Below are 57,671 nucleotides of genomic sequence, written 5' to 3'. Positions count from 1 at the left end.
CGATTTGGTTCCGGCTGGGCCTGGTTGGTAGTGGATAACAACCAACAATTGGCCGTCGGCTCTACGCCCAATCAGGACAACCCGCTAATGAACCTATCTGAATTTCAAGGGATTCCCTTGCTGGGAATTGATGTATGGGAGCATGCCTATTACCTAAACTACCAAAACAGACGGGGGGACTACGTAAATGCCTTTTGGAACCTGGTGGACTGGGAGCAGGTGAATACGCGGTACGATCGCTTGGTTTGATCGCTATCGGTTATACTGTAGTTTTTGTCTCGGGTTGGAAATAATCGGTAGGTACAACCAAGTGGTTTTGCCTGGGAATGAATTTTTGCGCATGATTGCCAATTTTCTGTACGCAGCGAGAAGAATTCTTCCTTGCTGCCAATCGGATGACGGTTTCCTTCCCCGCGGGTGGTTCCGGTAGATTTTTGCCTCGTTTTACAACCATTTGCCGCCACCGGGGTTGAGTATGCATGGAGAGTTACGCGATTATCGACGAGTCGGCATTCCCACTGGTTAGAATCACTTTTACCGGGAATAAAGGCAATGACAGCAATTTTCAGAGGTATCTGGAGCAAACAAAGAACTGTTACCGGCATAAAAAAAAACTTGCCCTGATATTCGACGCTACCAAGGCAGGCATTCCATCTTTTTCTCATCAAAAAATGCAGGGAGAATGGTTACGAGAAAACAAAAAACTAATGGAGGACTATTGTATGGGCACTGCGTATATCATTCCCACTGCCGCCATTCGTACCCTGTTAAAAATGATTTTTTCCTTCCAGCAGCAGCCAATTCCCTACGAGGTCTTCGAAACCAATGCGGAAGCGGAAGCCTGGGTCACTGCGCTGTTGGCGTATAACAATCGTTGAGGTGTGTTATAGAGAGAGTCGTCAAACCTTTCCATTTTTGAAATATCTCCCTTTGTATCAAAGGCAGTAGTACTTGCATTCCTTTGATCACATTCTTCCTGTATCCGGGCTTCATGCAAATTCGAACCCGAAGCGATCATAGAAAATAAATAAGATCGCGTCAATTGCAAACCGATGGTAGATTATCCCATCAAAGAAAAAGGATGTGGTGCTATCTTGCCATACTCCCTTGCTTTTCCGGGCAGATACGGAATACCGGATTAAGCGTTGATCCGTTCTGCTGCTTGCAATTATACTTTGTTTTCTTCGTCGCCCTACCGGAACGGTTGTAATTATAGCCAATAAAGGGATGGAAATGAATAAAACCAGCGCGATCAGGTTATTGGGGCATATGACTTTTTTCAGCACGAACTAGTAAAATGATCGGTGGACCAAGGTTAAAAAAACGTTTTGCAAAACGAATGTCGCGAAAATAAGGGTCCGAAGCAGTTCAATGCTTTCACTTCGAACCATCAGGTAATATCCCAGGCCCAGACTTCCCACGGTAATTGCCAATCCTTGCAAGACACGTAAGGAGAGTTCCTTCCAGGAAAAAACGTTTGCGACATTTTTCCCGGCGCATGGCGCATCGAATTGGGTTCAATGGGTTCGTTTTCAAATACAATCGAGCAAGTGGGCTCCACTATTGCTTCGGGGAATATAGGGTGTACCGGCGAAAAAATCAGGGTGAATACCCAGCCGATTGATAAGTCCGATCAATAGTACACTAACCATCCGTCAATTTCTATGTGCTTGCTGAAAATGTCTCCGGCTAATTTTTCTTGATCCGCTGTCCGGCGACTTTTTTTAATCAGCAGCACATTGTTCTCCGGATTTATCCGGAAAAGCCAATCTTCGTCAGTTTTCAGGTTGATTAAGTTTTCTCGCCAATCGTCATTCTCTTCAAATTGGGTTTCCCGGTTCAGCTCTTCTGCGCCGTCGTACAGAGAAATAATATTTTTTGTTGTGAGGAAAGATATGGAAGGCAATCGCTTATTATAAACGAGTATGGATTCCTTTTCCGGCAGCTGTTGTTGCACAAAAGCTGCAATATTTTTCTGATCGTTGACAACTTTGGGGTTATTGCCCATGAAGTATGTTGAGGCGGCTGTAATGCCTGCCAGAAAAAGAACCGCAGCAATGAGGGTTCTTTCCATTGGTCGAATGGAAATAAATCGAAGGGCTACCAAAATCGAAGTGGTGATGATCAGAATAAAAAAGAACTTGTACGTTAGAACGATTTGAGGATCAAAAATCGGAACAAAGGTCAACCCCATAATAACAAGTAAGTGAAATCCGAACAATACCCGGTCCCAGATTACATGACTGGGGGAGGCCATTTTTTGCCAAATCCAAGCTGCCGTCAGGGCGATGGCGGGAAAAATTGGGAGTATGTATAGCAGCAGTTTTGACTGGCTCAGCGAAAAAAACACCAAGGGAATGAAAATCCAGACCAAAAGCAGGAAAACCGGATTGGTTTTGTCTTTCCATAGATATTTCGCTTTTGATAAAACAACTAAAATCCATGGAAAAGCACCCATCAGAACCACTGCTCCGAAGAACCAAAACGGCTGGCTTCGGCTGAAATTATTGGTAGAAAATCGCTGAAGCGTGTGCTTGAAAACAAAATAATCTAAGAACTCCGGATTTTCCCAGTACAAATAAAAAAACCAGCCGAGCCCTATTGCTGAGAAAACCAATGCTCCGATCAGGTGAGTCGTTAGGGAACGGAGGGCGACTTTTTGGTAATAAATCTGAAAGGATAGTACCACCAGGGGTACAATCAATACGACGGGCCCTTTACACAAAAAACCCAAACCTAGCATTAGGTAGAAAACCAGTAGAAACCTCCTACGATCGTTTTTAAGGTATAAAAACCAGGCGTACATGGCTGCCAGCACGGAAAGAGACAAGTAAGTGTCCGTCGTCAATGCTCGACCGGATATGACTAAAATTGAAAAAGAGGAATAGATAAAAGCCGCATAGGCAGCAATTTGGCTGTTATTGAAAAGCAATTTTCCTGTTTTGTACACCAGCCAGATCTGAGTAAGTATGGCTACTTGCAAAAAAAAGCGGGCAGACCAGGATGAGATTCCAAACAGCATGTACGAAAGGGCCGTGATCCAATATGTCATCGGAGGCTTATGAAAATGACCAATTCCCATAAGACTGGGATGGAGGTAATCACCCGATTGGACCATCTCCTTGGCAATTTGTGCGTAGCGGGCTTCGCTGCTTTCTGTAACTTCCCAGTTTCCCAAATTGAAAAACAGAACCATGCCCATAAAAATCAGTAGGGCCAAAAGTCGGTATTTTTTAAACTTAGAAATCAAATTGGTGGAAGGAAACCTTTCGGGTTTGTGGTGAATAAATAGATTTCTAAGGTATACCAGCAGTCCAAACGCCTGCCCGATAAAGAGGACCGCGTCCTTTCGGAAAATAGCATAACTTGCGACCAACAAAGAACCACAAATACTGATATACCAAAATGACACTGGGAAGGAAGATTCATCATGCTTTTCCGAATACAACCATTGGACAACAAATCTTGAGGTAAAAATAACCTGTCCAAACGTTCCCCATGTTAGCAACAATGAGTCAATTTCGGGGTTGGCCAGTAAATTGTCCCAATTGAAATTCAATCCAACAATCAAAAAAAGCAATAACATGCCAGGCATTATAAACGCCAGTATGCGTACCAGTAAAGGTAACCGATCCCAGTTTCCATGGAGTTGAAGATTGCGCACATAAATTAAAAATCCTATCAGTTGACCTCCAACAATAACGATGTCATTCCTGAAGAAACCATAAACCAATAACAAAAAAGAGGCAAGGAGACTCAATTGCCAAAAAAGAACGGGAGAAGCGACACGATTTAATTTCTCTGATTGAAGTAGCTGCACCACGAATCTCGCAGCAAATAAACCTTGAGCGGATAGCCCTAGGGCAAGCACAAGGAAATTATTCATGGGGCTCCAAGTTTTTCAACACCTGAGACTCTTTGACCGAATACCTAAGGCTGCGTTGTTTCAACCGATAAACCAATAGTAAATCCAGTAGGGGTTGCAACGTCCTGTTAAATGTATTAAACTTTGATTTTCCGGCTTTCCGTTCGAAATGCTGCACTTGAATCACTTTTATTTTTCCTCCATGTATTTGCGTAAGAGCTGGGAAAAACCGATGAAATCCATTAAAGTAGGAAATTTTATCAAAGAAGCTTTTGTTAACTATTTTCAACGGGCAACCTGAGTCCTTGACGCCGTCGTTTAAAAAAACGTTCCGCAGCCAATTGGCAAAAGAAGAGGATAATCGTTTACTCCAGCCGTCTTTTCTATCCGTCCGCTCACCCATTACCAGGTCAAATTTGCCAAGGAAAGGTTCGAATTTTAGGAAATCCATGGGGCTCGTTTGCAAGTCTCCGTCCATGTAACCAACCCATTCGGTCGTTGAATAATCAAATCCGGCTTTTATCGCAGCACTTAAGCCCCGGTTTGAATCCAAAGCAAGGAAACCAAATTCTTGGTTTTGGTAACAGATTTCCCGGATGAGGGCCAGACTTTCATCCGTAGAGCCGTCATCCACAAATAGGGTGAAAACCGGAAATGCTGATTGCTGTCTATACTTATTTACTCCAGAAAAAATCCGTTCAATGTTTCCCTCTTCGTTATAGATGGGAACCACCAAGGTAATTGCTTCCAATATACTATCTATTTCGGTCAACTAATCGCAAAAGTAAAGTTATTTGTCTTAAGATTCGCTTAAGAAAAGCTTAAATTACTTTTATTTATATTTTTGATTAGACATCGCATGCCTCTTATCCTCGAATATGATGCGAACTGGCCCGCACGAAACAATGAGAGCCCAATAATTGCTACCGCATCTGCTTCAGTACCTTACGGAATTTGCGGACTGTTTTTTTACCACTTGCATCCAAATCGGTAAAATCAAGCGGCTGCGTTTCCAGCAAATCGTTTCGTAGATCGTAAATTTCGCCGTTGGCGTAATACTTCCAATCCGTATCGTGCACAAATGTGCGCGGTGGGAAGTTTCCCCAATTCGGCGCGTAATGGCAAAATACCCATTCCCGGACCGGTCCACTGTATGCCGGTTGTGTCAGTTGGGAAAAAAAACTAATCCCATCCAGTGATCCCGGTAGCTCATCCGGTTCCTGCCCCGTTGCTTCCAGCAGGCTTGGCAAAAAATCCGTCAGATCGATCAGATTTTTGTTTCGGCTGCCAGCAGCCACCGTCCCCGGCCAATACGCCACCATTGGTACGTGTGTGCCCAGATCGTTGGTATACCCCTTGTTTCCGCGCAATTCCTGCCCCTTAAAATTGGTTACCACATTACGGTCGGTACCGTTATCGCCCACAAACAGTATCAGTGTGTTCTCTGCCAGCCCAAGTTCCGCTACTTTGTCCACGATCTGTCCGACCAGCTTATCCATGTAGCTGACCATGCCTGGAAAATACCGCGGGTCATTGACCGGGTCTTCGGGGTCGTACGAAGCAAATTCGGGGGAACCCGGGTAGGGCTCAAAGGGATCATGAGTCAGGGCCATGGGGAAATAGGCGAAGAAGGGTTGGGCTACCCGCTGCTCGACAAAACTTTCCAGGTATTCGACAAACAGGTCCGGACCGTACCGCCCATCGAACTTCTCCAGCCCGCTGCCGTTGGTTTCCAACAAGGGATCTTTGTACCGCGATCCCCGGTCGCGCACTTGCCACAGCCGGTAGGCATCAAAGCCCGCTTCCTCGGGAAGGCTGCCGACTTTTCCGCCAGCCAAAGCTTGCTGCCGGGCATTGCCATACAGTTGCCACTTACCTACTACACAGGTGGCATAGCCCTGCTCCTTCAGCCAGTGTGCCATGGTTTTCTCGTTAGGATCAAGCAATCCAAAGCCAATATAATTTCTAAAATTGTATTTCCCAGTCATCAGTTGCACCCGGGAGGGGGTACATAGGGGCATGGCATGGGCATTTTCGAAGACCATTCCGCCGGCGGCCATACGGTCCAGTGCGGGGGTGTCGTGCTCCCGGTTGCCATAGGCCGGCAGTACCTCGTAGCCCAGATCATCCGCCAAAATAAGAATAATATTGGGAGGCTGTTGAGCTGGGAGCGTATTTGTGGCCAATAATATAGGTAACCAAATGAAGGGAATTATGAGTTTGACCGGTAGTATTCGCATGCAATAAATATCTAAAGAAGTAATAAAGTTAAAGTGATCGATTTTTTTCCGAAGGCATACAACCTGAATTAATTTTCAAAATAAACTTAGTCGTTACGGCGCTGCAGTTCTACCGTTACTGATTTTCCGCCATACACGCCTTGAGGTAATTCAATGGTAAGCCGCGTGTTATTCAAAGCGCTGTCCCACGCGGCTGTCACGCCCGCTGAAGATATCTCGTACCGGCCCGGAAGTTGGATCGTAAAAACGTCCGCTGATCGTAAGGGATCGGCTACCGTTAAGGACCTGTACGCGTTTCCTTTTCCGGTTAACAACACGATCCCTGGCTGCGCTACCGTCAGCTCCCGCGACTCTTCCAGGGAAAGAGCGCCTGCCTGATAAAACACTGCCTGGGTTTGTTCCAAACCAGGATGGTACACGGCTTGCTGTTGCTGATTATTGGCCAGGATGGTTAACCCGGATGTTGGAAGGGAGGCAAGTTCTTCACTATTGATACCCGGAGCAACCAGATAGGCGTACCTGGCCTCCTGAGGCTGAATGCCATGATCAAAATAAATGGTAAGGACCTTTTTGCGGATTTCTTCGGTAGAAATATTTTTCTGATCGGTGATATCGGCCCAACTGCCCCGCTCAACCTTGTTCTTGACCTGAAGCCTGGGTTGGTCAGGAAACCAATATCCCACACGGTCGTGGTACAACCATTCCACCGCTGGAAGTTCGTGTTCTCCCTCTGGCAGTACCCGGGGAATGCTGCCTTTTTGCTGTATCCGAATCGCCCCCCGGAGTAGTACTTGATCCACAGTCGTGGCCACGGGATGCGGCTTATCCGAAGCAATTCCCGCTCCAAGGCAAACGTAGACCCGGTCGAAGAAAAACCAGCTCTTTTTAGCCCGCGTGTCGTCGTGAGGGCTAATAAAATCAAAACCGACGGCTCCAAAATACCCGTCTTCAGCAGCCCCCACAAAATCGGTCAACCCATCCATTTGTATCTCATCGGGGCCGTGCAGCTCCGGTTTTTGAAGGACGGTGGTACCTGAAATTTTCTGCCAATCGTATACCGGCCAAATGTCATGGTATTCGTCGCCTTTAAGCTGCAAGTAATTGGTTCCGTCCGCACGGTGGTGCGTGGTAATTCCAGGACCATTGTAGGGAATCTCCATGTTACGATTGCGACTGGAAAACATGCGAACAGTGGTATAGTAATCGGGGCGCTGGAGAACAAAATGTTCGGTCTGCCAGAAAAATTTTGCGAAAGCCCGGGTAGGGGAGCGTTCGCCTTTACGTAGCTGTATGATTTCTTCGAGCTCCGCTTTCCGGTAATCGGTACTGCGCAAAAGTCGTTCGATCTCCACCGTACCTTTCGGCTGAAAGCTGGTTTGATTGGAAATGGCCCGGTTTTTTACACTGATGTCTTCGTAAATGCCATAGACCAGTTGCTTGTAGACACCGTCCAGGTAATAGTCTACCAACTGATTGATTCGGTCAGTTTCGAAGGCATAGGAAGTACCGGCCACATAATCCGCCCATTCACCGAAGGCATTGGCGTACTTGCCATACCCATAAGAGGTGGTATTGTTTACCCGGTCTACACGATGGTGAAAACTGTAGTCGTGTTGCATGCCCCGCTTTCCCGTGGAAAACTTGATTTCGTTGGCAATGATGGAGATTACCTCGTCAAACGCCGCTTTATCTCCGGTAAACAACAGGTTTTTGGCCAGGATGCCTGCGATGACGATGCGGTCCCCACTGGGACGCGCACCGGAGGCGTTCATGTGCGCCCGTCCGATAATGGGCTGCGCTCGCCGCACCAAATCATCAGGTAATTCCTCACCGATTAGCAGCATCAGGTTTACCAAATTGGTGGGAGTGGATATTTGGTTGTTGTGCCAGTTATCGCCAAAGAAATCGTTTTCCACCCAGTACTCCAGGGAGCGGGTGATCCCTTGCTTCAGCTGCTGGTCTTTATAGAACGAAGAGGAGGGTTTGCGATAGGCCGTTGCCAGATACACCAAATCCGCGGTATGGCGTCGGTGAGGAAACCCCGCTGTTCGGCTCAAATCTTCGTAATTGATATCTGGAAAGGAGCCATCGGAACTCATTCGGCTCAGTATATCTTGTACCTTTGTCTCCGAGATCTCCGTTTTTAACAATTCGGCGATTACCCGGTGGCGAATGGTGTCCAGCTCGTTGCCCAACGCAAAAAAGGAATCGCCCAGGATCAAAAAAGCCATAAGTACCAAAGCCTGTAGGCTCATGCGCATGCCCATGAATTTTCGTGTTTTGGAAGTTAATTGGGTTTTCTACAAAGGAATTTAGCTGTCTTTTTCCCGATTGCGCTGCATTTCCTCCATTTTTTTTCGCAAAGAGAGTGGCCGCATATCTGTCCAAACTTCTTCGATGTAGTCCAGGCATTCCTGTTTTTTGCCAGCTTTCCCTACCGCATTCCATCCTAACGGAAGTTCGCGGTCCGCCGGCCAGATACTGTATTGCTCTTCATGGTTGACGACTACCAAATATTGCCGCGTATCGTTGTCTTCCCACATTGGTTGAAAATTTTAGTTTGTATACGAAATGTACGGAAAATACCCGGCTTATCAAGGTACTATTTGGTGAAAATAATAAAATGGGGGAGAAAGCACCGTAAAATGGATATGCATAAAAATGCCATTCAATACTGGCTTTTTCTCTAACTTTTTGTGTATATTACCCTGTATACCCTTGATTAGATAACCCTTTATTGAATCGGATGCGAACGGAAAACAGAAGCAATGCCACTTTGTCCCGGGAGGAAATCCACGCACTTTCTTGTTGTTGTGAAGGAGAGCAACATTTAATGGTAAGCGTATTTGACAACGTTAAGAAACGATTTTTGTACCACACCGATTCTTTTGTTGCGATTTTGGGCTACAGCAAGCAGGAATTGACGAAAGGAGGTTGGGATTTTTGGTTTAATCAAATCAAGCCGGAGGAATTACCAGGCATCCGAACAGCCATCGAACACATCACCGGTAAACAAGATTTCTTTGATCGTGGGCTATTGGGCCCGATTTTTTCTTACCATATTCAGGATTCCCAGCACAAGTGGTACCTGCTACAGCATCAGGTATCTCTTCTAATGAGTCCTTATAAAAATCTGTTAATCAGCTATTTATATGACTTTTCGAATAAAGAGCGAATTGAAAATGCACTTTCTCATTTTCGCTTTTCCACCCAAAAGCAAATCTGCGATATATCCAATAGGGAAAAAGAAGTATTGCGCTTGATCGGCGAGGGATATTCTTCCAGGGAAATTGCCGATCGGCTGTTTATCAGTATCCATACAGCCATTACGCATCGCAAACACCTGATCGAAAAGTTTGCTGTCAAAAACACCGCCCAACTTATCAAGGAAGCCTCTAAATCTGACTTGATCTAAAAATCCCCAAAAATGGGGATTGCGCCTTTCTGGGTATACAGCTACCTTACGTTATAGTAGGCTGGAAGATACCCTATCCACAATCTACTGTTTTTGATTTTTCGGCAAGCAAACCCTCCGCCATGAAAAAACCAGCAATCAAAGCCGCCCTATCCGGTTTGCTTGGGCCCCTTCGCCTGAGCACTCCTAAGGACAAAAAAGCTTCTGTACAGTTGAATAAATTGCTTACCCGGACGCACCTGGAAGGCAACCCGTCCAAGCTACGACCCAATCCTTTCTCTATCGAAAAGTCGGACTTGTTTCAGGCGGAATCGCTTGGTGACGCGCAGAAGAAGGCCATCCAAACCATCGAGAAGGCGCGAAAAAAACGGGAACCAGAAACCCAGTTCAATGTATTTCGTAGAGATTTGCCGTTGCGGGATCCGCTACTTCCGCAATCGGTAGCAGACTGGTCTGCGGGATCAAAGGTGGACCAGACGATCGGCCCGCTGCAGGGAATTGACGGTAGACAGTTTTGGTTCGATTTTTTGCCTATCGGTACGTTTAAGGCACTTTACAAGCAGGGTATCGCCTCTCCAATCCTACTTTATCAGCAAGCAAAAGCGGCAGGAGGTATACGGACCAGGCGGGCGTTAAGCAGTAAGCAGATCGAATACAGCCTGGCAAAAGGCGGTATCTGGATCAACGCACGACTGCTTTCTCCCAATGCACCGGAAGGATCTTTTGTCGGCCTGACCCTACAGTCCGGTACGTTAACATTCAGTCATGCGCCCAAAAGCACCAACAAAAAACTAACCATTCCGATCAACGGCACCGTCGATCTTGATCTAACTCTGGAACAGCCGGAAGCACCTCCTGCTGACAAAACCGCTCCCAACGGAAACGCCGCGTCGGAGATGAAACTTACCTTTCCTTCCAGGTTGATTTTGCGAATTTCGGGAAATACAGCTTCCATCACGCGCATGGCTAAGGCAGCCTGTCAATTGATGGGACAAAAGCTCGCATTTACCTGGTTAAAAAATGAACCACTTAGCTACCACCCATTGCTGCAGCGCATTCTGATTCCCTTTCAATCCTCAGCAAAAGAAATAGTCCTGGAGCAGCCCGAGTCGGACTTTAACTATTTGCGAAACAAAGCGGCATTGGAACAGACTGGTTGGCTTTTACCACTGACCCAATTGGACCTAAATCAACCGACCATCCCGGAAGGAACGGGGCACCTGTACCTGCGCACCGGCCCGGGGTTGGTCAATTCCTGGAAGGGATTGAAAGGAAATGGCTTCCAGCTATCGCAAACCCATTTTCTTGCCTCACCCGGACAATTGCTGTTAGCTGATTTCAATGTAGGCAATCCCCATGCGAGCCAGGTGTTGGAACTCTGGCAAGCGCCCGAGCAGGTAGTACCCTCCCGGGTACAATTGACTTTTCCAAAGCCTGGGCCCTTGCTTTATGTGAGTCATTCAAATGGGAGCGAGATCCTTTTAAGGTTTTGCGATGCTGATTTTCAAGTGGACCGGCCGGTAAAAGTAGATGGCAGTCCTCCGCCGGTCCAATCCAAACATTCCTTGCTGATCCTGTCGGCCACATCTGAAAATCGGCTGGCTTACGTATACGACGATAACCTGATTGCAGATGCCGGGGAAATTACCAATACAGATCCCTACCAGCCGATACAAATGGCCCTGGCATTGAGCAATGCGTTGTTTAAAGTAACTCAACCCAACGGTTGCCTGTTATTTGGAAAGGTGACGGAAGAATTTTCCAAGGTATACGAAGGATCACTGTTTCTTTCCTTCGGGCTGTTGGCCTATATTCCCACCTTACCCGATCCCTATGCTGCCAATCTGGGCCTGATTCGCTCCCAATTTCGTCCGGATAGCGCCGGTCTTCCCGGCACAGTAGGGACACCCTTGCAGGGCTGGCTCCAGGGAAAAACCAGCTGGACCGCAACAACAGCGGGCGATGACGTTGAGGTGACCTTTCATTTTTCTCCTTTAGGACAACTCTTTGGGGGAATTTCCCTGGAAAGTGCATCCGATGCCAATACCCCCTCGCCTGAGACCAATAGCCCGGGAAATTTTTCGGGAATCATCAACAGCGCAACCGGTTTCCCCTCGGTTCAGGCAGATCTGGAAAATCCCGCAAACCGGTTGTCGGCACTCAGCTTCTCCCAGTCCCTGGAACTCTTCGAGCCCCAGGCATTATCAAGCGTTGCAATCACGGCCAGCAGGGCAGCAGCAGCAGCCGGCCGCAACCCCCTGCCGGACTATGGAAGCCAGTGGGATAAAGAGACCCACCGGCACCGGCGAGATGTTTTCGCGTTACTGGACGTCAGCACCAATGCGGATCTTTTCGGCATCAGTTTTGATCTGTTAGACCGCCGGCAGTTTCGCGTAGACACCGAACGAGATCCCGTCACAGGCGAAGTATCGTATAGTTTTTTCTCCCTGCAGGTGCAGGGGCTGGACGTGGTGAGCAACGGAGAAAATGTCCGGGCCTTTACTGTTCCTCAGATATCCTGGGAGCCTGTAATCAACTTGTCTCCGCCGGCACCGCCGCCAGATGGGCCCATTCCGGGGGACCCGGCGGGGGGCTTTAACTACTATCCCAATGACGGAGGTCCTACCCGCATCGCCAATAACGGGAAAGAAAAAGTCGTACTTGCACCGCTTCCGCTGACTGATTTTTTGTTGGAGAAGCGTGAAAAAGATACCGATTTCCGGGCGTTTTCCTTTTTTACCCTGCCTTTTGGGATGAAAGCAGCGGCCCTGCTTACCGAAAACTACCGGTTTAATAACGTGGATCGGGAAGGTGGTAATCTGAGAGAAACCAAAATTAACTTTGAGAACGCCATGCAATCCGGCCTGCAGCTTCGCATGGATGCTGGAACTCCCCTGCGGGAAGGAGACAGTGAGATGTTTATGGGCACAACGGTTCAGCTGAACAACGTGCTGGACTTTTTGGGAAACGCCACCGGAACGAGTACCCTGGGAGGCAGCGTGACCGATATTTTTAACCGGGAGTTTTTTTACGATAGTAATTACCCTTTTGAACTATTCAAGCAACGTGGTGTACCGGTCACCCGAATGGACCTAAGTGGATACGGTGCAAGTATGTTTAGCAATTGGCTGAACACCAAAGCGGCCGTTGCGGAAACCAGTCAGGCAAAATTCGACGTAATGCTTGGGCGCTGCTCCCACGAGATCATTCAGGTAAAAAGTATTCTTTATCCCTGGGCCATCAAGGTGGTGCGAACTATCACCCTTTTTCGGGTAAGTTCCGGATACGTGTACCGCTTTGACAGTGGCTGGCGTGCGGAAAGCGACGGAAAGTTTGATTTCAGGTACTACGTGTACGAAACGAATCCTGCCTTTCCCGGAGGACCGCCGGAAAATCCCGAACCGCAGTTGAAAGCGGTGGAAAAAATGGCCGAGTTTGCGATTCATCCGGGACTTGTCAAGGGCTTGTACAATGTCTCTAATATTGTGGAAACAGCGGAAGTAGCGCCTTTTGAAGAAAACATACTGTTTGCCGAATCGGTAGACCAACTGGGTATGGAAGTATCCACGCCCCAAAATTTCGATGTCAAGTTGCAACCGGTATACTTCGACGCTGATGTGGAGATCGAAGGCTGCACGGCGGGCATGCAAACCAAAACCACCGCAGACGGAGAAAAGGATTTGGTTCCTTCCAGGCGGATTTTAGGCTTCGTGCAACTCGGGCCAAAAGGTTTCCCGTTAAACAACACTGCTCTGAGACAATTGGTCCAGCGGCAAGGGACAATTGGAGGGGCGATCGATTGCGAAGTAGAGTTGGTCGGAAGTGCCCAGAAAATGCGTTTCAGCCACTTTGATTTCAACAATTCTTTTGCACCAAACGGCTCCGATCCGGTATTTTGCCTGGCAGGCAGGGGCAATGTCTTGCTGCCAAAAGACGGCAGCTGGTCCATGGTTCGACACGAGCGCGCCAATGGAGAAGTGAGCCCGGTTCCACCCAATTTTGGTATTCCGGTCATCCGGCCTGGAAAACTCATCAAAGACGGGGACTCGGTAAAAATCGACACGCCAGTGGATGCCGTACTTACCCGTATCGCCGAACCGATGGAATTACTTCGCCAACCGGTCAACGGCACCGTGAATTACGGTTTTCTTCAAAGCACGGATACTCAAAAGGCGCTGCTTTTAACCCCCTCTTTTCAAAAAGGGCTGAAAAAGCTCCTCAGCAAGACACCTCCCTTGTTTGTGGACGCGTTTCGCATCGTGAATACCAAAGGTATCTTTCCCAACATCGGACCCGGGGACAATTTCTCTTTGGAAACACTGGGAGAGGCCATTCTGATGAAGAAAAACGGTTCGATTCCTTTCGATTTAAATGCCCTCCAGGATTTGGGGCAGGATGTTTTCGAACTAATGGACGTACAGGATACGCTGAACAATGTAAAGGAGCAGGGACTACAGCTCCTGCACAATCCGGAGGAATTCTTTGACCTTCCTACGGAGTTTGAATTGATTGATGTAGGGGACGGCAATTTTCGGATTTACATAGAGTATGCGAAAAAGGATAAAAATGGCAACATAGAAGCACCCGGTTCCCTGGATTTTGACATCAATTCGGTCACCGAAAGCTGGAAAAGCAAAATGAACAATATCGGCCTGGTGATTGACCTGGCCGGTATCAAGCGGCTCATGACCATCCGGGGTAATTGGGATTCCGAAAAAGGAAAGGAAGCCACCTACCCCAAACCCGATCTGGAATTTGCTCCAGAGCTGGATCCACTGGTAGACCTGCTGGAAATTCTGCAAAGCCTGCAGGACGGCAATTACGGAGAAGCCGTGCAGAACGGGCTTCAATTGGCCATGAGCAACAAAGCGGGTAGCTGGGAATACAAATTTGAGGCCTCCAAGGAAATCCCAGTCATTCGATTTCCTGTACCTGATGCCGTCTACAACGATCCGAATACGCCCTTTAAACTGGAGGCGGGCCTGAAGATCGGTGCCTATTTCAATGCCGCGTTGAAAGTCACCACCAATGCCAACGACTTACTGCCCTCTGCCGGCGGGGTGCTGGGATTCTACGGGCGGCTATCCGTGATGTGTGTCTCTGTTTCTGCCGCAACCATCTACGCCATTGGGCAGGCAGAGGTAGACATAGCCGCGGATACCCAACTGGGTCCTTCCTTACGGATGAAATTTGGATTTGGTGCACAAATCGTAGTAGGGCTACCGGTAGCCGGAAACGTCAGCGTCTTGTTCGTCGTAGGAGCGGAAATCTTTATTGCCGAGGGGATCGTCGAAGTCTCGGCATTTCTGCTTTTCCAGGGGCATGCGGAGATTTTGGGGGGTATTGTATCCATCACCATTCGCATTGAAGCCAAGGGTACCTATGCCAAAAAGGCACTACCCGCCGGAGGTTCACGTACGGATATGCAGTGCCAGGTCACCTTTGGTCTGGATATCAGCATCGCATTTATTATCAACATTAGTTTCACCGAATCCTGGCAGGAGCAACGCCGGATTGCCTAATTCATTTTTACCATGAATCCGAATCAACGACTGTCCATCATGACCTTTCCGCAGTATTTTGACGGAAACGAATTGCAGGTAAACATTGTCGTGCTTCCACGGGACCACAACCCGCTGAGCCCGATCATTACCGGGCAACAGCCAGCGATTCCCGATGCCACGGAAGCGTTCGCGGATGCCAATTTTTCCTTTGGAGCCCAGGTAATACAGGGATTTGGGACCAACCCACTGCCGCAGCCTCAAGCTCTCACCGATGCCATTCCGGTTAGCACCCAATCTCCAGCGAATCCCAGGGAGATTTTCGAAGCCATGGCCAATCACCTTCAGATAGCCGATCAAAACATGGTTAATACCAACGCAAGCCTGGCAGCCATACCCCAGTCCCGGCAATTTCAGGCGCCGCGGCCACGCAACGTTTCGGTGTACAAGCACCTACCCAGGACTTTTCTGAAAGCAACCGGACTCAAGGCCATCAACAATAAAAATGCCTTTACCGACGATACCTATCACTGTGCCGTGAAAGGGGCCAAATTTCACCAAGGATTTCAGCGAAGTGGCCCCTCAATCAGCTGGGGAAAGGTATTTGCGCATATTCTGCGTCAGCCGCTACTCGCAAGAGCGGCCGGTTTCATCTATTCCTTTCGCCTACCAATTGCTGCCGACACCTTTCCTGACGGTGGCTTTCTATACCTGGATCTGGCCGAAGGAAGTAGTTTTATGCCTCAATTCGTCGCAGAAGAAGCATTTATCAAACGGTATGCTGCCCGCATTCCTATCTTGCGGCCTGGCGAACCGCGGCAGGTTTTTGCCGCTCAATTGTATCCTGTGCTTTCCGTTCACGACGGCAATTACGATGACTTGTTTATAGAAACGGCCATTTACGACGATGGCTTTGCCAAAACCGTGCATTGCCACCAGGCGCCGCACCGCGATCCCCTGATCGAAGAACCGGATGGATCCTATCCGCTAAAAGATGCTGGCATTCAGCTAGGCTGGGACGATTTGCAGTTGCTCAACTGGTACCTCCGCCAACTTTCCGAAGACCCTAGTGTTAGCGGTCCGGTCAAACGGCTGGACGCACCCATCGGCGTACACGGGTTCGTTATCGATGTGCGCCAGCAAGCAGGAGAAGGCGGTACACCGGGCCCTTGGGAATCGCTGAACCAAGTGAGCAATCGAAGTACTTTTACCCTGAGCCGAGATCCGGGCAACCCGGGTGAGGGCATTGTTCTGGGTGATTTCTCGGGGGAATTGCCCTATCAGGTTTATCCCATGCAGCTTGACGGAAGCGAACAGGTCCTGGGGCAGCCTCAACCTTATTGGTTGCCCATGTACTTTGCCAACTGGACTGGAAACAGCATGGTGCTACCCGATGCGGATGCGGCCAGGGTCTACCAAACTACGCACCCCAATTTGGATGCCGATCCGGAGGGGCAGCCAGCCACCGACAAAGCCGGTAACCCGGTGACCACCGGAACAGGCGTAACCGGAGGAGCGCAAAACCGGCTCAATGAAATCTACCAGGCGGGAAACCTGACTGCCAGGCTGCGGTATGGAGAAGCTTATGAATTCCGGGTACGCCTTCAGGATATCAGCGGCGGCTGTCCGTCCATTGCGCGACAGCCCGTGAACGAAACCCCTTCCGATATCGGATACTGCCGTTTCAAAAGGTACATCGCTCCGATCCAACCCCGCATTCTTGAAGTAGAATCCAACCCGCAGGCTGCGCCAGGGGAGGTGCATCCCGTCACAGGGGTGGATGGACCCAACGACTTGGAAATGCTCACCATCCGAAGGCCCAAACTAGGCTACCCCGCGGTGGTCTACACCGGCAAATACGCTGACCCAATCGGGAGACTCTCCGCACAGTCTAATCTGGGGCTGAGTACTGCGGCAGCCGACGCCGAACACCGGGTCGGATTGGGCATTGCCGACCCGGACGTGAACCGTGTGGAAATCATCGTGGAAATTGCCAGCCTTAAACTCGATAAGTTGGACAGTGTTTCAGGCAAGGACGATTACGTGCACCTCTACACCACCTACCGGTATTTCCCCCCCATTCAAAACGATGAAACGCAGTACGAAGCCAGTCTTGCCATTCCCATCGTCTATCGGGATATCCAGGGAACGGACAAGGTACTCGGTACCGGAGCCAGCGAAAACCTGGCACAGGACCTTGGTTTGGGAGCGGATATCGACCAGCTCACCGAATTGGTGTTGCCCACTGCCCGAACGGCCCGGCTGACCATTCGGGCGGTTTGTGAAGATAAAGAGACCGAAGCACAAACCGAGGCCTACTATGGTGTTTTGGACAACGATAATCCGGAAATGGACGTTCGGTACGGTGCATCCTTCTCCGTATTGCTCTACCAGCCCTCTCAGGACGAAACCGGATTACTGGTGCAAACTGCCGGCATTCCCGCATTGCAGGGCATTTACATGCGTCCCGATGCGAGCACGGTATTTGATGGAACCTGGAACAGCCTCTTGCTTGGCCGGAAGCAGGAAGCACAGACCAGCAATATTGAGCAATTGGCAAACCGACTGCAACTGCAGAGCAATGGCTTGACCTTGTATGCGCCTAAAGGAAAGCGCGTCGTTTTTGGCTGCAGCAGCCGTATCCGGCACAGTCTTGCACCGGATGGTTCTTCCATTACCTTTGCTTCCAAGGGGGATTTGTTCAACCATTGGTTGGTTTGCCTTAACTACGAACTTGGGCGGGATTGGATGTGGGATGCCCTGGAAACGGAGGCTTTCTTGCTGAAGCGTTCCAAAAAGTTCACACATGATTCAGGAGATGGAGAAACAGACGCAGTTGCTGGAACGCTCAAATTGATTCGAACGGCTTCATTCGAATCCTTGGATGGCCCGCAGCGCAACAGTACGCGGCTGGTATTTTTTGACGCAGTGGAACCCAAACGGGACAAACCCGGCGCTTTTCCGGATACGATCAACTTGAGCTACCAGCTGGAAGCGCGCTTCAAACCGGACCACGGCTCAACAGTCGATCCCATGGAACCTGTGGAAATGATTCTCCCCATTACCAGTCCGCCGGCCCAGGTACCGAAAATTGTATCAGCCGGGTACGCGCTTTCCCCTTATGTTCGGGATGAGAAATACCAAAACAGTGAATCCAGAAAGCGCTATTTGTGGATCGAATTTGACAAGCCGGTGGAAGATCCACAGGATTGCTATTTTGCCCGGGTGTTGGCCCAGGCACCGGACCAGTTGCTTAGCAACAATCATCCTTCGTTGCTCCAGTCCCCCGAAGAGCCCCGCCTGCCGCTGGACCCGGAATTGATCCGCATTGTCTCTCCGAATTCTTCCAACGACATGGCAGGCTTGAATGCCATGCAGCCTATGGTGAAAAGTAAAGATAGCGATGTTCATTACATCCTTCCGCTGCCTCCCGGTCTACACGCCAATAGCGATGAGATGTTTGGATTTTTTACCTATGAGTTTCGGGTGGGCCATTTTGAACGGGCCGGAGAAACGGATGCAGACCCAACGGAAAAGGTATGGACTACCGCGCAGGGCCGGTTTGGCCGGCGTTTGAAAATGCAGGGGATTCAGCACCCGGCCCCCGTTCTATCCTGCATGCCAAATCGAGACAAAGACAAGATATGGGTAACTGCACCCTATGCCGTGGCGGTACATAAAGGGAAGAATGTAACGGCCAACCCACCTCGCACCGAATTGTGGGCTTTGCTTTATGCACAGGTAAAACGAGTAGATAACCAGGATTACCGCAACATATTGTTGGATGATCGTCCGCTGGATTGGCGGGTACAGGTCTCCAACGAGTCACAAGAACGCCTTCTGGATAACTATAGCAAGCAAGAACAGCAGTTGCTACAACAGGTCACCTTAAAAACCCTAAAAGGGCAGGGGGTGGTATCGAATGCCGGTAAATTCTTAAAACTAAAAACAGCTACTTCCAGGAATAAACACGCCACCAAATACGGAACCACCATTTGGACAAATACCGAAGTAAGTAAGCTACTCCGACTGTACGGATTGCCTTCCACAGCCTCATTGAGTGTGATTGTTGTGGAAGTATTGCCGCAGATTAAAAATGTTTTTGAGCATGTATCCGGACTGGAAGATGCCCTCGTAGCCCAATCCACCGGAAATTTCATGAATTCCAGTCAGCGGGAGGCCTTTCATCAAAGCCACCGGCAACGATACGAAACGAATGCCGCTATTTCACCCGTTTCCGTCCAAACCAACAGCCCGGTAAACGAGGAGTTGGGACATCATCGCATCTTGCGAAGCTCGCGATTGACCAAGGTCCCGGATGTTTGCTGTACCGACTGCGATTAGTGATTTCTTATCAAGTAGGTTCGAGGTAAAATGAATTAATTATCTTTAAATCAGCTAATTATAATTAGTATATGTTCCCATTGCAGGTTTCTTCAGGATCGCCTCAACGGAGAAAGTACTGGAGTAATGAGGTGGTTTTTTTGTCTACGGTAAATTTCGATAAATGTGGCTTCGTTTCTTTGAAAAAGACTGTACTTTTACGGGACCAGGAAATTTTATTGAAACATCAGAACCATGCAATTGCCCAGTTTAAGCAGTTTGAAAAAAGAACTTCAGGAAAGGGAACCGGGGGAGTTAGTCGAATTAATTCTTCAGCTAAGCAAACTCAATCGGGACAACAAGACCTTCCTTTATTTCAAACTATTTGATTCTGAGGACGCTTCCCTGTTTGTGGATACGGTAAAGGAAGAGCTCGATAATGCCTTTTTCTCGGCGAACACCCGCAACTATTATACGGCCAAAAAATCCGCACAAAGCATTCGCAGAGTTCTTAATAAGAATCTGAAATTGACCAAAGATCCCCTCGCTAAAATTGAATTAATTGCCTACCTATGCCAGCAACTGGAGGAATTGGGGTATTTGGATTTTCGTTATCCAGTCATTGACAACCTGTATGCCCTTCAGGTGGGGAAAATTGAGAAACTCATCGCCACCTTGCACGAAGACCTGCAATTTGACTATCGGGAACTCTTGGAAAAACTAAGAAAACCTATTCATTAGATTCCTCCAGATGCCGCCGAATGCTCGTTCAACTAGCCTAGTAAATAGATGGCGAAGATTTGCAGGTATTCCCAGGAAATGGAGCTTCCTCTTGGAGTTGAGCTCCGGAAAAATATATTGCAATGTAAGGTCAAAAAATTAAGGCACCTTCGGTCTGCTGTTTTAAACTTATGTCTCGCTTCCACCTAACTTATCTGTTTGAAAAAGCCGATTCGGGCCATCGGTTTTCGCCGTTCAGATTTCCTTCAAATTGTCTCATTACTTTTCAGGTCAAACCGATTTGCCTTAGGCCTGTAGTGGGAATGTGTGGCGTCCAAGCGCTCCGGCGAGGATCGGTGGCCCCAATGGAAAGTGGATGAGCGGTTTGGGAATACCGGGGCATAATGCGTAACTTCGTTAAAAACTAACTGTCTTTTGCCCAAAAATCATTGCTTTTATTTCTTGTTTTTCGTTTTTGTGATCCAGCATTTTCAGAAGCTGGCTATTCGTCCGTTCTGCTGGTTCCTCGTACTATCACTGGGCTCAGCTTGTGGAAACCGTGTCACCACCTCCGCTATTCCCATAACCGTCCCGGAGACGTTCTCCTTGCCCACAGGCAACTCCGAGATACGGGCAGACTGGTGGAGCAATTTTGACGATCCGGAGTTGAATAGCTTAATCGATACGGCGCTTGCGAGTAATCTCAACCTCAGGAGTTCCTGGTTTCAGGTAGCGCAAAACGCGAGCGATGTAGCCATTATCGCATCCGAACGCGTACCACAGGTCTTTTTAGAGCTGCAAGGAGGAGCCAGTAGGCCCGTTCCGGATTTTGTTGGTGGAGAGAACACCCAGCTATCGTTACGCAGCAGTTACGAAGTAGACCTGTGGGGCAGGGTGAAGCAGAGTAAATTGGCTGCGGAAAACCGATTGCAAGCTAGTTATTTGGACTATCAGACACTGGCCATTAGTGTGGCAGGAGAGGTAGCCCTGACCTGGTTTTCCTTGCAAGCATTTCAGCAACAATTGGCACTAATCCGGGAACAAACCGAGTACAACGAACAGGTACTTGCCTTGATCCGGGCACGATTTGCCAGCGGTCAGGTACGCGGTGTGGACATTCTCCGGCAACAACAACTCATACAAAATACCGAAGAAGAAGCTGCCGCCATAGAAATTGAGGTTCGCGTCCTTCGCAATCGATTGGCAGTCTTGCTGGGTACAGCACCGGGAACCCTATCCTGGGTAGAGGAAGGAAAACTTCCTGCCTTGCGTCCCTTACCGGATACGGGTTTACCCATGGAGTTGCTCAATCGCCGCCCGGACGTTCAAAGTAGTTTCCACCGCATGGTCGCTGCTGACCGGGAAGTCGCGGTAGCAATTAGCAATACGTATCCACGGTTGACTTTTAATTTAACCGGGGCCCTTCGTTCCAATACCCTTACAAACCTGGTGGAATCCCAGGCAGCTTCCCTGACGAGTAGTTTGCTCATGCCGCTTTTTTACGGTGGCCGATTAAACGCAGAAAAAGAACGGGCCGAAGCCTTCAGAGAACAGCAGGTTCAGTTGTACGGGCAAACGGTATTGCAAGCGCTGCAGGAAGTAGAGGATGCGCTAGCACGGGAAATCTTGCAAAAGAAGCGAATTGGCTACCTTGAAAACCAATTGAATCTAGCCGAGCGGGCGTTTCGACAACTGCGCGTAGAATATCTGAATGGCTCCATTGCCTATCTGGACGTATTGGTCAGTCTGGAACAGATGCAGCAACTGAAACGGGATATGGTCGGAGCCCGACTTGACCAGCTGCTGTTTCGGTTGGCCCTTTACCGGTCGCTTGCTGGTGGATTTGAATCGTCCTCCGACAAGCCCGCAGACCTTACTCAAAATGACAATCCAATCTCCTCAAAATGACGAAAACAAAAACCATTTGGATTAGCCTGGGATTACTGGCCGGAAGTAGCTTGCTGGCTCTGGTTTTTTTCTGGACGGCTCCTGAAGCAGAAATGGAGGGGGCATCCAAAACCACCGCCATGTTGGTAGATGTGGTCGAGGCGCAGCAGGGAGATTTTACACCCACCGTAGTGGCCACAGGGATCGTACAGCCGGCGACGGATATATCGCTTAGCAATCAGGTGGGAGGCGAAATTACTCAGATCGCTACGCGTTTTGTCCCCGGGTCGTACGTAAAAAAAGGAGAGTTGCTGGTACAGATCAATCCAGCCGACTTTGAAAACACACTCATGCTTCGACGAAGCGACTTGGCCCTTGCGCAATCCGATTACGAAGTAGAGCTGGGTCGGCAAGACGTGGCTCAGAAAGACTACGAATTGATTGGCGACGAACTTTCTCCGGAAAACCGAAATCTAGTGCTTCGCAAGCCACAGCTGGAGGCTGCAAAAGCAAATGTGGCAGCTGCCGAAGCGGCGGTCAATCAGGCATCACTAAACCTGGATCGCGCCAGTATCCGGGCTCCATTTGATGCACACATACTTTCCCGAAACGTCAACCTGGGTTCGCAAATTGCTCCCGGATCGGACCTGGGACGGCTTGTGGGGATTGATGAGTACTGGGTAATGGCCAACGTACCCCTTTCCAAAGTCAATTGGCTGGACATCGACGAGAATACCGCCGAGAGCGGTGCGCCCGTAAAAATCGTGCATCCATCCGCCTGGGAGCCGGGGCAATACCGGGAAGGACGGGTCTCACGCCTGGTCGGCTCACTGGACGACCAAACCCGGCTGGCAAGGGTGATCATACGGGTAGACGATCCCCTGATGCGGAGAGCGCCGGATCCAGGTAAACCGCCATTGATCATTGGTACATTTGTGGAAGTACAGATCCAGGCGCGCGAATTGGAAAACGTAACCCGATTGGAACGGCAATACATTCGGCCGGGCAATACCGTTTGGGTGATGCAAGAGGGCGAACTTGCCATTCGGGAAGTAAACATACTATTTGAAGATCAGAAATATGCCTACATAGATAGCGGTCTGGAAGCAAATGCTCAGGTCGTTGCGACCGATTTGGCGACGGTAGTAAATGGGTCGCCACTGCGTCTGGACGAAGAGTAACATTCAATCACATGAAGGAAAACGAAAACCTCGAAACTGAAAAAGGCCCCATTGCCTTTATGGCCAGACGGCCCATTATAACCAACCTGCTGATGATCATCTTTTTAGCAGGTGGAATCTATACCATGTATACCATCCAGAAAGAGGTCTTTCCCCAATTCCAATTGGATATTGTGGAAGTTTCGGTGGTCTATCCGGGAGCGGCGCCGGAAGAGGTGGAACAAGGAATTGTACTACCCGTGGAAGAAAAAGTTCGAGAGGTTCAGGGCATCAAAGAGATCATTTCTACGGCCAACGAAGGCTCAGGTACGGTAGAGATATGGCTGATTCCAGGAACAGACCGGATGAAAGCGTTGCAGGATATCAATCAGGCCGTAAGTCGGGTACAAACCTTTCCCGATGATATCGAGCGTCCCCAAATCATCTTGCAAAACCAGCAGATGGATGTCATGCAGGTAGGGATTTATGGTGAGGTGGACGTGTGGACCCTACGGATTTTGGCTGAAAGACTGCGCACCCGTTTGCTCAGTAACGATCAGATCACGCAGGTAGAGATCGGCAATGTTCCCGATTTCGTCACGCATGTAGAGATTCCCAGAAACACCCTCCTTAAATACAACCTTACACTGGGACAAGTAGCCGACCTGATCGAAAACTCAAGCAGGGACATCCCGGCTGGATCCATAGAAACGCTTTCCGGTGAGATTTTGCTCCGCATGGAAGAACGTAAACTGGTGGCCGAGGAATTTGCCAAAATTGACATTATCTCCTCCGAATCCGGATCGACCGTGACCCTGGGAGATATTGCCAGCATCCGTGATGGTTTCGAAGAGGTAGGTTTTCACGGGCAATTTGAGCAGCAAAATACCGTGGACCTGGAGGTATTTCGTATCGGAGATCAATCCCCTCTGGAGATTGAGGCTACCGTAAAGACGATTCTGGAGGAATTTGAGCCCAGCTTGCCACCGGGTGTTCAGGTACGGATCGAGAGTAACCGGGCGGAAGATTTCCGCGAAAGGCTTTCCCTGCTCACGGAAAACGGCCTGATGGCCATTCTTATCGTACTGATTATTTTGGGGTTGTTTTTAGAATACCGGCTCGCATTCTGGGTAATGATGGGGATGACCATCTCCTTCGTTGGCGCCATGATATTCTTTCCCGCGGTAGGGATCAGCATCAATATGATTTCCATGTTTGGATTTCTGATAGTGCTGGGAATCGTGGTGGACGATGCGATCGTGGTGGGTGAAAACATCTACGAATACAGGCAGAAGGGCTATTCCTACATGGATGCCGCTATTTTAGGCGCCCGAGATGTATCCAAACCGGTAATTATCAGCATCCTTACCACCGTGATGGCCTTTGTTCCCTTGCTGTTTATCCCAGGCGAAACGGGCAAATACTGGTGGCCGCTGCCCGTCGTGGTTATTGTCGTGCTTTTTGTATCCCTTTTCGAAGCGCTGTTTATACTTCCTTCCCATGTGACCAAGGCACCTAAAACAAAAAAGCACGCCTGGATCCTCACGCTGGAAGCCTGGCAGGGTTCCATTGCCGCCGGTTTTAATCGCTTCGTCAACCGTACTTATAAGCCATTTCTGGACCTTTGTCTCCGCAATCGATACCTGACCTTTTCGGCAGCTATTTCCTTGCTGATCCTTGTTGGTGGATTTGGCTACAGCGACCACATGGGTATGGTATTGATGCCGGAAGTAGCAGCGGACGAGATCGAAGCAGCCGTCCGTCTTCCCGTAGGAACAACCAACGATCAAGCGGCAAAAATCGCCGAAGAAATCACCACCAATACCCGAAAAATGTTTGAAACGCATCGGTTGTACGAGGTGGCCTATGGTGTGAAGACCAACGTTCGGGGGAAGGATTTTATCGATGTGGAAATCGTCATGAAGCCACCGGACGAGCGAGAAATGGGGCCCAAGGAACTAATCGAGCTATGGCGCGACAATATCGGGGATATCAAAGGAGTCGATCAAATTAATTTCGAGGCGGAGCGCGGACCTGGAGGGGCCAGACAGGATATCAGCGTGGACTTGAGCCATCCCGATATTAATGTATTGGAGCGTGCCAGTGAGGAATTTTTGCAACGCGTACAGGCTTTTTCCGAAACCCGGGATGTCAGCGACAACTACAACAAAGGAAAGCTGCAACTGGGATTCGAATTGCTACCGGAAGGCCGAAACCTGGGACTTACCCCGAATATCGTGGGCCAACAAATCCGGGATGCCTTTTTCGGGGCATTGGCCATGAGGCAGCTACGGGGCATTAACGAATTTGAAGTACGTGTAAAACTGCCCTTAGAAGAACGAAAAGACATGGATTACCTGGAAGACTTTATTATTCAGGCTCCCAATGGCGTGGCTGTACCGTTGCTGGATGTGGTGCGTATCAAAGAAGGGGAGACCTTTACCAATATCAATCGCCGGGATGGCAAGCGCGTAGTTAATGTGGGTATGGACGTGGAACCACCCGCTGCTCAAACCCGCGTTCTAAAGGCTCTCAATGAGCGGGTATTGCCTCAATTGCGCGCCGACTTCCCCGGTGTCTCCTGGACCTACGAAGGGAGTCAGGCTGAGATGCGGGAGTCTACGGAGGCTTTGTGGTCCGGATTCATTATTGCCATGTTACTCATCTTCTGTCTTTTGGCGGTCGCGCTGGGAAGCTATACCCAGCCCATTGTGATCATGCTTGCCATTCCTTTTGGAATTGTCGGCGCGGTAATTGGCCATATTCTGCTGGGGTATGACCTCTCACTGGTCAGTCTCATGGGCGTCATTGCACTCTCTGGTGTGGTGGTCAACGACTCCCTGATCATGATTGATTATGCAAATAAAAACCGGGACAAAGTAACCTCCGCTTACGAAGCCATTCATGAGGCCGGGGTTCGTCGTTTCCGTCCCATCGTTCTGACCACACTTACCACCTTCGGCGGTCTGACGCCAATCATCCTGGAAACCTCTAGTCAGGCCATGCAGCTGATCCCCATGGCCATTTCGCTGGGATTTGGAATCATTTTCGCGACCGCCATCATTTTGGTCATCGTGCCCTGTCTGTACCTGATATTCGATGACCTGGTTCAGGGCATAAAACCAAAAAAGGAGCAGGAAGTGACCGCGTAAAAATTAAAAAATAACCGTATATTCGGGGAAAATGGTAAATCAACAAGGAACTGTCCCAAACAGACATCCACGATTCCCAATCTGCAGAAAGGCAGCCATCAAATAAAACATGATTTCAATGAGACCAATTCTTCCCTTTGTAGCACTTGTACTTTTCCTGTCAAGTCCAGTATTCCTATCCGCTCAGGTAGTAGACCAGGAAGTTCATCGGGTCATCTTTCAGGTGACCAAAGGTGAGCAAGCTGATCAAAACCAGGTGATCGGCCAGCTAAACAATATCCTTCGTGCGTTGCCCAATGCAGAAATCGAAGTCATTTGCCACGGAACCGCCTTGCCTCTTGTGCTGAAAGCAGAGAGCCAGGTAGCGGAGGGTGTATCTGATTTGCTGGGACGAGGGGTGGTATTTGCTGCCTGTGAAAATACCATGCGTCGAGCCAAAGCTTCGAAGGAGGATCTGATTTCCGGAGTTATTACGGTACCCTCCGCCCTGGCAGAAATTATCCTTAAACAAGAGCAGGGCTGGGCTTACATCAAGGCTGGAAACTAGTCGGCTTACCGTCTTCGGGGGAGAGGTTGTTTACTGATCAGCGCCCAAAGAGGCTTCCCGTTTTCGGAGGCCCGGGCACCGATGTCTATAAGCAATCGCTTTGTGGTTGCTTCGTCAGCACCGATCACGTGTTGAAGCGTCTCCAACTCCCGCCAATCGTGCGCCTCATCGTTTAGAAGATCCAGCAACAGATCCTTTCGTGATCGTTCCTTCTCCGCTTCTGCTCGCTGCGCCAGGTAATGGGAGAGCCAGGTGCCGGCAAGCGTAGCCAGCGAACCGATAATCGCTCCGGAAAAGCCAATGAAGGCTATCCATACGTTTTCGGACATATTCGGTTAAATTGGTTTATCACAAAACAATGTACGCATAATTGTAAAAAAATCCATTCGTTAAGACGAATGATGCGCGCCCGTTGCGGTCAATGAGCTCGTTTTATTGGACATCAGACCCCATACTACATCCACTATCAATCAAAAAAGAGCTGGGGTGACACCAATAAATCGAATATTTCACCAGGTAATCCCCTGTTCTACCGGGGCTATTCTTTTAAGCTATGGCTAAAATCGATCCCGAGACAATTGGTACTGAGGCGGGTCAGACCTACCGGGTTACGTTGGTACCCCCGGAAAATGGTAGCTTTACCCTCCGACCTCAACTTCCAGCGGATGGCAGGGTACCGCCCGGCACTGAACTCACCATCTACGCACGTTCCAACGCCGAGTACAGCCTGGATGCGATTTATTACACCGAAAATGGCGGCATGTGGGGAGCTAAAAGTACAGAGTACATGATTCCGGAGGTGACGATTCGCGTAAATGCGGACCTTAGGCTGGGCGCAAGCTTTATAGAGACCGCCTTGATAGCAAACCTACGGGTAACACAGGACATTGTATATGCCCGGCCGGGAAAAAAGCCGTTAAAATACGATGTATATTCTCCGGTAGGCGCCCGGGCGCTCCCTGCCATCATTATCGTTCACGGAGGTGGCTGGTCTTCCAATAACGAAGACATCATGCGCGGGCTGGCACGGGAACTGGCCAAAGGAGGCAACTATGTCGTTTTTAGCATCGACTACCGATGGATCAACACATTGGATGGGGACGAAACGCCTAATTCCATGCACCAGCTGATCGAGGACGTATTCGGTGCGATTGCCCATATACAAGCCCATGCGGTAGCATATGGTGCGGACCCCGGGAGAATTGCCTTAACGGGAGACAGTGCCGGCGCACATCTTTCCGAGGCGGCAGCCGTATTCAGTCCATCCATTGGCGCGGGTGGATTCGGCGAAAAAGCGGGAGTGTACGAATTCAGGCCGGTGTATGTTCCCCCCAACAAATCATTGGATCAGGTGAAAGAAGAAATCACCACAGCCATAAAAGCAGTCGCGCCCAGCTATGGACCATCCCATGCTGCAGACTTCAAGGGTTTTCTCCGACAAACGGATACCAGCTATTGGGAGGCCGTCTCCCCAATTCGCCGGGTGCCTGAGGCAAACAAACGGAAACTACCCCATTTTATCCTGCGCGGTTCCAACGATACACTCATCACCGAACGGATGGTCCAGGAATACGTGGAGGAGCTGCAGACCAAAGGGCAGGAAGTGATTTACCAGGAAGTGCCGGAAGCAGGACACGCCTTTTTCGATTGGAAGCCAGATGCCCAGAGCAGGGCTACATTCGAACAGTATGGAGTTCCTTATGCGGCAAAAATGAAGGCCTTTTTCGACACCATTTTCTACAAAACACCGAATTGATGAAAACAGCATTATTTGTAGTCGTTCTTTCTTTGACAGTATGTTGGGGCGAGGCACAAACCGAATCGGGTAGGTCTGCTTCCGCTGAAACCGACCCGCAGCTTAAGGAATTATTTGCCGGTAAATTTTATGTGGGCGCGGCCATGAATCGGCGACAAATTACCGGAGAAGATGCGCAGACAATTGATTTGTTGCAGCGTCACTTTAACTCCATTACACCAGAAAATGTAATGAAGAGCGAGCGCATCCAGCCAAGGGAAGGGGAGTTTTCTTTTGACCTTGCCGATGCCTTTGTCGCATTTGGAGAAAAGAACGGCCTGCACATCGTCGGTCATACGTTGATTTGGCATTCCCAGGCACCGGACTGGTTTTTCACCGACAGTCAGGGCAGAGAGGTATCCGCTCGGGTGTTAAAACAGCGCATGGAAACCCATATCAAAACCCTCGTGGGCCGGTACAAAGGCAGGGTTCACGGCTGGGACGTGGTCAATGAGGCCATCCTGGACGATGGCTCCTACCGTAAAAGCAAGTTTTATCAAATCTTGGGTGAGGAGTTTATTCACCTGGCTTTTCAATTTGCCCATGAAGCGGATCCTGAGGCTGCCTTGTATTACAACGATTATTCGATGGCGAACCCCGGAAAAAGGAAAGGAGTGATTGCTATGGTCCGGGCGTTACAGGAAAAAGGACTACGAATAGATGGCATTGGCATGCAAGGGCACATAGGCATGCGCTACCCCTCTCTGGAAGAATTTGAGAAAAGCATCGTTTCTTTTGCCGATCTAGGAGTCACTGTGATGATAACGGAACTGGATCTGACGGTACTTCCATCTCCAGGGAATCAAGCGGGTGCGGAAATTTCCGACACAAAGGCCTACCGGGACGCGCTGAACCCGTATACCGATGGTTTGCCGGAAGAGGTTTCTGCCGCGTTTACCCAACGATATCTGGACTTTTTCCGATTGTTTCTGAAACATGCCGATAAAATCAGTCGAGTGACCACCTGGGGTGTTACCGACAGACAATCCTGGAAAAACAACTGGCCCGTTAGGGGAAGAACGGATTATCCACTGCTTTTTGGCAGGGACCAGCTACCAAAACCAATCGTTCACGCACTGAGGAAATTGGTGACTGAAGCCGAGGTTCGCCCGGGTAGGTGAGGGGTTGCATGGATAAGATCCTTGTTCATTTTTTGTCCGATCGCACAAGCCTGTCCCAAGCCTCTCCATACTAAAACGAGCCAGATTAGTCCGGAAATAGGCAGCATGCTAACAGCTCTTTGTTGTTTTCGGGTAATTCACGCGGGACAAGGTCGCGCACTATCTGTACCACACCGGGTCTTTCAGGCCTCTCGGACCATAGACGGGAGGGGTTTCGCCAGCCTCCAAGGCCCCCAGATCGGGAGCATTGCCCCGATACCGGTCGTTAATATTGGGAATCAGGATGCCCTTATCTATGGCTGCTCCTTTTGGATCCAACGTGAAATTAAGGTCCTCGGCATGGTAGACGCCGTGGGGATCATTCGGATCCGGAGCATTCAGCTCCCGGAACACCTCATAGTCCAGCAATACGCCATTCGCCTCCAATCCAGTGGCAGCCTGTAAGGATTTAAGTGAGGAAAAAGCCTGTACATCCTCAGGCCCTAGTTCGTAATCGTAAACTTTATTATCCCCCGGTCCTAGGTAAAGGAAAGGATTATCCGCACCGGGGTTGGGCCGGTACCCATTGTAGTCAGAAGTAGAGTAGGCAGTCGCGAACGGAAAGGCATTTACCGGTCTCCCGGCCACGTTGGTACCCATAAATAGATTGTTCCTGAAATGGGCATTTGAAAACGTTTGGGTATTTCTGTTTTCTGCTACGATGGTATTGTGGTAGACGACCAATCCGGCAGGCTTAGACATGAACTTAAGCGCAAATCCGTTAGGTATATGGTAGAGTACATTGCGGATAAAATAAGCCGGACCACCAAAAACCGGCTGTGCACTTAGCGCACATTGCCCTGCATTGACCCCCCGGTTTCGTAGGACCCGAATGTTGTACACCCCACCATCCGCTTCTATGAAGTCGTCTATCATGAGGTGCAGGTCGTTGTTGTAAATATCAATAGAGACGGCTTTTAAATCCTGGGGGTCCTCAGGTGTTCCGTAGGTCGAAACGTTGATACCGTCGTGAAAAAAGGCTACGGCATTGTGGCAGATGACATGTCCGGAGCCGTAGACTTTAATGCCCATATAACTCTTCAACGGACTGGGTGGATAGGGATCCGGATTGGCCCAACCTACCAGATGGTTTCGTGGATCTCTCCCCAGGATTACGTTATCTGCAACATAGAAATTCCGGGATCCGGCGAATTCCGAAATCACACCAATACCTACTGCTTCCATCCGGCAATTTCGAATTGTCAGGTTACTGGCTCCGACCACCCCTTTTGTGCCGGCTGAAAACACGATGTCCGTATTACGGAAGGTAAGATTCTCAAAAATATGATGTTGGGTACCCATCACATCAAATAACCGGTGGGCACCGTTTCCATCAAAAATCGCCGCGCCATCGCCTGCGCCCTTGATAACAATCGGTTTTTCTTCGGTGGCTTTTACATTGAGCACATAAGTCCCGTCAAATGGAATGCCATGCGGGTCCACGTAATCGAGCAAGTCTGCCTTATACGTTCCGGCGTGTACCAGGATAACGTCTCCGGGTTGTACGGTTTTCTCGCTTACTACAGACCAGTCGCCCAGCCCAGACCCATAATATGCTTTTTTTAGCCCCTCAAAAGACGGTTCTTCTTTTTCACCTTTAAAGCCTGGAGGGTATACATGGAGGGTGCGCCCTTTTTCGTATGCTTTCGGAACCGTCCGCGTTTTAACCGCTACTTCCCTGATGGCCGTTCCTGACACACCTTCCGGATCTTTTAGTTCAAAACGACAGGTATAGGTAGTTCCTGGTTCGAGGTCAAGAATGCTTCCAGAAAACTGGTGAGGTACGGTATAGGCCAACTGTTCTGCTTCACGGAAGATCTTTTCACCCCCGATACGCAGCAGCGGCATGCCCGGGAGCCAATCCGAACTTCCCGATTTGCGGTAGCTTACCGCTACCTGTGCATTGCGGTTTTCATCACCAGAAATTTTCCACTCGAACCCGAGGTTCAGAAGGGTAGGAGGTTCGACAATAAATTCGCCGGAAATGACGGCGTCTTGTGCGTGTAGCGTAGAAAAAAAAATAAAGAATACGCAAAGGTGTACGCTTAGAATACTTCCAAGGCTGCTGTTTTCGGGTTTCATGGCTGACATTTTTCAACACAAGGTACTTAATTCCTGGCAGATGTGCATACGTAACATCATTTGTCGTCGGTTGCCTTTGGGGAACGAAACCAGCGGCATTCGTTGTTTACCTGGTACAAACTGGAAAATAAGAGCAGTTGATCGGCTCCTGCACAAACAAACCCGGCACGATCGCGCTTAGGTTTACAACCGGTGAATTGTTGAGAAAACCGGACTACCAGTCACTACCTTATTATGAAATCAATGTTTATCGTACTCGGAGTCATCCTCTTTGTCGTTATCGCGATACAGCTTTATGCCATGGCCGAACAAAAAAAAACAGAAACGTATCCCTATCGGGTTTTAAAAAAATATCCGGACTTTGAAATTCGCTCGTATGAGGCAAGGTTGTTTTCCGCTGTCAAACTTTCCTCGGGTAGCTATAAAGCCGCTTCTAACCGGGGATTTTCCATTCTGGCAGGATATATTTTTGGGGGAAATGAGCAAAAGGAAAAAATTGCGATGACCACGCCAGTCGCCATGTCCCTGGAAGACTCCATGACCATGATGTTTATGGTTCCGAAAAAGTATACCCAAGAGACACTTCCCCAGCCCGATCGGTCAGAAATTAAATTTCGGGAGGAACCGGCCAAAACGGTTGCAGCGATCCGATTTGGGGGTTGGGCCTCGGACGATCGTATTGCAGAATACAAAGGCAAATTAACAGCAGCTTTAGCCGCTGCAGGGATTGACCATACTAGTAAATTTATTTTTCTGGGCTACAATGCTCCCTTTGAAATGATCAATCGTCGAAACGAAGTGATTGTAGAGCTGTCCCCCGGGCAATTTGACCAATAGTAGCCGTCCTGAAGGGTATGCGATCTTTTCTCCTTTGTCCAAACTGACTACCCCATTGGAAGGATAGCCCGTCAAGTCCTTGCGACCTGTTCGGGTAAAGAGGAGACCGCTATCAAGACAACCCAACTCCCTCGCACCTGGTGACAGGAGTAGCTTGATTAACAGCAAAGGCCCGGCTCAAAAGAAACAGCAACACCCCCACGATACGATTTCCGCCTGCTTATTCCTTTCTAAGTTGTTGGTCGTTCTAACCTCCAAAAAGTAGGTTCGCCCGAATATAAGAAACCAGGCCCAATCGATTCAACTTGTCCAGAACACCATGGCTACAAGGAATTTCCGAATAATCGGGAAAACCAGAAAGTACGCTAACATCCCGTATGAGTACTGCCAGCTACAGGTAACTAAAGATCAAAAAGCAGGGTGTATTTTTTCTTCCCTCTCTCTGAAAAATATTCCGTACCTTACAGCAGACCAATAAAAACCGTGAAAAAAGGAATAGCGATTTTTCTGGGAGTATTGCTAGGTTTTAGTAGCCTTTCTTGCTATTGCCAGAGCGAAAAGGGACGTGAGTTATTGCAGGAAGTAAAAAATAAATTTGATGCAATTCAAGATTTTTCAGCAGATATGATGTACGAGATCGGCAACCCCTCCGGTAATCAGGTCAAAATTTCCAAAAATGGAAAATTTTTGTTTGCGGAGGGTAAATATCGGTTTCAAGCAGACGATTTGGAGATCTATTCTGATGGTCAGACGCTTTGGATTCACCAATTTGCCGATTCACCCGCTAACGAGGAATTAGAGATTACGGCAGTGGATTCCGCAGAAGACCAAGGACTATTTCTGCTATTCTTCATAATGTCTGACCCGAATTGGACGCCCGAATACCTGGGTGAAAAAAAACTGGCGGATACGAGTTACGAAAAAGTCTCTCTTTCTTCCGGCAACGCCAACCTGGATTTTATTCGAATGAATCTTTGGATCAATGCGTCCACCTATTTTCCGGAAAAGGTCGTCGCTTTAGATCGGGGGCTGACACGAATTTCCTGCGAATTCTCAAACATACTACTTAACCAAGATCTTCCCGAAAGTACATTTAGATTCGATACGAGCAATTTTCAGGGGAGAATTTACGATGATCGGTAATGCCCTCCGCCTGATTTCCTCCCGGGTTCAGGAGAGGGAGATGATTGGTGGTAAAATTTACACGGGTAAGGTTACAGGCACGGTAAGTAGCACATCGTCCCAGCTAAAGGCAATTACGGCACCGGTGTCAGCACTGCGGATAGTGATGGTGAAGGTCTCGACGGTGGCATCCGTTGTTTGGACCGGCGTATTAATGCTCAACACGTCCATCGCGGCATCGGGTTCTGAGGCACCAAAAAACGCTCCCGTGTCGCTGTTCAGGATAATCTCAAATGCATTCGCTCCGGGCACCGCATACATTCGGTAAGTTCCCGCATTCACCGGCTTACCGCCGAAGATAACGTCCCTATTGAATGATATTTCCGTAGGTGCATTCGCCCCAAGCCGCCAATATTGCCCATAGGGCTGAAGCGCACCGCTGTCCGCTTCGCCAAAAATAAGTCGGCCTTTTTTAGAAGGCTGACTGTAGGCAATCTCAATCGCTAACCCATCTTGATTGAAACTAGCGGTGGCTGGTGGACTTAGCGGTGTCGTGAAAAACAAGCCATATACTACCCAAATTATAAAGATCAATACGAGGATTCCAGCTCCGATAAGGATATTTCTTTTCATATGTTTATTAGTGTCTTTTAACGGTCACATGCCTGCCCGAGTGACACCTGTCGGATGGGGATTCTTGCATGGTTGATAGTCATTCCTCCCTGTGTCGCTTGCAACATGCCTGTCTGTAGTCTAAGGTTAAAGCAAGAAAAATTTTCGATTTTTTTGTGCAGCATATTTTAGGGTATCTACCTAGTCGGAATTCCGATTGACAACAGCAAAAGCCCTGGCCAGAAGTTTATTTGTGACAATGTTAAGGGTGCTCATTTTGCTTTTACACTCATTGATTCTCCTCTTGTAATTGGTCTTCATCCCAATACTGAATCGGCAGACTTGTCGGCGAACAAAACAAGCTCTATCCCTTGGTTTTATGACGATCTTAATCGCGTCGATTTCCTGCTTCTGCCACTGTATTCCGCATGAAGGTACAAAAAATATCAGGAATTCGCGGATAAATTATCCACAGAAAGCGCAGGGAACCGGACAAGCAAAAATAGTAAAGGGGATTTCACTATTCCATGAATCATCAAACTAAATAAAATTGGGTCAAGAAGCTGCTGCATTTGATATAAACGAACAGGCTTTGGGGTTAATTTTTGGGGCATCAGTCCGGCAATGAAAACGCCATGACCGATCCGGCAGTGTTTTCGGCAGTTCCTCCAACGGAAAGTACGATGTACTGCTTTCCATCCACCTGGTAACTACTGGGGTTGGCATTTGCAAAACCGGGCAAGTCGATTTCCCAAAGCTTTTCTCCGGTATCTTTGTCAAAGGCCCGAAACTTATTTTCCCGTGTCCCAGCGATGAATACCAGTCCACCTGCGGTAACCGTGGGTCCGGCGGAACCCGTTTCACCGGTCTCCTGCTGACCTGACTGAAACTCAGGCTTATTGCCCAAACGTACACTCCAGGCATATTCCCCGGTACTTAAGTTAATCGCATGAAGCATGCCCCAGGGCGGTTTGATTCCCGGTCTGCCTTTTGAATCCCTGAAATATCCATAGGCGGTAAGATTCAGGTATCTTGGGAGACTGTCAGTACTTTGCGATTCAGGGGATGCGCCCTGGTTGCTGATGATTTCTTTCAACAGGTAAGTTTCGCGACCCGAAGGTTGCTGGGTTTCATTTTCAAAAAGGTAGGCCAGGATAGCTTCTTCCTTTCTTTTGTCCGCGATGATACTGGAGAAGTTAGGCATTTTTCCTCCTCCCTGCCTTATTTTGGTCAGTACATCCGCTTCGCTAATACGCCCTTTTAATCCTAGCAAGGATGGATTTCCCTGTTCGTCTCCCTTACGGTCCTTTCCGTGGCAATTTACACAATAGCGAGTGTAAATCGATTCTCCCAGTTCGTATACGGATTGATCGCTGATGGGACTGTCCGGCTCCACCTTTTTCATGCGCATGATTTCCGGCGAATCATTTGATCGAACATACAAGAGGCCCGTACTGGCATCAAACGCAGCACCGCCCCAGCTTGAGCCTCCCCGAGATCCGGGAAACTGGAGGGTTCCGCCTACGGAAGGAGGGGTAAATAGCCCTTCATACCGAAGAGAACGAAATACCTGAAGAAGAGAATCCCTGGAAGCAGCAGAATAATCAGCAATGTCTGCCTCTTCCAGGTATTGCCGGGCGTAGGGAGCCGGTTTCAGCGGGAAAGGCTGGGTAGGCCAGGCCTCTTCTCCCGGAACATCCGAATGGGGTACCGGCCTTTCTTCAATAGGAAAAAGCGATTCCCCCGTTTCTCTATCCAACACGTAGAGAAAACCCACCTTGGAAGTTTGGGCGACAGCATCGATTTTACGGCCATCGTGTTCCACTGTTACCAAATTTGGAGGTGCCGGTAAATCGTAGTCCCACAGGTCGTGATGCACGGTCTGGAAATGCCAAAGGTAGGCGCCGGTTCTTGCATTCACGGCCACCACCGAGTTGCCAAAAAGGTTCATGCCTTTGCGATCTGCGCCATAATAGTCATAGGTAGGGGATCCCGTAGCAAAAAACACCATTTCCCGGGAGGCATCCAGGCTCAATCCTCCCCAATTGTTGGCACCGCCGGCATATTTCCAAGCGTCCCCGGGCCAGGTTTCATGCCCTACTTCCCCGGGTTGAGGAATGGTATGAAAGGTCCATATTGATTCTCCGGTACGCACGTTATAGGCCCGTACATGGCCGGGTTCAGCCCCGTAAAGCTCTGAAACCTCTGTGCCCAGGATCAACAAATCTTCAAATAGTATTCCTGGTGAGGTAGGAATCACAGAGATTTTATCCGGATCACCTCGCATGCCCTGGTTTAAATCTACCTTACCCTCCTTGCCAAAGGAAGGTATAGGAACGCCGGTGGTAGCATCAATCGCAAAAAGCTTATCCCCCCCGGTAAAAAGAATACGTTTGTCCGAACCGTCCTCCCAATAGGTTACCCCGCGTTTGATACCGCCGCCTCGTTCGCCGTAAAAGGGATCAAAACTCCATTTCAAGGCCCCAGTGCCCGCATCAACGGCGAATAGCCTGCCACGTGCAGAAGTGGTATACAGCACGTCTTCAATAATAATGGGGTTGCTTTCACTGTTTCGCGGCCTGCCGCCTGCGATGGTGTCATTGGGTTCGAACACCCATGCAAGCGCGAGCTTGGAAACATTTTCTTTGTTTATCTGATCGAGAGGAGAGTAGCTGCTACTTTTCTCATCGGCCTTATAGATGCCCCAATTGGAAAAGGTATCCCGATCCTGCTCACAGCCGCTGTTCCACACCAATAGGAACATGCAGATAAGTACGCCCTTGAGGACCGGATACTTTTGTTTTCTGACTTTCGGTAAAACTGCCCTATTCATTCTTTAAGCTGCTACCAGCGACTGTGTGAAAATTAAAGAAGTGTTGGCCATTCGAGCGAGGCTGACTACTTTACCACCTTCGCCCTGATCGTGCTGACTTCACTTGGGCTGATGGGGCTGGCTTTGTTTCCCCATCGGTTTCGGATGTAGGAGCTTATGGAAGCTACTGCATGATCATCCAGAATATTGGCATGCGGAGGCATGTACCCGTTGTATGTTTTACCCTTAACGGTGATTTCGCCCTGTATGCCATTAAGAATAGCCGCTACCAGGGGCTCTGACTCCCCAAGCACTCGCTCAGATCCAGCGAGTGGTGGAAAACGATTATTGTCTCCTTCTCCGTTGCGCTGATGACAGGTAGCGCAGTAGGTATTGTATAGGATGCCACCTTCCAGTAGGGAACCCTTATCCAGATTGTCTACCCCCTCTACGGGTGTTTTTATGTAGGTTTTGTGGGCGGTAAGCCGCTTCATCTCTTCGAGCTGCTGTTGGCCAAATTCTTTCTTGTTTCCTTTGTACATGACCCGCCAGATTTTTCCTTTATTCGATTCGGACAGGTACAAGGAGCCATCCGGACCCTCGGCCAGGCCCATGGGTCGGTAACGGGCATCTCCTGTGTTCTCTACGGTATCTACCCCGGCAAACCCATCCGCAAATACTTCCCAGTCACCGGCAACCCCATCGATCAGGGGAACAAAGCAGACGATGTATCCGGCCTGCGGGTAGGGAGAACGATCCGTCGATCCGTGAAAAGCGACAAACACGCCTTGTTTGTACCTTTCCGGAAATTGGTTTCCCCGATAAAAAAGCAGTTCCATGGGAGCCCAGTGACCCGGAAATCCAATCACCGGGTTGTCGAAGTTGGCCGCCCTGCCAACGATCGCACCATCTCCTCCGTAGGCCGGGGCCAGCACATTCTTTCCCTGCAACTGGTCATAATACGCATAGGGCCAGCCAAAATCTGCCCCTTCCGATACCCTCACCAACGTTTCGGAGGGCAGAACCGCTGCCTGCCAGGAGGAGTATAGGTCCGGATAAAGCGTATGAAAATTATCTATCCCGTTGACCACCGCATAGAGCTGGTCATCCAATGGACTCCAGGTCATGCCGACAATGCTTCGGAGTCCGGTCGCAAATTTGGTTCCGTCTGCCTGAACCTGCCCCTCCTTGTTTGCATCAAACCTCCAGATGCCGGCATTCATCTCCCGTTCCGGACTGGGATCCAGTCCCTTTCCACCGGGAATGCCGGTAGGACCATAGATCTCAATATCCTGACCCGCGTCGGAAGGTGATCCAAAAGGGATATACATATTTCCTTTCCCGTCAAAAGCAGCAGGCTTCGTGGTGTGCCAGTTTCTGGCTACATTGGGGTGCGTATCGGTGAGTATGACTTCTGTCCTGCTACTGGGTACCAATTCTCCCGGGTTTAGTTTATTTCTCAAGACCTGCCTGACGGTGCTGGTATAAAGGTAGCCATTGTGGATGGTAACCCCCACCGCAGAACCACCCACATCCTCATAGTCACCAAAACGGACGATAGAGTCGGCCTTTCCATCTCCATTGAGATCCCGCATACCGATGGTGCCTCCCTGCTTATCCCGGGAAAAGCGAAGCTTGGCATAAATGTCTCCATTGTCGTTGACCGCAATATGGCGGGTCGGGCCGGCGCTGTCAATGACCACCAGGGCCTCAAATCCACCGGGAAGGATCAAGCCACCATTGGCTGCATCGCTGGGCGGCAATTGCTCTTGGTTGTTTTCGCAAGAAACGCCGAAAAGCATTACGAAAAGAAGGCTGTAAATTTGAAGCAGTTGGCTGGCACCTAAATTCGAATAGGTGAATTGGGTCAATCGAAGTGGACGGGGCATGATCTTTTACTATTTTAAGGAGTAGCAGTATTTTGAATGGGTAATTTAAGCTCTCCGATTCTATTTATCGGCATCGGTCGTACTATTTTTATACTGAATAATACGTTATGTAGCTTGTATTCGAAAGGTTTTACCCTTTCTCAGCCAGACTAAGATGACGAATTTCAGCATCCATGCACCCCTTAGGCAAGTCCCCCTCGGCAACTGGGATTTGGATTCGATCGGATAGGTGGATAACGAATACCGGTTAAATTTCTCAGATCGGGGTAATCCTATCAAATTAACGATAAATTCTGTTTGTCGTAAGTCCCTGTTGACAGAAGAAGGCAGAACCTGAGCCGTATAAAGTCAGGAGAGATTTTTTCGATAATTTGAATTCATATTCAATTGATTTATAGATGGTTACGTAACTAAATCCCCCTTGCCCCCTTAATAGGGGGATTTGGATTCGATCGGATAGGTGGATAACGTATACGCATTAAATTTCTCAGATCGGGGTAATCCTATCAAATTAACGATAAATTCTATTTGTCGTAAGTCCCCGTTGACAGAAGAAGGCAGAACCTGAGCGTATAAAGTCAGGAGAGATTTTTTCGATAATTCGAATTCATATTCAATTGATTTATTGATGGTTACGTAACTAAATCCCCCTTACCCCTTAAATGGGGGATTTGGATGCAATCGGATTTGCGGATAACGAAAAAATTTTCAAACGTTCCATAGGATCGATGCCGAAAAACATCCGTTACCATGCCCAAACCATAAGATGGACCGGGCAAAGCCAGTCCTAATCCCCCTCAGGAGGGATTTTCCGATTTGTCCAATTCAGGAGAATCCTACCGAAAAAGCGAAGAATTTCGGTAATTTTATTTTCGATTCGTAGGGTTAATTACTGATCTTCGCGTTTACGTCAACAAAACTAGAAAGGCAAATTTCCTTCATGCGCTCAATAGACACTCAAATTCTTACATGTACCCGGGCAAAGGCGATAAAAGGCAGCGAAGAGGTGCAAAGCTTATGGAGTGGGTATGGATCTATTAAGCGCTATACCTTGGAAGGAGGGGCATATCCTTCGGTAATTGTCAAGCATATCGTACTCCCTGAGGACGGTAAGCACCCCAGGGGCTGGAATACGGATTTGTCCCACCAACGCAAAGTCAAATCCTACGCGGTGGAAAGCTACTGGTATCGGCATTATGCCCGGTTGACAGAACCGGGATGTAAAGTCCCTCAATTGTTGCATGCAACCGAAGAGGGAGGTATACGCCTGCTGATGCTAGAGGACCTCAATGCCCTGGGTTATTCCGGCCGTTTGACTCCGGAAACGGTTACCCTGACTGAAGCGAAAAATGGACTGACCTGGCTGGCACGCTTCCATGCGAGATTCATGCAGGTGCCGCCGGAAGGCCTATGGGAAATTGGCACCTATTGGCATTTGGCAACGCGATCCGATGAGTGGAAGAGAATGACGCATATCACCCTGCAGCAGGCGGCTTCAGCGATCGATCGACGCCTCAATGAAACTACTTTTCAGACTTTGGTACATGGCGATGCCAAGCTGGCCAACTTCTGTTTTGGCCCGAGAGGCCAGGTGGCGGCGGTGGATTTTCAATATGTGGGCAGAGGCTGTGGCATAAAAGATATCGCGTATTATATCAGCAGTTGTTTTGCTGAAGAAGCCTGCGAAGCCTATGAAGAGGAACTACTGGCGCATTATTTTAAATCACTTGAAGTGGCGGTTGATAAATCATTTGATTTTCAATTACTTAAAAAAGAGTGGACAGCGCTTTACAAATTCGCCTGGGCCGATCTGTACCGCTTTCTGGATGGCTGGAGTGCCGGGCATTGGAAGCTGCACGGCTATAGCGAGCGACTAACGCGGTCCGTATTGGAGGAACTAAATGATTCTTAAATGCTGAACAAAGATATCCTTTCTACCCTTTGTCAACATGCCATCAATGCCAGTATAGAGGCCGGCCAACTGATTGAATCGCGGGTCCATCAGCCCTATCGACAGCAAAAAAAGGAAGGAGCCCATTCCCGGGCTTCACAGGTGGTGACCGAGATTGATTTCAAGGCCCAGGAACTCATTCTAAGACACCTGCAGGCGGGGATTGCTCGATACGACCTGGGCTTGCTGACCGAAGAAGCTGCCGATGACCAAAGTCGCTTACATACCGACTATTTCTGGTGCATTGACCCCTTGGACGGTACCTTGCCCTTCACGGAGCAGCGCCCGGGCTATGCGGTTTCCATTGCCCTTGTTTCCAGATCCGGAGACCCGGTACTCGGCGTGGTCTTTCTCCCCGATGAGGAATTGTGTTACAGTGCCATTCAAGGGGAAGGTGTTGCCCTGAATGGACGGTCTTTTGGGCTAGGAAATCCCAGCGATGAGAACATTTTTCATGTGTATATGGACCGTAGCATGCAGTCGGCCGAATATTTTACCGCATTTACCGACCAAATAAAGCACTGGACAAGGTCCCAAAATTTCCGGGAGGTGGAGTATCATATTGGTTTTGGTGCGGTGCGTAATGCCCTGAGTGTCTTGTCCCACGCCAATGCCTGCTACGTTAAATTTCCCCGTTCACAACCCGGAGGGGGCAGCATCTGGGATTTTGCCGCCACCCGCCTGATTTTTGAGGAATTGGGCTTACCGGTCTCGAATGTAAAAGGTAAAAAACTACATCTCAATACGCCCGAAACTACCTTCATGCACCAACAGGGGGTGGTGTACGCGACAACGGAACACATTTCGAAAATGGTTTTGGAGATACCTATTTAAGTTTCTACTTTATGAATGATTTCGCACGTACCTTACACGGATAGATCAGTAGTCCAATGAAAAACACAATTTTAATCGGCTTAACCCTCTTTCTTTTGCAGGGTCTGGTTATTGCCCAGACGGGTATTTCTCTACCGCCCGACCTCCAAGGGCGAATTCCCTGGGATTTACCGGCCTTATCCGCAGCCCCAGACTTTAAATGGATAAATCAGACCGATCCGGTCCGATCACTGATTTATACCGGTGAAGTCTATGAGGGAAAGGTAACGGAGGTATTTGCCTATTATGCCAGCCCGGCTACCTTGGGCGTAGAAAATCCGGAGAAGGGAACGTTTCCCGGCATCGTGCTGGTTCACGGTGGGGGAGGGACCGCCTTTCGAATCTGGGCGCAGGAATGGGCGGAAAGGGGATATGCCGCCATCGCCATGGACCTGAGTGGCAATCAGCCGTTACCCCCCAATCAGCAGGACAACCCCTGGGGATCTAAAAGCATCCGGTTGGAGGCCGGAGGGCCTTTGCAGGACGATGTGCACAAGTTTTTCCGATTGGATGAGGATTTTACCGCGCAGTGGCAATTTCACTCGGTATCCAATATCATCCGGGCCCACTCCCTGATCCGCAGCTTTCCCGAAGTGGATCCAGCTAAGACAGCCATCACCGGCATCAGTTGGGGCGGTTACCTCACCAATCTGGCGGCTGGCGTGGACCACCGATTTGCTGCGGCCGTGCCGGTGTATGGAGCGGGTTTTCTCCAACAAGGAAGCGCCTGGGACCGTCAGTTCGATTCACTGGGAACCGCCGGAACTCAAAAGTGGGTAGATTTATGGGATCCTTCCCGTTACGTAGCCAATGCAACCGTACCCCTATTGTTTGTCAACGGAACCAATGATTTCGCCTATTTCGTAGAAAACTGGCAGAAAACGGCTAACCTGGCCCCGAATGGCCGGTATTCCCTGATACCGGAACTAAAACACAGCCATCTGCACGGAGCAGAACCCGAAGAAATTTACCGCTTTATCCGTACACAACTGGAAAATAAATCCGAATTTGATAGTTCGATTAAGCTCAAACGAAAGGGGAGGGAGGTAAGCTATTCCATCAGTCAGGCCTCGGAAGAAAGGTACCTGGTGTATACCGCCGATGCCAAACGCAGTCCGGAACGGGAATGGAAAATCGTGCGGCTGGAACAAGCCAAAGGTAAGGTACGTATTCCATTGGAAGCCAACCTATGGTACATCTATTGGGTGGATAGTTGGGGCAATCGAAGGAGTAGCCAGGTAAAGGGTTGGGAGTAGTCATTGAGTAGTGGCCGAAGGCGGTTGGTGGTTGAAACATTAGCATAGTATGTTTAGTATTTTCTAGTGCTTCAAAGATTGGTTGCCTGCCAAAATACCCGGGCGTTGGTCTGACTGTGCGGCTGATAGGGGATCCTGCAGGCAGGTGTTTTGGCTAGCGGATTTGAATACTTTTGGGCCAATGCCAAAAATTCTAATTCTGCTACAAGTGATGTACGAGACTAAACATATCCCTCATATCCCTTTTTATGTTAATCATACCTTACCACGTCTGAACGCAAATAATTTATAATTCAATAAACTTACCGTGATTTGCTTTAACATAAGATCTGTCGTTATAAGACTGCCTCTTATAACTGATCTTAGGTTAATCATCCGCTAGCGCGTCTGAACGCAAATCCCTCCAATTGTTATATAATTTATATTATGTTAAATTCATACAATCCCAAACTATGATTTACTAATAAACCTGCACTGAATGGTATATTTCTGGTCTCTCCCTTTTGTCCCTGACACTGCATAAACCAATCGGTATTCTTTATTGATATTCCTGGACCAATATCCTCTATAACCCCCTTTTAGCGCTTCTGATTTGCTTTCCTCCTTGAATGTAATTCCGATCATTTAATTGTCGAAATTTTCAATTAGGTTCGGCTCGGACGTTAGCCAATACTGCTAATCATACCAAGCATGCATCGTAACCTCAATCGAACGGTTCGCCTCCAGATACCTACTTACGGCCTAGAACTAATCGGTAAACGACAGGATCGATATCCCGGTCCATCCGGACCTACAGTAATAGCAAGTCTTTTGCTAATCATTTTTGCAAAATTTTTAGAACTATTTCTTGCTAAAATTTTTAATTTTTTTTAACTCCCTCATGCTTAGTACTTTATAATCCAACTCTTTAATCTTTTGAATTATGACAAGGCATTTGTATTACAGTTTGATCCCGTTTCTCTTTATATCAGCCTGCCAAATGGGTGAAATCTCCAATTTTCAGGATCAGGCTGCAGCAGATGTTCCAGTCATTTTGGATGCCTCTGATGACGAAAAGGTAATGTTCTCAGCGTGGCTATCACAAATCACCCCCAATGCCCGCCGCTCAATACTCTTCGACCCTGCCAAGCTAGTGAAAGTTGCCAACAGCACCCACGAAAGATTAGCTGTGGTCAATGATCAAGATCCCAATACCTCACTTTCCTTTGTGATAAACCCGGTAACCAATCAAATTGACCGGGAAATGATTAATACCTCGATAAGAAACAAAGATAAAAGTATTACCAGTAAAGCTTATAATCTTCAAAACAAATTGATGTTTGAAGTCGACTCAAACCAGATGGATCTGTCGATATAACCTATCAGGATCAGAATGAAGTAACAGGATTTTGGAAAGAATGGGATAAATGTCTTGAAACTATTGCTGCACCTTTTGAAAGTAATGCTGCAAACTTTACCTTCGGTGCCATTGCAAGTTACGTTACTCTTGGAGGATGATTATTCTCTGTTGCCGTCGTTTGTCTGGGTGTAGCAGGTGGTTTAAATTACCAAAACAATCAAAGAAAATGAAAAAGTACGTTAAGAATGTCTGGATTTATCATCTAATTGCCGACGGACCTGCGTTGATTTTTATCTGGTTTTGGGTGGAAGCTGGTACGCCGGGTTCGATTTCTTTTGGATTATTCGCCTTTTTCTATCCCTTCTTATACCGCCCTGTGGTGGATTACTATCGATTACTGGCCTTGGAAGCCATAGAGAAAAAAGACTTTCCCAAAATGTGGAAATGGGCCGGGATTTATCGGTTCAAATGGTATAGTAAACTCATGTTCGGGTAAGGTAAAAGGGCTACTCAACTCTAACTTTTTTCTGACGTATCATTCGGCGCATTGAAAGGCGACGGGATCTAGTCTGCTTAAAAGCGAGCCTAAAGTACCATTGGAATGGTAAGCTCTCAGGTGATGTTCAGTAGTCCAGGGAGATCTGTTTTTAGTCGCTCGTCTAACCCAACATCCACCTTACCGATTTTACTGGCTCCCTTTTTTCACCGATAAATAAATACCTCTCCTGAACTACTACCCACCGGATAGCCGCTTACCGGATCGTAGTCATAATCGAAACGCTGCACCGGATACGCTGTAACCCCTGGATTGAGGGCACTTACCGACACACGAACCACATTATTGGCATTGCTAACTATTCCAGGATTTCCGGAAAACGAAAGCACCCGGTATGGATTCGGGTGTGTATCATATGCATATTCTGTTTGCGTCATTCTCTGCATTTCCCCTTCCTGAAGTGCATAATACTTCTCTTCGATCAGGTTACCGCTTACATCATAGGCATAGGTCCAATACTGCTGAAGTTCAGCAGTAGCGTTGTACAGATTGATACGTTGCACCCTTCCGTCCGCTCCATACTCAAAGCGTCTCAGAGAGCGCAATTCGTCCGTTGCTTCCCCCGGAACATATACCGAAATCCGATCAATCCGGTCCATTTCATTATACATATACTCCGAATAACTACTTAGCCCGTGAATTTCCGGATCGGCCCAGTTCCTTTCTCCTCCCGGAGGCAAGTAGGAACGATAGCTGTCCGGAGAAAGGGTCACCTCTTCTTTACGTACTCTAGTAGAAGTATCGTAATGGAAGCGCCGGAAAATCATGGGACTGCTGTAGGTACGAACCCGGTCCCGATTGTCATAGGCCAACACCGTCACGGCGTTTCCATCCATTTCTACCCGCTCCAACAAGGGCTTACTCCCAGACAAAGGGATCGGATCATTTTCAGCCAAACAACCAAAGAGCAGCACCAAGAGGCTCCATGCCCCCATCCTACTTCGTTTTGTAACTAATAAATACATTTATTAAGCGCTAATAAATTGAATTTCACCACTAAATGTAAAAATTTAATGCGATTAGTACAATGCTCTTCTGAATTGAGGGCTTAGCTGTCATTTTAACAGGTTGGGAATAGGCACTTTTTCTCCTTTAAGGTATATTTACTTCAACTAAATAAATCCAAAACGATTATGCCATTTAATTTTACCTTAAAACCCCTTTTTCGCTTTTTAATCTATCAATTCCTGATAGTTTGCCTTGCTTCAGCCACTGCATTCTCCCAGACAGAACCTGCTGCAATACTGCTTACCTGGCAACAAGACCCTACCACCACCATTAGCATTGACTGGCATACCCTTCCCGAAAGTGAAGCCAAGGAAACCCTTTCCTACCGCGCTAAAGGCGACTCGGACTGGCAGACCACACAGGCACAATCGTTTCCATTCCCTTATTCTGATCGCCGCATTCACCGTATCGAATTGACCGGTTTGCACCCAAATTCATCCTATGAAATTCGTGTAGGTGAATTCCAGCGGGTCTACTCTTTTCGCACGCTGCCGGCCAGGAATGACCGTCCGCTACGCTTTGCTGCGGGTGGGGATACTTCCCATGGGGAGCTATTCCGCCAGATGAACCGCGCCGTGATGCGGTACGATCCGGACTTTATTGTTTGGGGCGGCGACCTGGCATACGCCAATGGAAACAAGGAAAATGTGGACCTTTGGTACCAGTGGTTTGACGGGATCCGGGAAACCCTGATTACCGAAGCGGGACGCGTGGTGCCCGTAGTCGTCGGCCTGGGCAACCACGATGTTATCAATCACCATTACCCAGCCTCGGAAAGCAACATTGACAAAGGAATCGGCATGCCCGCATTCATTGCCAAAGTAAAGCGAGGAGAAATGGAAGAACCCACCGATGAGATGCGCCTGGAAAAAGGACCCTTTTTCTATCCCCTCTTCGCCTTTCCCGGCCAACCCGGTTACGGGGTCCTGGATATCGGCGATTACTTAAGCCTGATTATCCTGGACAGTTCGCACAGCAACCTGATCAGCGGTACCCAAACCGCCTGGTTAAAGAATACCCTGCAGCAGCGACAGGACCGTCCCCATTTGCTGCCGGTCTACCACAAGCCCGCCTACCCCTCCAATCGGGTGCAACCCGGCGGCCGCCGCAATCAGTTCTGGTCCATGGAGGTTCTCAACCACTGGGTGCCGCTTTTTGAACAATACGGTGTGCGGGTGGCGCTGGAAAACGACGACCATACCTACAAACGCAGCTACCCGATCCGAGAAGATCGCATACAATCCAATGGCATTGTTTACATAGGTGATGGTTCCTGGGGTGTGGAAAAACGAAACCCCAAAACCCCGGAACAGGTTTGGTACCTGCGAAAGTCCGCCATGGAAAATTCGGCCATTATCGTAACGGTACAGGGTCCCCACCAGCACTTTCTAATGATCAATGAAACGGGTGCCATCATCGACGAATACCCGGAAACCCTGAAGGTAGTCCCCTAAAAAAAAAACCATGCATGATTAGTTGGTGTCGACCGACCAGGTTATTTTTATCTTTTTAGGATTCTGTCACTGATTCGGAGTGTTTCGTCACATAAAATTGGCCAAATAAGCGGCCAGGGTTAATCTTGTAACACGAACGAAATTCGGAAATCGGCTACGTTTTCCGATGGACGAAATCCCATCCGACACATGAAAAGCACACGAAAGAATGCCTACAATGCCCTGATTGCGGCCGCACTGTTATACGTACTGGCCTGGCATTTGGAGCAGTCCGGGGTTAAAAGCATCCGGAAGGCTTTTGAAATTCATTTTTTTACCCACACCATTAACCCTGGCAAGGTATGAAAACCAAATCCCTGGCATTTTCGGAAATTGAATGGTGGGCCGTTACCTTTGTCTTCCTGGTCCTGGTGCTCGTCAATCTACTGAGTTTCGGAAACATGAAATACCTGGTGTACCCCGGTGGGTACTTTGCCCGGTTTTTGATTCCGCTAATCCTATTTTTTGCTTTTTACCTGATGCATCGGGTACTCATCCCCCGGTACCAGCGCACAAAAAACAATCGTGCATTTATCGGATATGGCTTGCTCACACTCTGCCTTTCCTACGCAATCATTTCCCTCTTTTCCGTCGGGGCAGGCATAACCAAAACGCCCTTTACCCCATATTATTTTAACACCATCGCCCTGTACGGTGGCTACCTGGTCTGGGTCCTGTTGTTAAAAGAGGTTTTGTTACCTCCGAAAATGAAGGACTATCTGCCGTATAACCTGCTGCGTATTTGTAGCATTTTCTTTTTTCTGATTTTGTTCCTGTTTCAATTGGACTTTCTGATTTCGGATAGCATCTCGGTAATCCTGGCGCTTTTTCTTCCCGCAACGATTTTGGTACTGGTATACAATTACTTTCTAATCTACCGGATGCGATTGCGTGGAAAGCAACGTGCCGCCCTTTGGTTCAATATCCTTTTGATTCTTGTCTTTCCGGGCTTTCTGTTATTTGCGGGCCTCATGGGACAGGAAGCGGTGTTGGTTTTCCTTGGTTTGGGCACCGGTCTGGTGATCCAGTTGGTGGCCTTGCCCCTCTCCGACCTGGCTTTTGAAAAATACCTGGGCATGAAAGACAAAATTGAAAACCTCAGCCATCAGGTAGACCGGGGATCGGCGGATCTTCGTTTCCTGAAATCCCAAATCAATCCCCATTTCCTGTTCAATGCCTTAAACACCTTGTACGGCACGGCCTTGATGGAGCATGCAGAAAAGACCTCGGATGGCATTCAAAAGCTCGGTGACATGATGCGCTTTATGCTGCATGAAAACCAACTGGATAAAATCCCGCTTCGCCGGGAAATCGAGTACCTGCGCAATTACCTGGACCTGCAATTGCTGCGTTTCGCTACGGAGGATAATCCGGAAATTACGATCAAATTGCCAGCGGAGCCCTGCGAGGGAAACATTGCCCCCATGCTGCTGATCCCTTTTGTGGAAAATGCGTTTAAACACGGCATCAGCACTAAAAACCCCTCCTGGATCAAGATCAACTTGCGTTGTCTGGCAGGATCGGTACACTTGGATGTGGTCAATTCCCTACATCCGCCCAAAGCCCTGAAAGACCCCTCCGATGAATCCGGTATCGGATTGGACAATGTCCGCAAGCGATTGCAGGTCCTGTATCCGGACAGACATGACCTGGCAATAGTAGCGAACGATACGGAACATTTTGTCCATTTCTCTGTCCAAATAGACTAAACTGAAATGATGCATCAACGCCAATTTCTCTACCTTTTCTGCTGGCTGATCGCGGGAGTTTCCTGTCGAAATCAAACGAACAGAGCCGACCTATCCCCTGTACAGACCTTTTCATTCGAGGATGCGTTACCGTTAGACATAAAGGATTTCGTTGAGAAACAACGTTACGTTCTTTTGAGCATAGAGGAGGAGGCATTGTTTAAGCGAGTGGATAAGTTGGTAGCGATCAATGATCAATTTTACCTTTTTGATCATATCAATAACTCAGGGGTATTGGTCTTTGATGCCCAAGGAACCTTTATCCGTAAGATTGGTGATTTTGGCCAGGGGCCCTATCAACTAACGGGCATTGAAGATTTCCAGGTAAGGCCAAACGGTGAAGTATTGATACTAGATGCAATTGAAAATAGAATCCTTGTTTATTCTCCAGAAGGAAACTGGGTCGAATCTATTTCCATTCCTGTGAATGCAGGAGGTTTTGTAGAAACAGAGACCGGCTGGCTATTCGCCATTAACAATGACAATCAGAATGATGCGATTTCGAATTACCCCAAAGTGGGGAGTTTTGATTCGTCTTTTAAGCTAGACAGTTTGTATTTTGGCTACACCGCCATCGGAGGTAATACCAATGTATATTACCATGCAGGACTATTGTCAAAAACTTCTGGACACATCGTATACAATAGACCTCCGGACGATACCATCCGACTTTTTTCGGAGACGGGAAAACTAGAAAAACAAATTCTAATAGACTTTGGAGACAGTAAATTGCCTGAGCATGTTGTCAATGATATGACACTTGCTGATGAATTAAAAGAAAAAGGGCTAAATCACCAGTACCTCCCATTACCGGTTAAGCGTACCCATGATTTGATTTTGGGCGTGATTGTTAGTACGAAAAATGATTTCTGGACATTTGCTATTCATTTAAAAACCGGTAAATTACATGTTCATAAAGTTGACTTTTCCGACGTTCATTTTCCTTCGTTGATCCTTCCCACAGCGACCACTCCCACTGGCGAAGTGGTTACATTGATCGAACCCATTTCATTCGTGTCAGATACTCAGCCAGAAAACTATCCGAAGGAAGTAGTCAATCATTTTGAAAACGAAGGTTCCGTGTTGTTGCTGCATCAATTGAAATCCAACTGATATGTTAACAGCTATAGCGATAGACGACGAAAAAATGGCCCTGGAAGTTATCAAGTCCCATGCGGAAAAAGTACCTTTTCTCGAGTTGGAAGCGGTTTTTTCCGATGCCATCACGGGCTTTGACTACCACAAAACCCAGCCCGTCGACCTGATCTTTCTGGATATCAACATGCCGGATATCTCTGGAATCGACCTGGCAGGCATGTTGCTAGCCGAGACAATGGTGGTTTTTACCACGGCCTATTCCGAGTATGCGGTCAAAGGATTTGAACTCAATGCGCTGGACTACCTGCTCAAACCTTTTTCACTGAGCCGTTTCCTGCAAGCCTGTCAAAAAGCTCGCGACTGGAAGGAACTGCAGCCAGCGGAAACAAACGGCCATGTATTCATAAAAACTTCAGAGGGGCAAATCAAGGTGAATTTTCCGGAGGTTCTGTTTTGTGAAGCCAGGGGTAACTATGTAACCTTGTATGTCGCTTCAGAAAAGATCATCACCCGCATGACCTTTAAAGAGCTGGAAAAGTTGCTTCCCTCCCATTTTGTCCGCACCCATCGTTCCTTTATAGTCAATAAAAACCGGGTAGAAAAGATCGAAAAACACCAGGTACAACTTGGGGAATATACCGTTCCGGTTAGCCTCTCCTACACAAATTGGATGTAAGCCACTGAATGGTCTTGTATTACCGGGCAGGGGCTGAAATGGGAGGTCAGACTTGAGAATTCACTGAATCAGGAAAATACCGATTAGCAAGTTGCACCATTTCGTCTCCCTTTACCAAATCATGCACGGTCAATTGATCCGTGTGGCTATAGCCAGCCGCTCCCAGTAGCTCAGAAACTGCCCGAACGGTATTCCTATGGAAATTGAATACGCGTTCGGATTTATCCGTGACCACCAGGCCTTTGACAAGACCAGCGCGCTGGGTCGCCACCCCCGTTGGGCATTCATTCGTGTTGCACCGAAGTGCTTGGATGCATCCAATACTAAACATGAAGCCACGAGCCGAATTGCACAAATCCGCTCCAAGGGCGATATTTTTCAGAATTGAGAAGGCACTAATAATTTTGCCAGAGGCGATAATTTTTATTTTGTCGCGCAGGTTAAACTTTTCTAAAGTCGAACGCACAAATATTAAGGCAGGCTCCAAGGGTAAGCCGACACTATCGGAGAATTCGAGCGGTGCCGCACCGGTTCCTCCTTCTGCCCCATCCACGGTGATGAAATCCGGCCAACAGTTTCGCGCAACCATTTCCTGGCAGATCGCTATAAACTCTTCCGTTCGTCCAATGCAAAGTTTGAAACCTATTGGTTTGCCACCAGATAACCGGCGAAGTTCATCTATAAAATCAACCAATTCAGCAGGATTGGAAAAAGCCGAATGGGAAGGGGGAGATAAGACGGTTGTACCTGGAACGATGCCGCGAATATCGGCTATTTCCGGTGTGTTTTTTATGCCCGGCAAGACGCCACCGTGACCGGGTTTGGCCCCTTGCGAAATTTTTATTTCAATCAATTTCACCTCGGGCAAGCCTGCTTTTTCCCTAAATTTTTCCGGGCTGAAGTTTCCTTGCCCGTCCCGGCAACCAAAGTATCCGGTACCGATCTGCCAACACAAGTCTCCCCCTTGCTGGTGATAGGTAGAAATTCCTCCTTCCCCGGTATTTTGAAAAAAATTTCCCTTTTTCGCTCCTATGTTTAGGGCCTTTACGGCATTGGAAGAAAGCGAACCAAAACTCATGGCGGAGATATTCAACAAAGATGCCGAATAGGGTTTGGCGCACAATTCGGATCCAATCCTGACCCTAAGGTCCTCAGAATGGGCGGCAACAGCGTAAATGGAGTGCCGAAGTGCCACGTAATCAACGCCATCTATTTCTCGCTGAGTGCCAAACGGATGGGTATCGTTAACGGTTTTTGCCCGACGGTAAACCAACGAGCGAAGGTTTCTTGAAAAGGGTTTGCCATCGGTGTTGTTTTCGACAAAGTACTGTTGTATTTCCGGGCTGATTGATTCAAAGAGGTACCGAAAATGACCGACCACCGGGAAGTTTCTCAGAATCGCGTGCTTTTTTTGCAATGCATCGTAAATGCCAATCAGCGTCAAAACAGCCAGAACTAAAAGAATAAAGTGTCCCAGTCTAAAATCCCTGATGGAATAATAGCCAATCAAGAACAAAACAACCGCCCAGATAATAAAGACGGACGTAAAAAAAAGCTTTCTCATCGTTCCATTAGTTTCGTTAGATTCCGTACTGCCCGATTTTCATGAATAAGACAAAACACCAATGCCCTACTACTGTATAGCGGGAGAAGTACCCTATTTTGTCAACAATCAGACATCTATTGATTGATTGGTGTTTGATTTTCCTTGTACACCTCAACGTTTTTACTAACCGAGGGCAACCCCCCGTTCAAAAGAAAAGGCGACTGAATTGGCCACCTCCTCTTTTCAACACAAAACTTTTACAAACTACCTATTCATTCCTCCATGGGGTGCTCTTGCAGCAATTCTGCCGGAGAGTAGAATCCTTGTTTTGCCTTGGAAGCCTCCCGCACCTCGGCAACCGTTTCGGGTTTGATGGGGGATGATTCGTTTCCAAAACTATTCCGCACATAGGTTGCCACTGCGGCCACTTCCTTGTCATTCAGCATACCCGCATAGGGAGTCATGGGAACCTGACCGGGATATTCCTTACCCAGCACCTCAATCGGGCCCATCAAGCCGTTGAGGATGATTTTAACCAGGCGTTCTTCGCTGCCATTTACCCATTTGGTACCGGCTAGTGGGGGAAAACCGGAAGCACTCAGCCCCTTACCATCCGGCTGATGGCAGGTGATACAGAACCCTTCCCGACTATAGATCGCTTTGCCCATTTGGAAAAGCGTCAGGTCCTCTCCTTTCAGGCGGCTATTGGATGCCTTCTCCTCTTGAGGAGCTTCCTGAAAGACGATGCTGCCATCCGGATTCACCACCATATTTTTCACCGACATGCCGTTCAAATGGGCCAAAGCGGTTTCAAACGGACGTTGCATCCATACATCTTTGGGATGCTCGTCTGCCACTTCCAGAATGGCCAGCCCGTCTTCCTTATCCAGCCAGGATGCCGCTACAATGGCTTCCAGCCGTACCCTCCCGTGAGGATCCGCTGCCGCTTTCTTCAGCATTTCCACCTGATCAGGTACCTGATGCCCGGTGTAGCGAAGGATACGAGCTACAGCCGCCCTTACCCGGTGATCTTCGGAAGCAAACAAGGTTTTCATCAATTCCTGATCTACCTGATTGAGGCCCCAACTCACCCAAAGTGCTTCCAACAAATGGTGTTCGTACCGGGGATCGTTGGCATCCAGGCTGGTTATCCATTCCTGCATTTTCTCCAGCACTTCCCCTTTGTCCCGGCCCCGTAATTCTGCACGGGTACGGTACCTGGCCCTGAATTCCGGCAACTTAAGATTTTCCAACAGGGTTTCTATTGGTGCATCGGCTATTTGCGGAGGTGTCACCAATGGTCGGGAAGGATAGGTGATTCGGTAGATACGTCCGTGTACATGATCCCGAAGCGGATCCCTGGCATTGTGCTGCATGTGTCCGACCAGGATATTGTGCCAGTCCACGAAGTAGAGCGAGCCGTCCGGAGCAAACTCCATATCTACGGGTCTGAAATTTCGATCATCGCTTCGAATCAGGTCTACCCGGTGCTCACTATCGTAACCGGTACCGTCTTCCATCATTTTGTGCATTTTCATACCCAGGAAGCCGATGGTGTTATTGATCAACAAGTCTCCCTGAACTTCCTCTGGAAAATGCCGGCTCGAAACCAACTCCAGACCCGAAGTAGGCCGCACACGATGGGCATCTTCGATAAGGTTGGGGCCTTTGTGCGTACCTTCTCCATAGCGGGGTTTGATGGATCCCGGCATCATCCAGCGTACATCCGGGCCGGAAGTTTCCGCAAAGAAATTTTGCCCCCAATCATCAAAGGCGATGCCCCAGGGATTGGGAATGGGTAGCTGCGCGGTTCTTTCCAGGCGTTTACGCGCAGGATTGTACCGATAAAAGCCACCGTTGGTAGCGCGAACAGGCCCGTAGGGTGTTTCTACATTGGTATGCAAAAAGACCCCCTCTCCCATGTAGATGGCTCCGGAAGGGTCGGCCACAAAGGCAGAAATATTGTGATGGGTATCGTGGTCATCAAAGCCGCTGAGCAAGATTTCGCGCTCCTCGGCATAATCATCGCCATCTTTATCCACTAATAGGATCAGGTTGGTGCCCTGAGATAAATAGACCCCTTCTTCGGCAATTTCCATCCCGATGGGCAGATGCAGGCTGTCTGCAAAGACAATTTGCTTGTCTGCTTTCCCGTCGTTGTCGGTATCTTCCAGAATCAGTATCTTGTCGTTGGGTTTGGGATCTCCCGGTTTGTAGTGGGGATAACTGGGCATTACCGCAACCCACAGCCTGCCTTTGGTATCAAAGGTCATTTGAACGGGATTTGCCAGGTCAGGAAACTCCGATTCGGAAGCGAATAATTCCACCTTATAGCCTTCTGCCACTTCAAATTTCTTCAGGGCATCTTCCCCGTACAGGTATTCCAAATCACCGTTTTTTTCCGGATTGTAATTGGTTTCCACGGGAGGAAGTTCGATGGTGTTCGCATCTGCAGCCACCAGGTCAAACGATTCCCCCTGACTTACCTTCCAGATCGCCTGATCCCGGTTATCCGTCATTTGACGAATCTTTTTCAACTCGTAGGGATAGTTGTCCGGGCCAAAGGGGTTGTATCTCCTGCCAAACACGTGTACCCCGTTCGGTATTTTGTAATCGTTGTGCCACATCCAGTTTTTCTCCAAAACGGCCCCTCGGATGGCTTCTCGCCGATCTTCTGCTACCGGTTTGTCTTTCCCGAACAATTGGTCCGTAAGGAATTTACTGAATTTTTTGTATCCTTCTTCGGTCGGTTGAAAACCGTCAATGGTAAGGTATTCCTTCGAATCGGCATACCAGGAAGCGGAGGGGTCAAACGCATTCACAAAATGTACCTGATTGGCCGCTGCCACTTCCTGCATGGCTTCGGTATATAACTTTAAATTTCGGTTTTCTTGTTCTCCATTGGGCAGATCGTAGTCGGCGCTGAGGTTTTCAAAGGCGATTGGAGATACCAGCGCCAATTGGGGAGCGGCTTCTCCATTGTATATGGTGTTTTTGGTATGGTTAATAAAGGCTTCCAGTTCTTGCTTGTACCGGTCCAACCCCTCCTGTCCCTGAAAGGACTTGTTGTACCCAAAAAAGCCTACGATGATATCCGCTTCGTGACGTTTGATCCACTCGTCGGGCGATTCCAGGTGTCCCTCGCTGCCAGAGGGTGTCGCCAATTCGTCCTGAAATTCTTCTGCCCCGGGAAAAGCCCAGGGAGATACCCTGCCGGAATGGGGTCGAAAACCCGGCGTATCGCCCCCGTCACTCATGTTCCGGATATAAAGCAGGGAGTCTGGATACCGCACGTGCATTTCTGTCTCGAAATACCCGTAATTCATCATGCGGGAACCCAAATTATTCCCTACCAAGATGATATGATCTCCTTTATTGAGTGCTAATTTCGGACCCTCTGGTCCACATTGGAAAGCAAAAAAGGCTATTGCCAGTACCCACGAGAGGGACAGGGTTCGCTTGAATCGATCTAAATTCCGTTTGATCATCAGTATCTGTTTAATTTTTAGTCGGGCTTTGTTTGAACCAATATTAACATAAATTTCCAATTTATCTTAAATAAAGTACACGAAATAGGAAATTCTATCCTGTACTGTCCTGTGGACTCCATGGATGGGCTTGGCATCGGTGCTAAATTCGCGGTACAGGTAAAATCCTGCCGCATTTCTTTTTGAATTTGGGCATTTTATACCTATTCTTAAACTTTATTCGATGCCATGCAAACTAAGAAAATCGGCTTGATACTCGGGCCTCTTGTCTTTTTGGGATTTTATTTCTTCGCTTCTCCGGAAGGTTTATCCGAATCGGGTACCTCCCTACTGGCCATTACCTTGTGGATTGCCATTTGGTGGATCACGGAAGCCATTCCCATAGCTGCCACCGCGCTACTCCCCCTGGTCGCTTTTCCATTGACCGGCGTTATGGGCATCAAAGCCACTTCTATTCCCTATTCGGATCCCATGGTTTTATTGTACATGGGGGGCTTTATGATCGCTGTAAGTATCGAAAAATGGAACCTACATAAACGGATTGCCCTGCAGATCATTTCTTTTCTGGGCACGGATCTAAAGAAAATTATTTTGGGTTTCATGGTGGCTACGGCATTTTTATCGATGTGGATTTCCAATACGGCTACCTCACTCATGATGCTACCCATAGCCATTGCAGTGGTCATGCAGGTCAGTCAGTCCAACGAAGCGGTTCAGCAAACGCTGGGACAGTCTTTGATGCTGGGCATTGCCTACAGTGCGTCCATTGGGGGACTGGCCACCATCATTGGTACCCCAACCAACGTGATCTTAGTCGGTGTGGTAAAAAGCACCTACGGGATAGAAATTAGTTTTGGTGAATGGATGCTAATCGGATTTCCTATCGCCCTTGGACTGTTATTGATTTGCTGGTATTACCTGGTGAATTGGGCTTTTCGTTTTCCGAAAACGTTGAAACTGCAAGGTGGAAAAGAAGAAATCAAACGGCAGCTGACCGAACTTGGACCCATCAGCAAACAGGAAAAGCGGGTACTTTGGGTATTCATTGCTGTCAGTTTCTCCTGGATCAGCCGCAGTTTTTTGTTGCAGCAATTTGTGCCGGCATTGACAGACACGATCATTGCCCTGACCGGCGTTTTGTTGCTCTTTGTTCTGCCAGCCGGAAATGAAAAAAACGAACACTTACTGGACTGGAAAGTAGCGGAAAAAATCCCCTGGGGTATTCTGATCCTCTTCGGAGGTGGTCTGGCACTGGCAGAAGGTTTTCAGGAAACCGGCTTGGCAAATTGGATTGGCAAGCAGTTTATCTTATTGCAAAATTTCCCTTTTTGGTTGTTTTTACTTTTGATCATTGCTGCCGTTAATTTCCTCACAGAAATAACCTCGAACGTGGCTACTGCCTCCATGCTGCTACCCATTTTAGCTGCCGTCGCACTGGCCATGGGCGTGCATCCCTACGGACTGATGATTGGTGCTACCATGGCCGCTTCCTGCGCCTTTATGCTGCCGGTAGCCACGCC

At 48.6% G+C, this 57,671-nt stretch carries 39 protein-coding genes (2 of these 39 only partly in view); 25 read left to right on the top strand and 14 right to left on the bottom strand.

The features are described 5' to 3' along the window. Window positions 1–249, top strand: partial view of a superoxide dismutase gene (locus tag ABWH99_RS13190; protein ID WP_375582321.1) — the 3' portion only. 522 nt of this gene lie to the left of the window's left edge; 249 of the gene's 771 nt are visible here — the last part of the coding sequence; its start codon lies beyond the left edge, outside the window; it ends in the stop codon at window positions 247–249. A gap of 230 nt (window positions 250–479) precedes the next feature. After that, entirely contained in the window at window positions 480–878 is a 399-nt protein-coding gene (locus ABWH99_RS13185; protein WP_375582320.1) for an STAS/SEC14 domain-containing protein, read from the top strand. 755 nt (window positions 879–1,633) lie between these two features. On the opposite strand, the gene ABWH99_RS13180 is transcribed toward ABWH99_RS13185, so the two are convergent. The 5 genes from ABWH99_RS13180 to ABWH99_RS13160 all read right to left on the bottom strand — a co-directional run bounded on the left by ABWH99_RS13180 (window position 1,634) and on the right by ABWH99_RS13160 (window position 8,648). After that, a complete protein-coding gene (locus ABWH99_RS13180; protein ID WP_375582319.1) occupies window positions 1,634–3,886 on the bottom strand; it encodes a lipid-A-disaccharide synthase N-terminal domain-containing protein in 2,253 nt (750 codons plus the stop codon). Next, window positions 3,879–4,616, bottom strand: coding sequence for a glycosyltransferase family 2 protein (locus tag ABWH99_RS13175; protein ID WP_375582318.1), 738 nt, complete (start codon window positions 4,614–4,616; stop codon window positions 3,879–3,881). The genes ABWH99_RS13180 and ABWH99_RS13175 overlap by 8 nt, the downstream gene beginning before the upstream one ends. Before the next feature lie 172 nt (window positions 4,617–4,788). Further along, a complete protein-coding gene (locus ABWH99_RS13170; protein ID WP_375582317.1) occupies window positions 4,789–6,051 on the bottom strand; it encodes a sulfatase-like hydrolase/transferase in 1,263 nt (420 codons plus the stop codon). Between the two features lie 140 nt (window positions 6,052–6,191). Continuing rightward, window positions 6,192–8,366 (bottom strand): polysaccharide lyase family 8 super-sandwich domain-containing protein, encoded by a 2,175-nt coding sequence (locus ABWH99_RS13165; protein WP_375582316.1) that lies wholly within the window; start codon window positions 8,364–8,366, stop codon window positions 6,192–6,194. 51 nt (window positions 8,367–8,417) lie between these two features. Then, window positions 8,418–8,648 (bottom strand): MbtH family protein, encoded by a 231-nt coding sequence (locus ABWH99_RS13160; protein WP_375582315.1) that lies wholly within the window; start codon window positions 8,646–8,648, stop codon window positions 8,418–8,420. Between the two features lie 203 nt (window positions 8,649–8,851). On the opposite strand from ABWH99_RS13160, the gene ABWH99_RS13155 reads away from it, so the two are divergent. From ABWH99_RS13155 to ABWH99_RS13120, 8 genes are all read left to right on the top strand, one after another. Then, complete coding sequence (locus tag ABWH99_RS13155) at window positions 8,852–9,520, top strand: LuxR C-terminal-related transcriptional regulator (protein WP_375582314.1); 669 nt, start codon at window positions 8,852–8,854, stop codon at window positions 9,518–9,520. A 122-nt stretch (window positions 9,521–9,642) separates the two neighbouring features. Further along, window positions 9,643–15,042 (top strand): hypothetical protein, encoded by a 5,400-nt coding sequence (locus ABWH99_RS13150; protein ID WP_375582313.1) that lies wholly within the window; start codon window positions 9,643–9,645, stop codon window positions 15,040–15,042. 12 nt (window positions 15,043–15,054) lie between these two features. Then, entirely contained in the window at window positions 15,055–19,365 is a 4,311-nt protein-coding gene (locus tag ABWH99_RS13145; protein WP_375582312.1) for a hypothetical protein, read from the top strand. A 234-nt stretch (window positions 19,366–19,599) separates the two neighbouring features. Next, a complete protein-coding gene (locus ABWH99_RS13140) occupies window positions 19,600–20,085 on the top strand; it encodes a hypothetical protein (protein WP_375582311.1) in 486 nt (161 codons plus the stop codon). Between the two features lie 414 nt (window positions 20,086–20,499). Then, on the top strand, window positions 20,500–21,972 hold the full coding sequence (locus tag ABWH99_RS13135; RefSeq protein ID WP_375582310.1) for an efflux transporter outer membrane subunit: 1,473 nt from the start codon (window positions 20,500–20,502) through the stop codon (window positions 21,970–21,972). Continuing rightward, window positions 21,969–23,132 carry an efflux RND transporter periplasmic adaptor subunit gene (locus ABWH99_RS13130; protein WP_375582309.1) on the top strand — a complete coding sequence of 388 codons (1,164 nt, stop codon included), beginning with the start codon at window positions 21,969–21,971 and terminating at the stop codon, window positions 23,130–23,132. Before ABWH99_RS13135 ends, ABWH99_RS13130 begins: the two co-directional genes overlap by 4 nt. Before the next feature lie 11 nt (window positions 23,133–23,143). Then, window positions 23,144–26,263 (top strand): efflux RND transporter permease subunit, encoded by a 3,120-nt coding sequence (locus tag ABWH99_RS13125; protein WP_375582308.1) that lies wholly within the window; start codon window positions 23,144–23,146, stop codon window positions 26,261–26,263. A gap of 118 nt (window positions 26,264–26,381) precedes the next feature. Further along, window positions 26,382–26,810 carry a DsrE family protein gene (locus ABWH99_RS13120; protein WP_375582307.1) on the top strand — a complete coding sequence of 143 codons (429 nt, stop codon included), beginning with the start codon at window positions 26,382–26,384 and terminating at the stop codon, window positions 26,808–26,810. A gap of 5 nt (window positions 26,811–26,815) precedes the next feature. Here ABWH99_RS13120 and ABWH99_RS13115 read toward each other — a convergent pair whose 3' ends face one another. Next, complete coding sequence (locus tag ABWH99_RS13115; protein ID WP_375582306.1) at window positions 26,816–27,139, bottom strand: hypothetical protein; 324 nt, start codon at window positions 27,137–27,139, stop codon at window positions 26,816–26,818. Between the two features lie 224 nt (window positions 27,140–27,363). Between ABWH99_RS13115 and ABWH99_RS13110 the strand changes: the two genes are divergently transcribed. After that, window positions 27,364–28,566 carry an alpha/beta hydrolase gene (locus tag ABWH99_RS13110; protein ID WP_375582305.1) on the top strand — a complete coding sequence of 401 codons (1,203 nt, stop codon included), beginning with the start codon at window positions 27,364–27,366 and terminating at the stop codon, window positions 28,564–28,566. Continuing rightward, a complete protein-coding gene (locus tag ABWH99_RS13105; protein WP_375582304.1) occupies window positions 28,566–29,726 on the top strand; it encodes an endo-1,4-beta-xylanase in 1,161 nt (386 codons plus the stop codon). The genes ABWH99_RS13110 and ABWH99_RS13105 overlap by 1 nt, the downstream gene beginning before the upstream one ends. A gap of 159 nt (window positions 29,727–29,885) precedes the next feature. Here ABWH99_RS13105 and ABWH99_RS13100 read toward each other — a convergent pair whose 3' ends face one another. Continuing rightward, window positions 29,886–31,847: a hypothetical protein gene (locus tag ABWH99_RS13100; protein ID WP_375582303.1), complete on the bottom strand. Its 1,962-nt coding sequence runs from the start codon at window positions 31,845–31,847 to the stop codon at window positions 29,886–29,888. 243 nt (window positions 31,848–32,090) lie between these two features. Between ABWH99_RS13100 and ABWH99_RS13095 the strand changes: the two genes are divergently transcribed. Both ABWH99_RS13095 and ABWH99_RS13090 read left to right on the top strand, forming a co-directional pair. Further along, window positions 32,091–32,684: a heme-binding protein gene (locus tag ABWH99_RS13095; protein WP_375582302.1), complete on the top strand. Its 594-nt coding sequence runs from the start codon at window positions 32,091–32,093 to the stop codon at window positions 32,682–32,684. A gap of 483 nt (window positions 32,685–33,167) precedes the next feature. Continuing rightward, the gene (locus ABWH99_RS13090; protein WP_375582301.1) at window positions 33,168–33,827 is read left to right on the top strand and encodes an outer membrane lipoprotein carrier protein LolA; all 660 of its coding nucleotides are present in this window, start codon (window positions 33,168–33,170) and stop codon (window positions 33,825–33,827) included. Between the two features lie 57 nt (window positions 33,828–33,884). On the opposite strand, the gene ABWH99_RS13085 is transcribed toward ABWH99_RS13090, so the two are convergent. The 3 genes from ABWH99_RS13085 to ABWH99_RS13075 all read right to left on the bottom strand — a co-directional run bounded on the left by ABWH99_RS13085 (window position 33,885) and on the right by ABWH99_RS13075 (window position 39,119). After that, complete coding sequence (locus tag ABWH99_RS13085; protein ID WP_375582300.1) at window positions 33,885–34,439, bottom strand: DUF2911 domain-containing protein; 555 nt, start codon at window positions 34,437–34,439, stop codon at window positions 33,885–33,887. Window positions 34,440–35,031: 592 nt separating this feature from the next. Beyond that, window positions 35,032–37,251: a PQQ-binding-like beta-propeller repeat protein gene (locus ABWH99_RS13080; protein ID WP_375582299.1), complete on the bottom strand. Its 2,220-nt coding sequence runs from the start codon at window positions 37,249–37,251 to the stop codon at window positions 35,032–35,034. A gap of 65 nt (window positions 37,252–37,316) precedes the next feature. Beyond that, the gene (locus ABWH99_RS13075) at window positions 37,317–39,119 is read right to left on the bottom strand and encodes a c-type cytochrome (protein WP_375582298.1); all 1,803 of its coding nucleotides are present in this window, start codon (window positions 39,117–39,119) and stop codon (window positions 37,317–37,319) included. Between the two features lie 940 nt (window positions 39,120–40,059). On the opposite strand from ABWH99_RS13075, the gene ABWH99_RS13070 reads away from it, so the two are divergent. From ABWH99_RS13070 to ABWH99_RS13060, 3 genes are read left to right on the top strand one after another with little or no spacing between them, the layout of a single operon-like run. Continuing rightward, the gene (locus tag ABWH99_RS13070; protein WP_375582297.1) at window positions 40,060–41,031 is read left to right on the top strand and encodes a phosphotransferase; all 972 of its coding nucleotides are present in this window, start codon (window positions 40,060–40,062) and stop codon (window positions 41,029–41,031) included. Next, entirely contained in the window at window positions 41,032–41,904 is an 873-nt protein-coding gene (locus ABWH99_RS13065) for a 3'(2'),5'-bisphosphate nucleotidase CysQ (RefSeq protein ID WP_375582296.1), read from the top strand. A gap of 56 nt (window positions 41,905–41,960) precedes the next feature. Further along, window positions 41,961–43,199 (top strand): alpha/beta hydrolase family protein, encoded by a 1,239-nt coding sequence (locus ABWH99_RS13060; RefSeq protein ID WP_375582295.1) that lies wholly within the window; start codon window positions 41,961–41,963, stop codon window positions 43,197–43,199. A 450-nt stretch (window positions 43,200–43,649) separates the two neighbouring features. Here ABWH99_RS13060 and ABWH99_RS13055 read toward each other — a convergent pair whose 3' ends face one another. Next, the gene (locus tag ABWH99_RS13055) at window positions 43,650–43,823 is read right to left on the bottom strand and encodes a type II toxin-antitoxin system YoeB family toxin (RefSeq protein WP_375582294.1); all 174 of its coding nucleotides are present in this window, start codon (window positions 43,821–43,823) and stop codon (window positions 43,650–43,652) included. A 355-nt stretch (window positions 43,824–44,178) separates the two neighbouring features. On the opposite strand from ABWH99_RS13055, the gene ABWH99_RS13050 reads away from it, so the two are divergent. Both ABWH99_RS13050 and ABWH99_RS13045 read left to right on the top strand, forming a co-directional pair. After that, on the top strand, window positions 44,179–44,556 hold the full coding sequence (locus ABWH99_RS13050; protein WP_375582293.1) for a hypothetical protein: 378 nt from the start codon (window positions 44,179–44,181) through the stop codon (window positions 44,554–44,556). Between the two features lie 208 nt (window positions 44,557–44,764). Beyond that, window positions 44,765–45,034 (top strand): hypothetical protein, encoded by a 270-nt coding sequence (locus tag ABWH99_RS13045; RefSeq protein WP_375582292.1) that lies wholly within the window; start codon window positions 44,765–44,767, stop codon window positions 45,032–45,034. A 206-nt stretch (window positions 45,035–45,240) separates the two neighbouring features. Here the strand turns inward: ABWH99_RS13045 and ABWH99_RS13040 are convergent, their stop codons facing one another. Beyond that, window positions 45,241–46,029: a hypothetical protein gene (locus tag ABWH99_RS13040; RefSeq protein WP_375582291.1), complete on the bottom strand. Its 789-nt coding sequence runs from the start codon at window positions 46,027–46,029 to the stop codon at window positions 45,241–45,243. Between the two features lie 198 nt (window positions 46,030–46,227). Between ABWH99_RS13040 and ABWH99_RS13035 the strand changes: the two genes are divergently transcribed. The 5 genes from ABWH99_RS13035 (at window position 46,228) to ABWH99_RS13015 (ending at window position 51,117) form a co-directional block, all read left to right on the top strand. Next, window positions 46,228–47,556 (top strand): fibronectin type III domain-containing protein, encoded by a 1,329-nt coding sequence (locus ABWH99_RS13035; RefSeq protein WP_375582290.1) that lies wholly within the window; start codon window positions 46,228–46,230, stop codon window positions 47,554–47,556. Window positions 47,557–47,745: 189 nt separating this feature from the next. After that, window positions 47,746–47,901: a hypothetical protein gene (locus ABWH99_RS13030; protein WP_375582289.1), complete on the top strand. Its 156-nt coding sequence runs from the start codon at window positions 47,746–47,748 to the stop codon at window positions 47,899–47,901. Continuing rightward, the gene (locus ABWH99_RS13025; RefSeq protein WP_375582288.1) at window positions 47,898–49,304 is read left to right on the top strand and encodes a sensor histidine kinase; all 1,407 of its coding nucleotides are present in this window, start codon (window positions 47,898–47,900) and stop codon (window positions 49,302–49,304) included. Before ABWH99_RS13030 ends, ABWH99_RS13025 begins: the two co-directional genes overlap by 4 nt. A 6-nt stretch (window positions 49,305–49,310) precedes the next feature. Next, on the top strand, window positions 49,311–50,456 hold the full coding sequence (locus ABWH99_RS13020; RefSeq protein ID WP_375582287.1) for a 6-bladed beta-propeller: 1,146 nt from the start codon (window positions 49,311–49,313) through the stop codon (window positions 50,454–50,456). 1 nt (window position 50,457) lies between these two features. Continuing rightward, window positions 50,458–51,117 (top strand): LytR/AlgR family response regulator transcription factor, encoded by a 660-nt coding sequence (locus ABWH99_RS13015; protein WP_375582286.1) that lies wholly within the window; start codon window positions 50,458–50,460, stop codon window positions 51,115–51,117. Between the two features lie 46 nt (window positions 51,118–51,163). On the opposite strand, the gene ABWH99_RS13010 is transcribed toward ABWH99_RS13015, so the two are convergent. After that, a complete protein-coding gene (locus ABWH99_RS13010) occupies window positions 51,164–52,681 on the bottom strand; it encodes an FMN-binding glutamate synthase family protein (protein ID WP_375582285.1) in 1,518 nt (505 codons plus the stop codon). Between the two features lie 254 nt (window positions 52,682–52,935). Further along, the gene (locus ABWH99_RS13005; RefSeq protein WP_375582284.1) at window positions 52,936–56,151 is read right to left on the bottom strand and encodes a PVC-type heme-binding CxxCH protein; all 3,216 of its coding nucleotides are present in this window, start codon (window positions 56,149–56,151) and stop codon (window positions 52,936–52,938) included. Between the two features lie 228 nt (window positions 56,152–56,379). On the opposite strand from ABWH99_RS13005, the gene ABWH99_RS13000 reads away from it, so the two are divergent. Then, window positions 56,380–57,671, top strand: the 5' portion of a protein-coding gene (locus ABWH99_RS13000) for an SLC13 family permease (RefSeq protein ID WP_375582283.1). 169 nt of this gene lie beyond the right edge of the window; the window shows 1,292 of its 1,461 coding nt (coding positions 1–1,292); it begins with the start codon at window positions 56,380–56,382; the stop codon falls past the right edge of the window.

It is taken from the genome of Cyclobacterium xiamenense, assembly GCF_042140265.1.
Taxonomy (GTDB): domain Bacteria; phylum Bacteroidota; class Bacteroidia; order Cytophagales; family Cyclobacteriaceae; genus Cyclobacterium; species Cyclobacterium xiamenense_A.
The sequence above is the reverse complement of the archived record's forward strand: the minus strand, read 5'-3'. Positions and strand labels throughout refer to the sequence as shown.

Bases quoted from the DNA above. Each gene is read 5' to 3' on its own strand.
- ABWH99_RS13075 (WP_375582298.1), bottom strand. From the start codon at position 39,119: ATGCCCCGTCCACTTCGATTGACCCAATTCACCTATTCGAATTTAGGT.
- ABWH99_RS13010 (WP_375582285.1), bottom strand. From the start codon at position 52,681: ATGAGAAAGCTTTTTTTTACGTCCGTCTTTATTATCTGGGCGGTTGTT.
- ABWH99_RS13150 (WP_375582313.1), top strand. From the start codon at position 9,643: ATGAAAAAACCAGCAATCAAAGCCGCCCTATCCGGTTTGCTTGGGCCC.
- ABWH99_RS13020 (WP_375582287.1), top strand. From the start codon at position 49,311: ATGATGCATCAACGCCAATTTCTCTACCTTTTCTGCTGGCTGATCGCG.
- ABWH99_RS13055 (WP_375582294.1), bottom strand. From the start codon at position 43,823: ATGATCGGAATTACATTCAAGGAGGAAAGCAAATCAGAAGCGCTAAAA.
- ABWH99_RS13160 (WP_375582315.1), bottom strand. From the start codon at position 8,648: ATGTGGGAAGACAACGATACGCGGCAATATTTGGTAGTCGTCAACCAT.
- ABWH99_RS13080 (WP_375582299.1), bottom strand. From the start codon at position 37,251: ATGAATAGGGCAGTTTTACCGAAAGTCAGAAAACAAAAGTATCCGGTC.
- ABWH99_RS13030 (WP_375582289.1), top strand. From the start codon at position 47,746: ATGAAAAGCACACGAAAGAATGCCTACAATGCCCTGATTGCGGCCGCA.
- ABWH99_RS13180 (WP_375582319.1), bottom strand. From the start codon at position 3,886: ATGAATAATTTCCTTGTGCTTGCCCTAGGGCTATCCGCTCAAGGTTTA.
- ABWH99_RS13025 (WP_375582288.1), top strand. From the start codon at position 47,898: ATGAAAACCAAATCCCTGGCATTTTCGGAAATTGAATGGTGGGCCGTT.
- ABWH99_RS13095 (WP_375582302.1), top strand. From the start codon at position 32,091: ATGTTTATCGTACTCGGAGTCATCCTCTTTGTCGTTATCGCGATACAG.
- ABWH99_RS13165 (WP_375582316.1), bottom strand. From the start codon at position 8,366: ATGCGCATGAGCCTACAGGCTTTGGTACTTATGGCTTTTTTGATCCTG.
- ABWH99_RS13145 (WP_375582312.1), top strand. From the start codon at position 15,055: ATGAATCCGAATCAACGACTGTCCATCATGACCTTTCCGCAGTATTTT.
- ABWH99_RS13005 (WP_375582284.1), bottom strand. From the start codon at position 56,151: ATGATCAAACGGAATTTAGATCGATTCAAGCGAACCCTGTCCCTCTCG.
- ABWH99_RS13045 (WP_375582292.1), top strand. From the start codon at position 44,765: ATGAAAAAGTACGTTAAGAATGTCTGGATTTATCATCTAATTGCCGAC.
- ABWH99_RS13015 (WP_375582286.1), top strand. From the start codon at position 50,458: ATGTTAACAGCTATAGCGATAGACGACGAAAAAATGGCCCTGGAAGTT.
- ABWH99_RS13155 (WP_375582314.1), top strand. From the start codon at position 8,852: ATGCGAACGGAAAACAGAAGCAATGCCACTTTGTCCCGGGAGGAAATC.
- ABWH99_RS13065 (WP_375582296.1), top strand. From the start codon at position 41,032: ATGCTGAACAAAGATATCCTTTCTACCCTTTGTCAACATGCCATCAAT.
- ABWH99_RS13140 (WP_375582311.1), top strand. From the start codon at position 19,600: ATGCAATTGCCCAGTTTAAGCAGTTTGAAAAAAGAACTTCAGGAAAGG.
- ABWH99_RS13040 (WP_375582291.1), bottom strand. From the start codon at position 46,029: ATGGGGGCATGGAGCCTCTTGGTGCTGCTCTTTGGTTGTTTGGCTGAA.
- ABWH99_RS13110 (WP_375582305.1), top strand. From the start codon at position 27,364: ATGGCTAAAATCGATCCCGAGACAATTGGTACTGAGGCGGGTCAGACC.
- ABWH99_RS13085 (WP_375582300.1), bottom strand. From the start codon at position 34,439: ATGAAAAGAAATATCCTTATCGGAGCTGGAATCCTCGTATTGATCTTT.
- ABWH99_RS13125 (WP_375582308.1), top strand. From the start codon at position 23,144: ATGAAGGAAAACGAAAACCTCGAAACTGAAAAAGGCCCCATTGCCTTT.
- ABWH99_RS13060 (WP_375582295.1), top strand. From the start codon at position 41,961: ATGAAAAACACAATTTTAATCGGCTTAACCCTCTTTCTTTTGCAGGGT.
- ABWH99_RS13185 (WP_375582320.1), top strand. From the start codon at position 480: ATGGAGAGTTACGCGATTATCGACGAGTCGGCATTCCCACTGGTTAGA.
- ABWH99_RS13120 (WP_375582307.1), top strand. From the start codon at position 26,382: ATGAGACCAATTCTTCCCTTTGTAGCACTTGTACTTTTCCTGTCAAGT.
- ABWH99_RS13050 (WP_375582293.1), top strand. From the start codon at position 44,179: ATGGGTGAAATCTCCAATTTTCAGGATCAGGCTGCAGCAGATGTTCCA.
- ABWH99_RS13100 (WP_375582303.1), bottom strand. From the start codon at position 31,847: ATGAAACCCGAAAACAGCAGCCTTGGAAGTATTCTAAGCGTACACCTT.
- ABWH99_RS13035 (WP_375582290.1), top strand. From the start codon at position 46,228: ATGCCATTTAATTTTACCTTAAAACCCCTTTTTCGCTTTTTAATCTAT.
- ABWH99_RS13115 (WP_375582306.1), bottom strand. From the start codon at position 27,139: ATGTCCGAAAACGTATGGATAGCCTTCATTGGCTTTTCCGGAGCGATT.
- ABWH99_RS13130 (WP_375582309.1), top strand. From the start codon at position 21,969: ATGACGAAAACAAAAACCATTTGGATTAGCCTGGGATTACTGGCCGGA.
- ABWH99_RS13070 (WP_375582297.1), top strand. From the start codon at position 40,060: ATGCGCTCAATAGACACTCAAATTCTTACATGTACCCGGGCAAAGGCG.
- ABWH99_RS13105 (WP_375582304.1), top strand. From the start codon at position 28,566: ATGAAAACAGCATTATTTGTAGTCGTTCTTTCTTTGACAGTATGTTGG.